Annotated in this window: 61 protein-coding genes, 1 tRNA gene and 1 pseudogene (1 of these 63 cut by a window edge); 30 read left to right on the forward strand and 33 right to left on the reverse strand. The window is 57.0% G+C overall.

All coding sequences use genetic code 11. The features are described 5' to 3' along the window. Nucleotides 1–119 (reverse strand): annotated as a pseudogene (locus tag FZX13_RS11965) (photosystem II D2 protein (photosystem q(a) protein)); the annotation flags it as partial. A gap of 164 nt (nt 120–283) precedes the next feature. On the opposite strand from FZX13_RS11965, the gene FZX13_RS11970 reads away from it, so the two are divergent. The 4 genes from FZX13_RS11970 to FZX13_RS11985 all read left to right on the forward strand — a co-directional run bounded on the left by FZX13_RS11970 (nt 284) and on the right by FZX13_RS11985 (nt 2,384). Beyond that, nucleotides 284–547 carry a hypothetical protein gene (locus FZX13_RS11970; RefSeq protein ID WP_115095001.1) on the forward strand — a complete coding sequence of 88 codons (264 nt, stop codon included), beginning with the start codon at nt 284–286 and terminating at the stop codon, nt 545–547. Next, entirely contained in the window at nt 537–1,226 is a 690-nt protein-coding gene (locus FZX13_RS11975) for an ABC transporter ATP-binding protein (RefSeq protein ID WP_370630822.1), read from the forward strand. Before FZX13_RS11970 ends, FZX13_RS11975 begins: the two co-directional genes overlap by 11 nt. Nucleotides 1,227–1,242: 16 nt before the next feature. Continuing rightward, nucleotides 1,243–1,314 (forward strand) — tRNA-Asn (locus FZX13_RS11980). 281 nt (nt 1,315–1,595) lie between these two features. Then, the gene (locus FZX13_RS11985; protein WP_115024390.1) at nt 1,596–2,384 is read left to right on the forward strand and encodes a response regulator transcription factor; all 789 of its coding nucleotides are present in this window, start codon (nt 1,596–1,598) and stop codon (nt 2,382–2,384) included. 17 nt (nt 2,385–2,401) lie between these two features. Here the strand turns inward: FZX13_RS11985 and FZX13_RS11990 are convergent, their stop codons facing one another. The 3 genes from FZX13_RS11990 to FZX13_RS12000 are packed head-to-tail and all read right to left on the reverse strand — an operon-like array spanning nt 2,402 to nt 6,275. After that, nucleotides 2,402–3,343 (reverse strand): DNA polymerase III subunit delta', encoded by a 942-nt coding sequence (locus FZX13_RS11990; protein WP_226409746.1) that lies wholly within the window; start codon nt 3,341–3,343, stop codon nt 2,402–2,404. Further along, entirely contained in the window at nt 3,340–3,969 is a 630-nt protein-coding gene (tmk, locus tag FZX13_RS11995) for a dTMP kinase (protein ID WP_226409747.1), read from the reverse strand. Before tmk ends, FZX13_RS11990 begins: the two co-directional genes overlap by 4 nt. Then, on the reverse strand, nt 3,966–6,275 hold the full coding sequence (locus FZX13_RS12000; protein ID WP_226409748.1) for a heavy metal translocating P-type ATPase: 2,310 nt from the start codon (nt 6,273–6,275) through the stop codon (nt 3,966–3,968). The genes tmk and FZX13_RS12000 overlap by 4 nt, the downstream gene beginning before the upstream one ends. A gap of 85 nt (nt 6,276–6,360) precedes the next feature. On the opposite strand from FZX13_RS12000, the gene FZX13_RS12005 reads away from it, so the two are divergent. After that, nucleotides 6,361–6,882 (forward strand): photosystem I assembly protein Ycf3, encoded by a 522-nt coding sequence (locus tag FZX13_RS12005; RefSeq protein WP_115024398.1) that lies wholly within the window; start codon nt 6,361–6,363, stop codon nt 6,880–6,882. A 1-nt stretch (nt 6,883) separates the two neighbouring features. Here the strand turns inward: FZX13_RS12005 and radA are convergent, their stop codons facing one another. After that, entirely contained in the window at nt 6,884–8,281 is a 1,398-nt protein-coding gene (radA, locus tag FZX13_RS12010; RefSeq protein ID WP_226409749.1) for a DNA repair protein RadA, read from the reverse strand. Between the two features lie 90 nt (nt 8,282–8,371). On the opposite strand from radA, the gene rpaB reads away from it, so the two are divergent. From rpaB to FZX13_RS12035, 5 genes are read left to right on the forward strand one after another with little or no spacing between them, the layout of a single operon-like run. Beyond that, nucleotides 8,372–9,118, forward strand: coding sequence for a response regulator transcription factor RpaB (gene rpaB / locus FZX13_RS12015; RefSeq protein ID WP_115094937.1), 747 nt, complete (start codon nt 8,372–8,374; stop codon nt 9,116–9,118). After that, nucleotides 9,099–10,418, forward strand: coding sequence for a phosphate acyltransferase PlsX (gene plsX / locus FZX13_RS12020; protein WP_226409750.1), 1,320 nt, complete (start codon nt 9,099–9,101; stop codon nt 10,416–10,418). Before rpaB ends, plsX begins: the two co-directional genes overlap by 20 nt. A 27-nt stretch (nt 10,419–10,445) precedes the next feature. Beyond that, the gene (locus FZX13_RS12025; RefSeq protein WP_226409751.1) at nt 10,446–11,465 is read left to right on the forward strand and encodes a beta-ketoacyl-ACP synthase III; all 1,020 of its coding nucleotides are present in this window, start codon (nt 10,446–10,448) and stop codon (nt 11,463–11,465) included. A 28-nt stretch (nt 11,466–11,493) separates the two neighbouring features. Continuing rightward, entirely contained in the window at nt 11,494–12,390 is an 897-nt protein-coding gene (gene fabD, locus FZX13_RS12030; RefSeq protein WP_226409752.1) for an ACP S-malonyltransferase, read from the forward strand. Further along, nucleotides 12,387–13,040, forward strand: a complete 654-nt coding sequence (locus tag FZX13_RS12035; protein WP_226409753.1) for a lysophospholipid acyltransferase family protein — start codon at nt 12,387–12,389, stop codon at nt 13,038–13,040. The genes fabD and FZX13_RS12035 overlap by 4 nt, the downstream gene beginning before the upstream one ends. Here FZX13_RS12035 and FZX13_RS12040 read toward each other — a convergent pair. Genes FZX13_RS12040 through FZX13_RS12050 form a run of 3 tightly spaced genes read right to left on the reverse strand, consistent with a single transcriptional unit; the run spans nt 13,003 to nt 14,449 of the window. Next, nucleotides 13,003–13,578, reverse strand: a complete 576-nt coding sequence (locus tag FZX13_RS12040; RefSeq protein ID WP_115094932.1) for a YdcF family protein — start codon at nt 13,576–13,578, stop codon at nt 13,003–13,005. The genes FZX13_RS12035 and FZX13_RS12040 overlap by 38 nt on opposite strands. Continuing rightward, entirely contained in the window at nt 13,578–14,201 is a 624-nt protein-coding gene (tsaB, locus tag FZX13_RS12045) for a tRNA (adenosine(37)-N6)-threonylcarbamoyltransferase complex dimerization subunit type 1 TsaB (RefSeq protein WP_226409754.1), read from the reverse strand. Before tsaB ends, FZX13_RS12040 begins: the two co-directional genes overlap by 1 nt. Further along, nucleotides 14,198–14,449, reverse strand: a complete 252-nt coding sequence (locus FZX13_RS12050) for a Ycf34 family protein (RefSeq protein WP_115024415.1) — start codon at nt 14,447–14,449, stop codon at nt 14,198–14,200. Before FZX13_RS12050 ends, tsaB begins: the two co-directional genes overlap by 4 nt. On the opposite strand from FZX13_RS12050, the gene FZX13_RS12055 reads away from it, so the two are divergent. Together FZX13_RS12055 and FZX13_RS12060 are read left to right on the forward strand one after the other, a co-directional pair. Further along, on the forward strand, nt 14,448–15,674 hold the full coding sequence (locus FZX13_RS12055) for a CCA tRNA nucleotidyltransferase (RefSeq protein ID WP_226409794.1): 1,227 nt from the start codon (nt 14,448–14,450) through the stop codon (nt 15,672–15,674). The genes FZX13_RS12050 and FZX13_RS12055 overlap by 2 nt on opposite strands. A gap of 61 nt (nt 15,675–15,735) precedes the next feature. Then, a complete protein-coding gene (locus tag FZX13_RS12060) occupies nt 15,736–16,167 on the forward strand; it encodes an RNA-binding protein (RefSeq protein WP_226409755.1) in 432 nt (143 codons plus the stop codon). Between the two features lie 84 nt (nt 16,168–16,251). Here FZX13_RS12060 and FZX13_RS12065 read toward each other — a convergent pair whose 3' ends face one another. From FZX13_RS12065 to FZX13_RS12075, 3 genes are all read right to left on the reverse strand, one after another. Further along, on the reverse strand, nt 16,252–17,169 hold the full coding sequence (locus FZX13_RS12065) for a phytoene synthase (protein ID WP_226409756.1): 918 nt from the start codon (nt 17,167–17,169) through the stop codon (nt 16,252–16,254). A gap of 67 nt (nt 17,170–17,236) precedes the next feature. Further along, a complete protein-coding gene (locus FZX13_RS12070; protein ID WP_226409757.1) occupies nt 17,237–17,455 on the reverse strand; it encodes a hypothetical protein in 219 nt (72 codons plus the stop codon). Continuing rightward, entirely contained in the window at nt 17,418–17,936 is a 519-nt protein-coding gene (locus tag FZX13_RS12075) for a cyclic nucleotide-binding domain-containing protein (RefSeq protein ID WP_226409758.1), read from the reverse strand. Before FZX13_RS12075 ends, FZX13_RS12070 begins: the two co-directional genes overlap by 38 nt. 82 nt (nt 17,937–18,018) lie before the next feature. Here FZX13_RS12075 and FZX13_RS12080 point away from each other — a divergent pair, with 82 nt between their 5' ends. The 5 genes from FZX13_RS12080 to FZX13_RS12100 are packed head-to-tail and all read left to right on the forward strand — an operon-like array spanning nt 18,019 to nt 22,899. Then, nucleotides 18,019–18,906: an HlyD family efflux transporter periplasmic adaptor subunit gene (locus FZX13_RS12080; RefSeq protein WP_226409759.1), complete on the forward strand. Its 888-nt coding sequence runs from the start codon at nt 18,019–18,021 to the stop codon at nt 18,904–18,906. Nucleotides 18,907–18,909: 3 nt separating this feature from the next. Beyond that, nucleotides 18,910–20,085 carry an ABC transporter permease DevC gene (gene devC, locus FZX13_RS12085; protein ID WP_226409760.1) on the forward strand — a complete coding sequence of 392 codons (1,176 nt, stop codon included), beginning with the start codon at nt 18,910–18,912 and terminating at the stop codon, nt 20,083–20,085. Between the two features lie 2 nt (nt 20,086–20,087). Then, nucleotides 20,088–20,780, forward strand: a complete 693-nt coding sequence (locus FZX13_RS12090) for an ABC transporter ATP-binding protein (RefSeq protein ID WP_226409761.1) — start codon at nt 20,088–20,090, stop codon at nt 20,778–20,780. A gap of 20 nt (nt 20,781–20,800) precedes the next feature. Further along, on the forward strand, nt 20,801–21,712 hold the full coding sequence (locus tag FZX13_RS12095; RefSeq protein ID WP_226409762.1) for an alpha/beta fold hydrolase: 912 nt from the start codon (nt 20,801–20,803) through the stop codon (nt 21,710–21,712). A gap of 5 nt (nt 21,713–21,717) precedes the next feature. After that, entirely contained in the window at nt 21,718–22,899 is a 1,182-nt protein-coding gene (locus FZX13_RS12100) for an MFS transporter (protein ID WP_226409763.1), read from the forward strand. Between the two features lie 51 nt (nt 22,900–22,950). Here the strand turns inward: FZX13_RS12100 and FZX13_RS12105 are convergent, their stop codons facing one another. The 9 genes from FZX13_RS12105 to pds all read right to left on the reverse strand — a co-directional run bounded on the left by FZX13_RS12105 (nt 22,951) and on the right by pds (nt 33,432). Then, nucleotides 22,951–24,009, reverse strand: coding sequence for a Rieske 2Fe-2S domain-containing protein (locus FZX13_RS12105; protein ID WP_226409764.1), 1,059 nt, complete (start codon nt 24,007–24,009; stop codon nt 22,951–22,953). After that, complete coding sequence (locus tag FZX13_RS12110) at nt 24,006–25,001, reverse strand: aromatic ring-hydroxylating dioxygenase subunit alpha (RefSeq protein ID WP_226409765.1); 996 nt, start codon at nt 24,999–25,001, stop codon at nt 24,006–24,008. Before FZX13_RS12110 ends, FZX13_RS12105 begins: the two co-directional genes overlap by 4 nt. 42 nt (nt 25,002–25,043) lie before the next feature. Beyond that, nucleotides 25,044–25,295 (reverse strand): hypothetical protein, encoded by a 252-nt coding sequence (locus FZX13_RS12115; protein WP_226409766.1) that lies wholly within the window; start codon nt 25,293–25,295, stop codon nt 25,044–25,046. Further along, nucleotides 25,285–26,061 (reverse strand): MinD/ParA family protein, encoded by a 777-nt coding sequence (locus FZX13_RS12120; protein ID WP_226409767.1) that lies wholly within the window; start codon nt 26,059–26,061, stop codon nt 25,285–25,287. The genes FZX13_RS12115 and FZX13_RS12120 overlap by 11 nt, the downstream gene beginning before the upstream one ends. Nucleotides 26,062–26,123: 62 nt before the next feature. Further along, nucleotides 26,124–27,755 (reverse strand): TolC family protein, encoded by a 1,632-nt coding sequence (locus FZX13_RS12125; RefSeq protein ID WP_226409768.1) that lies wholly within the window; start codon nt 27,753–27,755, stop codon nt 26,124–26,126. Nucleotides 27,756–27,981: 226 nt separating this feature from the next. Continuing rightward, nucleotides 27,982–29,067 carry a PleD family two-component system response regulator gene (locus FZX13_RS12130; RefSeq protein WP_226409769.1) on the reverse strand — a complete coding sequence of 362 codons (1,086 nt, stop codon included), beginning with the start codon at nt 29,065–29,067 and terminating at the stop codon, nt 27,982–27,984. Between the two features lie 8 nt (nt 29,068–29,075). Further along, entirely contained in the window at nt 29,076–29,438 is a 363-nt protein-coding gene (locus FZX13_RS12135; RefSeq protein ID WP_226409770.1) for a response regulator, read from the reverse strand. 5 nt (nt 29,439–29,443) lie between these two features. Then, entirely contained in the window at nt 29,444–32,065 is a 2,622-nt protein-coding gene (locus tag FZX13_RS12140) for a response regulator (RefSeq protein WP_226409771.1), read from the reverse strand. Next, nucleotides 32,062–33,432, reverse strand: coding sequence for a 15-cis-phytoene desaturase (gene pds, locus FZX13_RS12145; RefSeq protein ID WP_226409772.1), 1,371 nt, complete (start codon nt 33,430–33,432; stop codon nt 32,062–32,064). The genes FZX13_RS12140 and pds overlap by 4 nt, the downstream gene beginning before the upstream one ends. An 88-nt stretch (nt 33,433–33,520) precedes the next feature. On the opposite strand from pds, the gene FZX13_RS12150 reads away from it, so the two are divergent. Together FZX13_RS12150 and FZX13_RS12155 are read left to right on the forward strand one after the other, a co-directional pair. Further along, nucleotides 33,521–33,868 (forward strand): NAD(P)H-quinone oxidoreductase subunit M, encoded by a 348-nt coding sequence (locus FZX13_RS12150; RefSeq protein WP_226409773.1) that lies wholly within the window; start codon nt 33,521–33,523, stop codon nt 33,866–33,868. Next, nucleotides 33,865–34,497 (forward strand): DUF3172 domain-containing protein, encoded by a 633-nt coding sequence (locus FZX13_RS12155; protein WP_226409774.1) that lies wholly within the window; start codon nt 33,865–33,867, stop codon nt 34,495–34,497. Before FZX13_RS12150 ends, FZX13_RS12155 begins: the two co-directional genes overlap by 4 nt. Here the strand turns inward: FZX13_RS12155 and FZX13_RS12160 are convergent. Further along, a complete protein-coding gene (locus FZX13_RS12160) occupies nt 34,488–35,477 on the reverse strand; it encodes a LysR family transcriptional regulator (protein ID WP_115094925.1) in 990 nt (329 codons plus the stop codon). The two genes, FZX13_RS12155 and FZX13_RS12160, sit on opposite strands and share 10 nt — an antisense overlap. An 81-nt stretch (nt 35,478–35,558) precedes the next feature. Between FZX13_RS12160 and FZX13_RS12165 the strand changes: the two genes are divergently transcribed. The 6 genes from FZX13_RS12165 to FZX13_RS12190 all read left to right on the forward strand — a co-directional run bounded on the left by FZX13_RS12165 (nt 35,559) and on the right by FZX13_RS12190 (nt 42,731). Beyond that, a complete protein-coding gene (locus FZX13_RS12165) occupies nt 35,559–36,290 on the forward strand; it encodes an NnrU family protein (protein WP_226409775.1) in 732 nt (243 codons plus the stop codon). Between the two features lie 34 nt (nt 36,291–36,324). Continuing rightward, on the forward strand, nt 36,325–38,334 hold the full coding sequence (locus FZX13_RS12170) for an NAD(P)H-quinone oxidoreductase subunit 5 (RefSeq protein ID WP_226409776.1): 2,010 nt from the start codon (nt 36,325–36,327) through the stop codon (nt 38,332–38,334). 93 nt (nt 38,335–38,427) lie between these two features. Continuing rightward, a complete protein-coding gene (locus FZX13_RS12175) occupies nt 38,428–40,065 on the forward strand; it encodes an NAD(P)H-quinone oxidoreductase subunit 4 (RefSeq protein ID WP_226409777.1) in 1,638 nt (545 codons plus the stop codon). Between the two features lie 67 nt (nt 40,066–40,132). Continuing rightward, on the forward strand, nt 40,133–40,516 hold the full coding sequence (locus FZX13_RS12180) for a lipopolysaccharide assembly protein LapA domain-containing protein (RefSeq protein ID WP_226409778.1): 384 nt from the start codon (nt 40,133–40,135) through the stop codon (nt 40,514–40,516). A gap of 87 nt (nt 40,517–40,603) precedes the next feature. Next, nucleotides 40,604–41,506 carry a segregation/condensation protein A gene (locus FZX13_RS12185; RefSeq protein WP_166018453.1) on the forward strand — a complete coding sequence of 301 codons (903 nt, stop codon included), beginning with the start codon at nt 40,604–40,606 and terminating at the stop codon, nt 41,504–41,506. A 46-nt stretch (nt 41,507–41,552) separates the two neighbouring features. Next, nucleotides 41,553–42,731 (forward strand): NDP-sugar synthase, encoded by a 1,179-nt coding sequence (locus FZX13_RS12190; protein ID WP_115024437.1) that lies wholly within the window; start codon nt 41,553–41,555, stop codon nt 42,729–42,731. Here FZX13_RS12190 and FZX13_RS12195 read toward each other — a convergent pair. Further along, nucleotides 42,712–43,617, reverse strand: a complete 906-nt coding sequence (locus tag FZX13_RS12195; RefSeq protein WP_226409779.1) for a methylenetetrahydrofolate reductase — start codon at nt 43,615–43,617, stop codon at nt 42,712–42,714. The genes FZX13_RS12190 and FZX13_RS12195 overlap by 20 nt on opposite strands. A 67-nt stretch (nt 43,618–43,684) precedes the next feature. Between FZX13_RS12195 and FZX13_RS12200 the strand changes: the two genes are divergently transcribed. After that, nucleotides 43,685–43,963, forward strand: a complete 279-nt coding sequence (locus FZX13_RS12200) for a response regulator transcription factor (RefSeq protein WP_115024441.1) — start codon at nt 43,685–43,687, stop codon at nt 43,961–43,963. A gap of 208 nt (nt 43,964–44,171) precedes the next feature. Here the strand turns inward: FZX13_RS12200 and FZX13_RS12205 are convergent, their stop codons facing one another. From FZX13_RS12205 to FZX13_RS12245, 9 genes are read right to left on the reverse strand one after another with little or no spacing between them, the layout of a single operon-like run. Further along, complete coding sequence (locus FZX13_RS12205; RefSeq protein WP_226409780.1) at nt 44,172–44,678, reverse strand: CYTH domain-containing protein; 507 nt, start codon at nt 44,676–44,678, stop codon at nt 44,172–44,174. Nucleotides 44,679–44,681: 3 nt separating this feature from the next. Further along, on the reverse strand, nt 44,682–45,632 hold the full coding sequence (locus FZX13_RS12210; RefSeq protein WP_115024446.1) for an NAD(+) kinase: 951 nt from the start codon (nt 45,630–45,632) through the stop codon (nt 44,682–44,684). Nucleotides 45,633–45,650: 18 nt separating this feature from the next. Next, nucleotides 45,651–45,980, reverse strand: a complete 330-nt coding sequence (gene nuoK / locus FZX13_RS12215; RefSeq protein ID WP_115024448.1) for an NADH-quinone oxidoreductase subunit NuoK — start codon at nt 45,978–45,980, stop codon at nt 45,651–45,653. Next, entirely contained in the window at nt 45,980–46,579 is a 600-nt protein-coding gene (locus FZX13_RS12220; protein ID WP_115024450.1) for an NADH-quinone oxidoreductase subunit J, read from the reverse strand. Before FZX13_RS12220 ends, nuoK begins: the two co-directional genes overlap by 1 nt. After that, nucleotides 46,576–47,223, reverse strand: a complete 648-nt coding sequence (gene ndhI, locus FZX13_RS12225) for an NAD(P)H-quinone oxidoreductase subunit I (RefSeq protein ID WP_115024452.1) — start codon at nt 47,221–47,223, stop codon at nt 46,576–46,578. Before ndhI ends, FZX13_RS12220 begins: the two co-directional genes overlap by 4 nt. 59 nt (nt 47,224–47,282) lie before the next feature. Further along, complete coding sequence (gene nuoH, locus FZX13_RS12230; RefSeq protein WP_226409795.1) at nt 47,283–48,401, reverse strand: NADH-quinone oxidoreductase subunit NuoH; 1,119 nt, start codon at nt 48,399–48,401, stop codon at nt 47,283–47,285. A 27-nt stretch (nt 48,402–48,428) separates the two neighbouring features. Further along, complete coding sequence (locus FZX13_RS12235) at nt 48,429–49,619, reverse strand: citrate synthase (RefSeq protein ID WP_226409781.1); 1,191 nt, start codon at nt 49,617–49,619, stop codon at nt 48,429–48,431. 16 nt (nt 49,620–49,635) lie between these two features. Then, nucleotides 49,636–50,121: a histidine phosphatase family protein gene (locus FZX13_RS12240; protein ID WP_226409782.1), complete on the reverse strand. Its 486-nt coding sequence runs from the start codon at nt 50,119–50,121 to the stop codon at nt 49,636–49,638. Then, nucleotides 50,099–51,715 (reverse strand): DUF3352 domain-containing protein, encoded by a 1,617-nt coding sequence (locus FZX13_RS12245; RefSeq protein WP_226409783.1) that lies wholly within the window; start codon nt 51,713–51,715, stop codon nt 50,099–50,101. Before FZX13_RS12245 ends, FZX13_RS12240 begins: the two co-directional genes overlap by 23 nt. 17 nt (nt 51,716–51,732) lie before the next feature. On the opposite strand from FZX13_RS12245, the gene FZX13_RS12250 reads away from it, so the two are divergent. Both FZX13_RS12250 and FZX13_RS12255 read left to right on the forward strand, forming a co-directional pair. After that, nucleotides 51,733–52,086 (forward strand): rhodanese-like domain-containing protein, encoded by a 354-nt coding sequence (locus FZX13_RS12250; RefSeq protein WP_226409784.1) that lies wholly within the window; start codon nt 51,733–51,735, stop codon nt 52,084–52,086. Further along, complete coding sequence (locus tag FZX13_RS12255; RefSeq protein ID WP_166018431.1) at nt 52,086–53,063, forward strand: heat-inducible transcriptional repressor HrcA; 978 nt, start codon at nt 52,086–52,088, stop codon at nt 53,061–53,063. Before FZX13_RS12250 ends, FZX13_RS12255 begins: the two co-directional genes overlap by 1 nt. Before the next feature lie 10 nt (nt 53,064–53,073). Here the strand turns inward: FZX13_RS12255 and trpB are convergent, their stop codons facing one another. Both trpB and FZX13_RS12265 read right to left on the reverse strand, forming a co-directional pair. Continuing rightward, nucleotides 53,074–54,330 carry a tryptophan synthase subunit beta gene (trpB, locus tag FZX13_RS12260; protein ID WP_226397389.1) on the reverse strand — a complete coding sequence of 419 codons (1,257 nt, stop codon included), beginning with the start codon at nt 54,328–54,330 and terminating at the stop codon, nt 53,074–53,076. A gap of 22 nt (nt 54,331–54,352) precedes the next feature. After that, nucleotides 54,353–55,321: a class I SAM-dependent methyltransferase gene (locus tag FZX13_RS12265; RefSeq protein ID WP_226409785.1), complete on the reverse strand. Its 969-nt coding sequence runs from the start codon at nt 55,319–55,321 to the stop codon at nt 54,353–54,355. 29 nt (nt 55,322–55,350) lie between these two features. Between FZX13_RS12265 and FZX13_RS12270 the strand changes: the two genes are divergently transcribed. Further along, a complete protein-coding gene (locus tag FZX13_RS12270) occupies nt 55,351–55,677 on the forward strand; it encodes a translation initiation factor (protein ID WP_115024994.1) in 327 nt (108 codons plus the stop codon). Nucleotides 55,678–55,708: 31 nt separating this feature from the next. After that, nucleotides 55,709–56,281 carry the 5' portion of an adenylyl-sulfate kinase gene (gene cysC / locus FZX13_RS12275; protein WP_226409786.1) on the forward strand. 72 nt of this gene lie beyond the right edge of the window, so only the first 573 of its 645 coding nucleotides appear in the window; the start codon lies at nt 55,709–55,711; its stop codon lies off the right edge, out of view.

Genomic DNA, 56,281 nt, shown 5'->3' on the forward strand with positions numbered 1-56,281 from the left:
GCCGTTGGAAGAAGAAGGATGCCAGACCAGCCAATGAATACGAAGCGGTCGCGCTTGAGCCAGTCATCGAGGACGTCGAACCATCCCCGCTGTGGCGCGCGTCCTACAGCGATCGTCATGAGAGGTGCTTCATGAACCGTTACACGAGCGAGCCTAGGGGGGGATCGCCGAAATGGGGCGGCTCCCCGCACCCATTTGCAAGGGATGAGTAGAAATGCGCATTTCTGAACCGACGGGATGCCGCCCCCTCCGCGAAGATGACGCATCGATCTTTTCCAACGCTGTGTACGTCATCGAACTGGCCCTGCGCATGAGTCCTCTACCTGTGTCTGTCCAGCGGAAAGAACTGGCTGATGCCGATGCGCTGTATCAGCAGATCCGCCAAGCCATCGACCACAGCCAACCCCGTCTCCTGGAGCTCACCTGCGAGAAAGTGGAGGGGAAAAAAGTGACGCTGCTGGTTAGTGAGGTTCTCGCTGTTCAGCTTTATGAGAAGGCTTCGGCGACGGGTGGCAGCAAGCGACCCGGCTTTTCCTTTGATTCCTGAAACCGCCACCGCTGAACTAAGCGTTGAGGCCGTCAGCCATCGTTGGCCGAACGGCCATCAGGCCCTCGATCGCTGCAACCTCGTGATCCCAGGCCCTGGCCTTTGGATGCTGGTGGGAAGCAACGGAAGCGGCAAAAGCACCCTGTTCCGCCTGATTTCAAGACTTTTGGAACCGCAGAGCGGACAAATTCACTGCCGAACCAAAACTGCTCTGGTCTTTCAAAACCCCGACCATCAACTGTTGCTTCCCAGTTGCGGCAGTGACCTGATGCTCGGGATGGACTCCCAAGGGCTGGGGAGGCAACGCCAAAGCACAGTGCGTGACCTGCTGAAACAGTTCGGCCTCGCTGAGATGGAGAACCGACCCATTCACAGCCTCAGCGGCGGCCAGAAACAACGCCTGGCCATCGCTGGAGCCCTGGCGAGTGACGCCGGCCTGCTGCTGCTAGACGAGCCGACCGCCCTGCTGGACCCAGAGAGTCAGACCACGGTGCTGAATACCGTGCAACGCCTTTGCAGGGACGCTATCCAACCGATCACAGCCCTTTGGATCACCCACAGGCTGGGGGAGTTGAGCTTCGCTGACGGTGCAGCCCGCATGCGCGATGGTCGAATTGGCCCCTGGACGAGTGGAAGGGAACTGCAACGACGCTTGCAGGGCGGCGCATTCGAGAGGTAAGGTCTCCGGGAGCCATTCCTCGGTAGCTCAGCGGTAGAGCGGTCGACTGTTAATCGATTGGTCGCAGGTTCGAATCCCGCCCGGGGAGCTTTAAAGCCACAGCATCTGCTGTGGCTTTTTTATTGACAGAAAAAGGAATTTCGTGACGGGTGATTGCCCGAAGCGGAAGACTTCCTAAACAGCTGATCGAGAAACAAAACTAAAAAAGCCTTCACATCGCTGTCACTGCAGACGATCTCCTGCAAACAAGCCCATCACTGACTCGCCACCCAAAATCTGCAGACACTTGAAAAGCTTGAGAGAATCTGCTCAGCGTTAATCCCGACAGACAAGCGCTCCTTTTTCTCCAGCCGCATTGCCGCCGAACCAATGAAGCCTTGCATCCTGCTAATCGAAGATGACCAGGACATGCGCGACCTGGTGAGCGGTCATCTCGAGCACAGTGGCTTCGACGTGCAGCGCGCCGACGACGGCATCAAAGGTCAGGCCCTTGCTCTCCAATACACCCCCGATCTAATCCTGCTGGATCTGATGCTGCCGAAGGTGGACGGTCTCACCCTTTGTCAGCGTCTGCGGCGAGATGAGCGCACAGCGGGAATACCGATCCTGATGCTTACAGCTTTGGGTGGCACCAAGGACAAAGTCAGCGGTTTCAATTCAGGTGCCGATGACTACCTGACCAAACCCTTCGATCTGGAGGAGCTTCAGGTCAGGGTCAAGGCCTTGCTGCGTCGCAGTGATCGTGCACCCGTTGGATCGAGCAATCACAACGAAATCCTCAGCTACGGCCCCCTCACCCTGGTGCCCGAGCGCTTTGAAGCCATTTGGTTCGATCAACCCGTGCGGCTCACGCACCTGGAGTTCGAACTTCTCCACTGCTTGCTCCAGCGTCACGGACAGACCGTGGCTCCCTCGTTGATCCTCAAGGAAGTCTGGGGCTACGAGCCGGATGACGACATTGAGACCATCCGTGTGCATGTCAGGCACTTGCGGACCAAGTTGGAACCCGATCCGCGCAAGCCACGGTTCATCAAGACGGTGTATGGAGCGGGCTACTGCCTGGAACTCCCCACTAGCGCCCAGATGGATGGCCTTGAGGACGTCGTGGCGATGGCCCGCGAAGAACGCAAGCAGCAAGGGGATCGGGCCTCGGCCTGACCAGCTCAGACGGCCTGTTAAACGGATGGCGTGAGATCCAGAAGCGCCACCTCCCAGGCCAGACGAGGCTGTACGAAAGAGAGCAACTGACCGCGCAGCATGTCCAGTCGCTTGAGCATCGCAGCGGAGCTACCGCAGTGCCAAAGCCGATGTTGCCACCAGCCAATCAGCCACAGCTGCTGCTCGCCATCGAGGGCTTCGCACAGATCGCGCGCCAACGACAGCGCCTCCATCGGATTGGCAGGCAGCGCGTTGAAGCGCTGAACCAACTCCTCCGGGACACCCGCCAGGCTGCGGCGATGGTCGATCAAAGCGCCTGGAGAACCGGCAGCCAGCGCCAGCAGTTCTGGCGCGTCTTGAGCTATGGCACCGGTGCGTTCGAGTACTTGTGCCATGGCCTCGGGATTGAGCCTGAGAAAACGGATCAACTGACAACGGGAGCGAATGGTGCTGAGCAGCCGCTCAGGGGCTGATGTCAACAGGATCAGCACCCCATGGCCTGGTTCCTCCAACGTTTTCAGCAGGGCGTTTGCCGCTGCCTCCGCCATCGCTTCGGCGGCTTCAATTACAACCATGCCTCGCTGGGCCTCCACGGGCTGCCGTGCCAAACAGCGGCCAATGTCTCGAATCTGCTCCAACCGCAACTGTGGCGGGGTGCGGCGACTGAGTCCCGCCTCCTCGGCTTCCGCACGGGTGAGCAAACGCCCCTGATGCTGATACGTGGGCTCAACCCAAAGCAGGTCAGGGTGATTGCGCTCCAGCAAGCGTCGCCGCTCCCGGGCAGAGGGGTGACCATCAGCCAGCAGACCCTCCAGAAAACGAACTGCCGTCAGTTGACGCCCGACCCCCTCAGGGCCGGCGAAGAGGTAGGCCGGTGCCACGCGCCCCTGGGCGAGGGCTGCCGACAGCAGATCAACGGCGAGGGGCTGGCCGATCAGATCCTCAAACAGCGCGCTCAAGCCAAATGCTCCTGAAGCTGACGTTCCAGAGCAGCACTGACGGCACTCGCTGACTGCTCAGCAGCGATGGAGCACCAGGAGCGCTGCTGCGCCAACTGCGCAAAACCCTGCGAGACCCGTTCCAGGAATGCAGCTCCCTCCGCTTCGATGCGGTCTTGCTTGTCCCCAAGGCGCCGCTCAAGACTGGCTTGAACAGGAAGGCGCAGCCAGAGGGTGAGATCGGGCTGCAAGCCAGTGGTGGCGATCTGTTCAAGCCGTTGAATCAAGTCTCGATCCAAGCCACGGCCATAGCCCTGATACGCCTGGGTTGATCCCGCGAAGCGATCACTGAGAACCCAGTCGCCACGTTCCAGTGCCGGACGGATCAACGTTTCAACGTGCTGAGCCCGATCGGCGGCATACAAAAGCAACTCGGCGGTGGGGGCTGGTGCCTCCTGGTCGGCTGTATGCAGCAGGAGTTCACGAATCGAGCGCCCGAGGGGGGTCCCTCCGGGCTCACGGGTACAAACCAAAGAAGCACCTTTCGGCATCAGACCGCTTATGGGCAACCAATCGACCAGATGACGGATCTGCGTGGTCTTACCGCAGCCATCAATGCCCTCCAAAACAATGAGACGTCCAGTCATGGCAAGCGAAGAGCCAGGGCATTCATCACCACGGTGATGGAACTCAAGGCCATCAGCAGCGCTGCCAGCGGAGGCGACAGCAGTAACCCATGGCTGGGGAGCAGGGCACCCGCAGCAACAGGGAGAACGATGAGGTTGTAACCGAAGGCCCAGAACAAGTTCTGCCGCACCTTCACCAAAGTTCGGCGGGCCAGGCTGAGGGCTTCGGGAAGGTTGTCGAGACGATCGCCAAGCAGCACAAGACCAGCGGAGTCCTGCGCGATCTGCGTTCCAGTACCGATGGCGATCCCAAGATCAGCCGCGGCCAAAGCCGGCGCATCGTTGATGCCGTCGCCCACCATCGCCACCCGCTCGCCCTGACGCAGCTGCTCGAGGCGTTGCAGCTTCTGCTCCGGGAGCATCTGCCAGCCCAGATCATGAGCTGCAAAACCCAACTGCTGACCGAGGCGCTGGACAGCAGCCTCCCGGTCACCGCTGAAGACCGAAAGAGTCAATCCATGGGCCCGCAGGCGTTGCAACGCAGGAGCGACATCCGGACGGATCTGATCCTCGATCTGAATCAGTCCCAACAGGCGATCACCCACAGCAACCGCCACCACCGAGCCTTCAGCGACAGAGAGCCAACCCTGAGCTGCTGGGGAAATGCCCACACCCTGCGCCACCAACCAGTCGGGCTTTCCGACACGAACCCTGGCCGACGCACCATCCACCTGACCTTCCAGCCCCTGACCGGACACAGTGCGCACGTCATCGCACTCCAACAGTTGGAGCTCCCGGCCCTGGGCCTCCTGCAGCAGGGCATAGGCCAAAGGGTGACGGCTGGTTTGCTCCAGGCTGGCGGCAAGTTGCAATAAACGATCCGGGGCATCCCCGTGCACATCGGTCACCAGAGGGCGACCCAAGGTGAGGGTGCCGGTTTTGTCGAAGACCACATGATCCAGACCCGCGGCGGTTTCGATCACATCGCCACCGCGGAACAGCCAACCGCGCCGCGCTGCCAGGCCGGTAGCCACCGTAATCACGGTTGGAGTTGCCAGACCGAGGGCGCAGGGGCAGGCGACAACAAGCACAGCGATCGACAGTTGCAAGGCCAGACCAATCGGGGTAGTGGCTCCATGTCCCAACCCCCCGTGATGCATCTCATGGGGCATCGCATGGTCATGGGGCATCCCGGGCGCTGAAGCCTGCAGGACCTGGGGCCAATGCTCCGCACCGAACAACCACCAGAACAGAAACGTTGCGAGAGCCAGGCCAATGACGCCATAGCAAAAGCGGCCCGCCACACGATCGGCAAGGCCCTGGATGGGTGCCCGACGGGCCTGGGCCTGCTCCACCAAGCGAATGATTCGGGCAAGAGCGGTTTCGGCGCCAACTCGGGTGACCTTGAACACCAGGGTTGCCTCCAAATTGAGGCTGCCGGACGACAACTCGATGCCGGGCTCTGCCTGCAACGGCAAGGGCTCACCGGTAAGGCTCGACACATCAACGGCCGAAGCCCCCTCAAGCACCACTCCATCCACCGGCACGCGGTCACCCGCCAGCAATTGAACGGTTTCACCGGGTCGCAGAGCCCCGACGCGCACCTCACGAATCGCGCCGTCGGGCAACAACAGGCGAGCCGTGTCCGGCTGGAGCCGGGCCAGTTGCTGCAACGCCTGCCCGGTCCGAAAACGGGCCCGTTCCTCCAAGAAACGTCCAAGCAGGACGAAGCCCAGCAACATCACCGGTTCATTGAAGAAGCAGGGCCAACCCACCTGGGGCCAGACCAACGCCACCAGGCTCGCCACATAGGCACTGCTCACCCCCAGGCCCACGAGGGAGTCCATGCTGGGAGCCCCTGCACGGGCAGCGGCAACACCACCCACCAAGATCGGACGGCCTGGCCCGACCAGAGCCACCGTTGCAAGTGTGGCGTGGAAGGGAAGGGTGCCGATCAGAGGCAGCGACAGCTGCCCTGCCTCACTGAGATGCCCAAGCACAGACAGCAGCAGCAGCAGCAGAGCAACCATCAGCTGTCGCCATTGCTGCCACCAGCCCGGCAAAGCTTGGCCGGCAGCCGCCGCCCCGATGGGGTCGTCCAAAGCGCGCTCTTTGGCCGGGAAGCCCCTGTCAGCAAGGGCTTTCAATACACCAGCCACATCACCCTCACCCGCGGTGAGATCGAGCCAGGCCGAGCGGCTGACCAGATTCACATCGGCACGCTGGACACCAGGCTGGTCCAAGAGGGTGGTTTCAACAGCGCGAACGCAACCGCCGCATTTCATCCCTTCCACATCCAGGACGACGGTCTGAACCGCAGGGCTCACAGGTGTTTACGCAACAGGGATCATTACGAGCAGGCTAGGTCGGGCTCTGATCCCGTCAGGATGGGGGCCAGTCCGCCGGAGCGCCGTGCCCCGCAGCAACCGCAACGACAACTTCATTGACAAGAGCTTCACGGTGATGGCGGACCTGATCGTCAAGCTGTTGCCGATCAATGCCCGCTCGAAGGAGGCCTACGTCTATTACCGCGATGGCCTCTCCGCCCAGAACGATGGTGATTACGCCGAGGCGCTGGAGAACTATGAGGAGGCCCTGAAGCTTGAGGAGAACTCCACAGACCGGAGTGAAACCCTCAAGAACATGGCCATCATCTACATGTCCAACGGCGAGGAGGAGCGGGCCATCGAGACCTACCGCCAGGCTCTCGAAGAAAACCCAAAGCAACCCTCTTGCCTCAAGAACATGGGGCTGATCTACGAAAAACGGGGGCGAATCGCCGAGGAAGGCGGTCGGCAGGACGAAGCCGATCGCTGGTTTGACCAGGCGGCCGATGTCTGGACCCAGGCCGTGCGCCTCAACCCCGGCGGTTATCTCGATATCGAGAACTGGTTGAAGTCAACGGGCCGCAGCAACGTCGACGTCTACTTCTGAATTAGGTCGGATCGGGCTGCACAGCATCACCGAGCGCCAGCACCAAGGCCTCGGTGACGTTATCGGCCTCCAGAAGAGCTAGATCCAAACCTGAAGCCAGATCTCCGAGGCCGCTGCCCCGGGGCACGACAGCCCGCCGAAACCCCAGCCGTGCCGCTTCCTGGAGCCGCAACTCCAGCTGACCGACCGGGCGCAGCTGTCCCCCCAAGCCGAGCTCTCCGATCAACACCGTGCCCGCAGGAAGAGTGAGATCTCTGAAGCTGGCAACCACCGCAGCAGCAACCCCCAGATCCGCCGCTGGCTCCTCCACCTCCAGACCACCCGCAACGGCGAGGTAGCAATCGAAGCGCGAGAGCGGCAGTCCCATGTGCTTCTCGAGCACCGCAAGAATCTGGTGCAAACGATTCGTGCCGATCCCTGTGGCCGTGCGTCGCGGGCTGGCATAGCTGGTGACATTCACAAGAGCCTGCAGATCCACCACCAGCGAACGCGTGCCCTCACAGGCCACGATCGTCGCCACACCGGACGCACGGGCATCGCTGAGGAACAGCTCACTGGGGTTGCCCACCTCGGCTAAGCCACCGCTCTGCATCTCGAACAAACCCAACTCATGGGTGGCGCCAAAGCGGTTCTTGACGGCGCGCAGCAGGCGGTGACTGGCGAACCGGTCACCTTCGAAGGTGAGCACGGCATCCACAAGGTGTTCCAACACCTTCGGGCCGGCCAGCATGCCTTCCTTGGTGACATGGCCCACCAACAGCAGGGAAATGTTCTGGCGTTTGGCCAACCGTTGCAGGGCAGCCGCACATTCGCGCACCTGGCCAACCGACCCCGGAGCACTGGTGAGATTGGCGTCATGCAAAGCCTGAATGCTGTCGATGATCGCCACAGCGGGGCGAAGCGCTTCCAGCTCTTCCAACACCAGTTCCAGATCGGTTTCGGCCAGCAACTGCAGCTCCGATGCACCTCCAGCGAGCCGCTGCCAGCGCAGCTTCACCTGCTGCGCCGATTCCTCAGCACTCACGTACAGCACAGATGCACCGGCCGCCATCGCCGAGGCGCTCTGTAGCAGCAATGTGCTCTTGCCGATCCCCGGATCGCCTCCGACGAGCACCAGAGAACCGGGTACAAGGCCTCCACCCAAAACACGGTCAAATTCAGCTGAACCGGTCGCCAGGCGCTGCAGCGGTTGATCCTCCAGCGAGGCCATGGCGGTGGACCGTCGCGGCGCAGCGGCCACCTCTGGATCCGGGGCACTGCGGCGACGACGGCCATCGGCTGGAGGCTGAGATTGCTCCACCAAGGAATTCCAGCTGCCGCACTCGGGGCAACGGCCAAAAAACTGTCGGGCACGGGCTCCGCAGACCTGACAGATAAAAACAGCGGTGGACTTGGGCACTGCGAACTGTGAAGAAAGTTGCCGTTGAATGAACGAATCAGGGGGCTGCCCTTTTATTTGTGGCGAGAAGTGACTAACGCCTCGTTGCCCATGACGGCCACGGCTCCCACAAAGGAAACGATCCTCGTGGTCGACGACGAGGCATCGATCCGACGGATCCTGGAAACCCGGTTATCCATGATCGGGTACAACGTGGTGACCGCCTGCGACGGCACCGAAGCCCTGGAATTGTTCCCGACCTGCACTCCCGACCTCGTGGTGCTGGACGTGATGATGCCGAAGCTGGACGGCTACGGCGTCTGCCAAGAGCTTCGCAAGGAGTCGGACGTACCCATCGTGATGCTGACGGCCCTCGGCGACGTGGCCGACCGGATCACAGGGCTTGAGCTTGGGGCCGATGACTACGTGGTGAAGCCCTTCAGCCCCAAGGAGCTGGAAGCCCGGATCCGCTGCGTGCTGCGACGGGTTGAGAAGGAACAGGTGGCGGGCATCCCTAACTCCGGGGTCATTCAGGTGATCGACTTGCGAATCGACACCAACAAACGCCAGGTGTTCCGTGGCGACGAAAGGATCCGGCTGACAGGCATGGAATTCAGCCTGCTGGAACTGCTGGTGAGCCGTTCCGGTGAACCGTTCAACCGCGGCGAAATCCTCAAAGAGGTTTGGGGTTACACCCCGGAACGCCATGTGGACACCCGGGTGGTGGATGTTCATATCTCCCGCCTGCGATCCAAACTGGAGGATGATCCGGCCAATCCCGAGTTGATCCTCACAGCTCGGGGCACCGGCTACCTGTTCCAGCGCATCGTCGATTCCGTTGCCTCCGAAGGTCCCTGATCCCGCCCCGGCCCCTCAGCCGCGGAACAAGACCAACCGTCCTCGGGCGATCCGTCGCCTGGTGATCTGGTATCGGCGCAACGCCGCCGTCACAACCATCGTGGATGGTGCTGCCAACTCAGCAACGGCAGCGGGATCGATGGCGGGCAACGTGGCGGAAACCGTGGTCTCCGGAGCCGGCACGGTGGCCAGCAGCGTGCTCCAACCTCTGGTGTTCGACCCTCTCCGCTGGCTGCAGGGGGGCACCGACACCGACGACATTGACGATGCGGAGCGTCTCTGGATCGCCGTTGATGGCATGGGCGGTGACCATGCGCCGGGGCCGATTCTGGAGGGATGTCTGGACGCCATTGACCGGCTGCCTCTGAAGATCCGCTTCGTGGGGGAAATCGAGCGGGTCATGGCCGCCGCCAACAGCCTCGGCCTGCGCGAATCCCTAGAAAGTGCAAGGGCAGCAGGGCATCTGGATCTGGTGGCCAGTGGCCCCTCCATCGGCATGGATGACGAGGCCACGGCGGTGCGGCGCAAACGGGACGCCAGCATCAATGTGGCCATGAACCTCGTGAAGAAAGGGGAGGCTCTCGCGGTTTATTCAGCCGGGAATTCCGGCGCGGTGATGGCTTCGGCGATTTTCCGGCTGGGACGGCTGAAGGGCATCGACCGACCAGCCATCGGTGCACTGTTCCCAACCAAAGATCCCGGTCAGCCGGTGTTGGTGCTCGACGTAGGCGCCAACATGGACTGCAAACCCGCCTATTTGCACCAGTTCGCCCTGCTGGGGAACATCTACAGCCGTGATGTTCTCCAGGTGAGTCAACCGCGGATCGGCCTGCTGAACATCGGCGAAGAGGAATGCAAGGGGAACGATCTCTCCTTAAAAACCCATGAACTGCTGCGGGATGAATCCAGGCTGCATTTCGCCGGAAACTGCGAAGGCCGTGATGTGCTCTCGGGCGATTTCGACGTGGTGGTCTGTGATGGATTCACCGGCAATGTGTTGCTGAAGTTTTTGGAATCCGTCGGCAGTGTTCTGCTGGGGGTGCTGCGGGCGGAGTTGCCCCGGGGGCGGCGCGGCAAGGTGGGATCAGCGTTTCTGCGCAGCAACCTGAAACGCATTAAGAAGCGGTTGGACCATGCCGAGCACGGTGGGGCGCTGCTTCTGGGCGTCAACGGCATTTCCGTGATCGGCCATGGCAGCAGCCGGGCCCTCTCGGTGGTAAGTGCCCTGCGCATTGCCCACTCCGCTGCGAGCCATGGCGTGATGGAGGATCTCGCAACACTGCATCAGGGTTGTGATTGACTGACGCGACGTCCTTCAACCTCCGCTTTGGTCGAGCCGCTCAGCACAACCAGAGGGGTGTTGTTCCGAGGGTCTGGCAGCGCGACGCCCAGCCGCTCCATCAGCAACGAAGAGCTCGGCCAGCGGGTTGAAACCAGTGATTCCTGGATTCGGAGTCGTACCGGGATTGCCGCACGACGTGTGATCGATGCGGATGAATCCCTCACCGAACTGAGTGGATTAGCAGCGGAACGGGCTCTGGCCATGGCTGGTTGGTCTGCCGACAGCCTCGATCTGATTGTGTTGGCAACCTCTACCCCAGACGACCTGTTCGGCTCGGCGCCACGCCTGCAGGCTCGTCTCGGTGCCACCAATGCCGTGGCCTTTGATCTCACCGCCGCTTGCAGTGGCTTTCTTTTCGCCGTTGTCACCGCTGCCCAGTACCTGCGAAGTGGGGCGATGCGCCGCATCCTCGTGGTGGGAGCCGATCAACTGAGCCGCTGGGTGAACTGGGACGACCGACGCTCCTGTGTTCTGTTCGGTGATGCGGCAGGCGCCGTGGTGCTGGAGGCATCAGACAACGGCCAAGACAATCTGGAGGGATTCCTGCTGCGCTCTGATGGCAGCCGAGGCGAGGTGCTCCAGCTTCCCCAGGTCTGCGAGCGCAAGTCCCTTGTGGGGGACGCCAGCCATCAGTGCGGCGGCTTCGAACCCATTCAGATGAACGGGCAGGAGGTCTACAAATTCGCGGTGCGCGAAGTGCCAGCCATTCTCGAGCAACTTCTCGAACAGAAAAGCGTCGCCGCAGATGCCGTGGACTGGCTGCTACTGCATCAGGCCAACCAACGCATCCTTGATGCAGTGGCAGATCGCTTCTCTGTCCCATCCGAGAAAGTGCTCAGCAACCTGGCGCACTACGGCAACACATCGGCGGCCACCATTCCCTTGATGCTTGACGAAGCCGTGCGCGATGGACGCATCCAACCCGGGCACCGCATCGCCAGCAGTGGCTTCGGAGCGGGATTGAGCTGGGGTGCAGCACTCTTCCGCTGGAGCGGGCCCGCCTAATCTCTGGCACGGTCAACAGAACACAACAATGGCGATCGCCTGGGTCTTTCCCGGTCAAGGCTCTCAAAAGGTGGGCATGGCAGAAGCGCTGCTCAGCATCGATGGCAGCCGCGAACGTTTCGCCACAGCCTCCGAACTGCTGGGGCGCGACCTCTTGGCGATCTGCCAGGGCGAAAGCGGCGGCGGTGATGGACCGGATGATCTCAACGACACCCGCAACACCCAGCCCGCCCTGTTCGTGATCGAATCGCTGCTGGCCGACAACCTGCAGCAGCAGGGCCGCGAGCCTGCACTGGTAGCCGGCCACAGCCTGGGCGAGCTGGTCGCCCTCTACAGCGCTGGTGTGTTTGGGCTGGACACCGGCCTGCAGCTGATGAAAACCCGCTCAGAACTGATGGCGAGCGCTGGGGGAGGTGCCATGACGGCCGTGATCGGCTTCGATCGCGGTCAGCTGGACGACCTGGTGGCCGCCACGGAGGGCGTCAGCATCGCCAACGACAACAGCGATGCCCAAGTGGTGATCTCCGGCGCTCCAGAGGCCGTGCAGAGCGTGAGTGAAGCCCTGAAATGCAAGCGCGCGATCCCACTGGTCGTTTCCGGAGCTTTCCACTCTCCTTTCATGGCAGAGGCTGCTGAGCGCTTTGCCACTGCACTGGACCAGGTGCCATTCCAGGATGCTCGCGTTCCGGTGCTCAGCAACAGCGCTGCCAGCGCCAGCACCAGCGCGGACGAGCTCAAACAGCGCCTGAAGCAGCAGATGACAACAGGGGTGCGCTGGCGAGAAACCATGGCGGCCATGACCGACAGCGGCGTAGACACCCTGGTGGAAATCGGACCTGGGAACGTGCTCAGTGGCCTGGCGAAACGCAGCATGAGTGGCGTAACCACCGCCCAAATCGCCGGGGCGGGAGACCTCGGACAGTGAGTCAATCCAGCCTCGTCCCCACACCCAAGCCGAGCTTCACCTACAGGCTGGTCAGCAACCTTCTGGTCTTCCCTGTCTTTCGGTTGCTGTTCCGCGGCTCGACCGCAGGCAACAACCGAGTACCCATGCAAGGGCCTCTCGTGGTGGTGGCCAACCACGGCTCCCATCTGGACCCCCCCTTGCTGGGCCATGCCCTGGGGCGCCCCGTTGCTTTCATGGCGAAGGCGGAATTATTCAACATCCCGCTGCTGGGACGCGTGATCCGGGCCTGTGGTGCCTACCCCGTCCGGCGGGGGGCCAGCGATCGCGAAGCGATTCGAACCGCGACGGCACGGCTCGAGGAGGGCTGGGCCACCGGCGTTTTCCTGGACGGCACCCGACAAAGCGACGGCAGGATCAACAACCCACTCCCCGGAGCGGCCCTTCTGGCGGCGCGTACAGGCGCCCCACTGCTGCCGGTGGCTATCCATAACAGCCATCGCGCCTTGGGAACGGGTCGCAGCTGGCCGCGGCTGGTGCCCATCCAGCTGCGTATCGGTGACCCCATCCCGGCACCGGCCAGTCGCCGCAGGCCCGATCTGAATGCCACCACAGCCCTGCTGCAGGAACGCATCAATGCTCTGCTGGATCAGGGTCCGCAGCATCCCTGAGGTCTCGACCCGTCATCACCCAAGCCACAGCGCGCAGCCAGTCACTCCATTTCTTCAAGCGACCCTCCTGCATGCAATCCGTACGGCACGCCACGGGAACTCCGGTGAGCTGAATTCCACGGCTCCCCGCCACCACCTGGCCCACCGCCATCGAGCGAGGCAAGTGGTCTTCGCTGGTCACCAGCAAGACATGGCGAACGCCATCCGCCTGCAGCTCGTCCACGACAGAGGTGAAGTTGCTGAGGGTGTCACGGGCCCTGTAATCGAGGGTGACGCGGTCTGGATTGAAGCGCTCTTCACTGAGCATCCATTCGGCGTACTCAGGATTGCTGCCACCGCTCACCAGCAGCGGCAGATCAAGCTGACGCGCCAAGCGGGCACCCATGCGTTCCCGGTCCACATCACCTCCAAGCACAAGCACGAGTTGCGGTGGGCTGCGATCCAACAGAGCCTGGCGATAGGGAGAAAGCGGTCCGGGCCCCAGCAGCCAGGCCATGAGGCCGGCACCCAGCAGCAGCCCTGTACGCACTCCCGCCATCAGACCTGTCCAACAGGAGAGGTGGGATAGATCGGCAAGACCTTGGCCCAGGGCAGCGCAGCGCCAGCGGCATGGCTGCGTTTCAACAGCTGCAACAGGCGCGCCACATCCTCAGCCACATCGAGTTGAGCCCCAAGGGCTGGCTTGGGAGAGCAGCCCTCCGGCAACAACGTCGGCAGGCTGAGTTCGTGGACCTGCCCCGCGGTGACCTGGTACTGACCACCAACCACCCCCCTGCGGGACAACTCCTGAGTGATCCAGAACGGTTGCCCATGATTCGATCCCAGCAGTTGCGACTCCAGGCGTGGCGCCATCAAGGCGTAACTGCTTACTCCGAGCAGAGGGCAATCCAGCTGTTGCGCCAGGGTGCGCGCCATCACCACCGTCAGGCGGGTGCCGGTGAAGCCGCCGGGCCCCGTCGCCACGGCAAGGCCCTGCAATTGAGGCCAACGCTCAGGGGGGAGGAGCGCCTGAACGCGCGAAATCAAACTGTTAGACAGCCCCCGTCCGTCCGGATGAACCTGCACGAGCGGTCCTGCTCCAGGCTGCTCAGGATCCAGCAGCGCCATGCCAAATCGATCCGAACAGCTGTGCAAGGCGAGCAGCAGCGGCAAGGCCGTCATCGGGGCAACTCCTGTCCTGGACAGCAACGCCGCCATCGACCGGGATCTGCCTTAAAGCTTGAGCAGGACCGAACATCCCACTCAACCCCGGCCTGACCATTGGGGAGATCGATCACCGACACGTGAATTCTCGGCGCATCTGGCTCAAAATCCGGGGTCTCAGCAAGATGCGGAACGCCATGCTGACGCTCAACTGCGTGATAGGCCTGACAACGGTCGACCCAGCTGCAGTCCACGCAGATGCACATGCCTCCCAAGGCCGTTCACTCCCCCATTCTGATGGTCCAAGGCTCTGGCGACGCACTGCTTGAACAGTTGCGAGCGCGACTGGCTCCAGCGCAATGGCCGCTACCCCTGAAACGGCTCCCCAAAGGCACAGCGCTGGTGGGCGGGGCAGTTCGCGATGGATTGCTCGACCGTCTCCAGGATCAACCCGATCTAGACCTCGTGGTCCCGACCGACGCCATCGCTCTGACCCAGGCCCTAGCCCAGGAGCTCCATGGCACCTGTGTGGTGCTGGACACGGAACGGAGCATTGCTCGGCTGGTGCTCGGAGGCTGGACGGTGGACATCGCCCGACAGGACGGTGCCTGCATCGAAGACGATCTCTGGCGCCGCGACTACCGACTCAATGCCATCGCTGTTTCGCTCCAACCCTGGGGGCAGTTGTGGGACCCCACCGGTGGGCTGAACGATCTCCAACAGGGTTGCCTGACGGCTGTGTCGGAAACCAACCTCACCGACGATCCCTTGCGGCTGCTGCGGGGCTTGCGGCTAGCGGCTGAGATCCCGCTCACAATCTGCAGCCAAACCATGGGCTGGATTGAGCGTCATGCCTCACGGCTGCCGGAGGCGGCACCGGAGCGGATCCTCGCGGAACTGCAGCGCCTGGTGCGGGGCGAGCACGCCGATGGGGCGATCGCAACCTTGAAGAGCGTGCCGTTGCTGCGCCCCTGGGCCGCCGAGGGGCAACCTCCAGCGCCCGCTGACACGGAAGGGATGAGTAAGGAGGAAATAGCTGTCGCTCTGCCCTTGGCGCGGCTAACAGCCCTCATCAGTGATGACGGCATGATCCAACTCCGAGCTAGTCGGGCGCTACGCCAACGCTGCGAACGCCTGCGGTTCTGGCAGCAGCGCATCGGCCTGGCACCGGAGTGTCTGCTGGAAACCGATCGACTGAGATTGCATGACGAGCTTGAACTGGATCTTCCCGCCCTCGCCCTGCAACTGCCAATCCCCGAGACAGAGATCTGGCTGCGGCGATGGCGGGACGCTGACGACCCCCTGTTCCACCCCAGAGCACCGATCGACGGCAACAGCCTGGTCAAGGCTCTGGAAATCCAACCCGGCCCCCTTCTCGGACGTCTGCTGCATCATCTGAAGCTTGAACGCGCCTTCAAGAGGATCCAGACCACGACTGAGGCCATTGAGGAAGCCAAACATTTCTTGACCCGTGAAAGCGAGGCTCTGTGATTAACTTTGCAGGTGTCAATGATGACGGTCAGACACCGACAGATCGCATTTTCTTTCCTTCATGAGCATCCGCCTGTACATCGGCAACCTGCCGCAGACCTTTGAAGAACAGGAGCAGGTGGCTCTGCTCAAGTCAGTGGGAGAGGGAATTCGGTTCAAATCGGTTCTCGACCGCGAAACCGGCAGCTGCCGTGGATTCGGCTTTGCCAATGTCGACGACACCAAGGTCGCCGATGCAGTGATCGAACAGCTGAACGGCAAAGAGTTCGGTGGCAGCTCCCTGCGGATCGAGCGTTCCGAACGACGGGACAACAACGCCGGTGGTAACCGTCGTGGAGCCCCCAATGCTGCAGGCCAGCCTCAAGTGGCCCGCAAAGCGGTGAACAAGGTGGTTCACAGTGACGAGAAGAGCGAAGGCGCTCCCGACCCCCGCTGGGCCGGTGAGCTGTCCAAGCTCAAGGACCTGCTGGCCGACCAGAAGACGGCAGTCTGAATCCGTCACCGATCTGGTTGAGCACAACGCTATTCATCAGCCCCTGCCGATAAAACCGGCAGGGGGTTTTTGCTGACTCGAACCTCAGCGTGCCTGGGCCAGGAGGAACGAACGCGGCAGATCGAGCAGCTTGTTGACCTTGGCCACGTAGGCACGGTGATTGAACACGTCGTAATCGACCCGTTCAATCTCATCCAAGATTCCCCGATAGAGCCGTAACGACGTCCACACCGGCCAGCGCGCATCGGCGGAGAGCCAGCGCACCCCGGCTTCAGAACGCGCAAACCAGTCGCGGGCCCGCTCCAACTGGAATCGCATCAAGGCACGCCAGGAATTGTTGAGTGTTCCTGCCATCAACTCATCTTCTGAATATCCGAAGCGCTCGAGATCTTCTTGCGGCAGATAGATACGACCGCGGCCCCGATCTTCACCCACATCCCGAAGGATGTTGGTGAGCTGGTTGGCGATCCCCAAGGCGACGGCAGCATCAGATGTGTCTGGGCAGTCACTCCAGGGAGCTGAGGTGTAGGCCTGATCGACACCCATCACTCCCTGGGTCATCAGGCCAACGGTGCCAGCAACGCGGTAGCAGTAGAGCTTGAGGTCCTCGAAGCGGGGATAGCGGGTCCAGGTAAGGTCCATCCGCTGCCCCTCAATCATGTCGAGATAGGGCTGAATAGACTGCGGAAAGCGTTGCAGCGTGTCAGCCATTACGGCATCGAGATCATCCTCAACGTGGCCGTTGAAGACAGCACGAGTTTTTTCTTCCCAACGGTCAAGACGATCAGCCAACTCAGACACTGAGCGAGTCTGAGCCTCAGGGCTGTCCATGAGTTCGTCAGTACGACGACACCAGACGTAAATCGCCCAAATGGCACGCCTTTTCTCCAGGGGCAACAACAATGTGCCGAGATAGAAGGTTTTTGCCCATTCCGCAGTCTCGAGGCGACAGGCTTCGTAGGCCAAATCCAGCGTGCCAGTGGGATTCGCCAAATCAGACATCGGTTATTACCGCGCCCCAAGGGACAACAAGCAAGCAGGTTACGACAGAGCGGGGCAGAAAATTGAGCTACGGAAGCAATGCAGCAATGGCTATTACACCCACAAAAATGCCTAAGAACATAAAGCCCATTTTGGTCATTTTTGATTCGTGATCGTCAATGCCTTTCTCTACAGAAACTTGGAGGTCACCCCTGAACGAATCAAAGGCTTCTTGTTTTTCGGAATCAGTAGGATGCTTTTTCATGAGGTCAAGCGCGGTGGAAGAACCAATAAGAACCAACAGCAAGAACAACCATCAAAATGATAGGAACAGCGATAGCTGCCATACCATTGTGGCTGGTAACAACCCTAGATTCATGAGCGACAACTGCATCACGGATACTCAACTGCATTTCTTCTCGCAAGCGAGCCATATCTGAATCCAACGATTCGTCGCTATAAAGCTCTTTGAGACGCTCGTAGGAGCTCTTGCTAAGGACAAGACTGTCTTCTGGCTTTTTAAAAAGGATATCCATCAGCTCCTCTCGATCGATCTCGAGAAGTATGGAACGACTCTCCGCCTTGGCTGTAGCCGTACGAGTACGACCATCAACAATTTCCACCTCACCAAATACCTTTCCTGGACCAAAAGAACTATCGATACCTTCACCCGTTTCCGGATAGGTGGTAATAAGATTCACCTTTCCAGCTCTTACAAGAAAAATGGAATGAGAAGGATCTTCTAATTCGTATACATGATCACCCTTTTCAAAGGTCAGTCGCCGCACTGTCCGAAAAAACAACTGCGCCCATTATAGGGCATTTTCAGGTTTTCTTAAGGTATAGTCGCGACATTCAAGTCCATGCAGCGTGAAGCGACTCCAAATCATCGGCGTGATAGGGCTGATTGCTGCAACCGCCTTCGGGGCAACGCAATGCGCCCAAAGAAAAGATAAAACCGAGGAAGTCGCTCCGCTCACAAGAAGCATCACAGCACTCGGTCGTCTCACACCCAGAGGCGGAAATGTTCAGCTGGCCGTGCCGGCCGGCGTGAGCGGAGGAAATCAGATTGTCACGCGGTGGATGGTTGATGAAGGCGACGAAATCTCTGAAGGTCAAACCCTGGCTTATCTAAGTAGCTATCAGGAATTAAGCACAGCAGTTGAATCAGCAGAAGAAAATCTACGGCTGACCCAATCTCTATTGCCATACTTAGAAATAAGTAGAAGAAAAGCAGAAGAACTGCTAAATCGAGGCTCTTTGTCAAAAGAGGAGTACACACGAACGATCACGACATTAAAAACAAAGAAATCAGAAATACTTACCAATAAGGCTGAACTGCAAAGAGCCAAGAAAAATTTAGAATCATCGATCGTTAGCTCACCATTGGACGGGCAGCTGATCAAAATCTACAGTTGGCCTGGAATGAAACCCACCGACGACGGTCTTGCACTCGCAGCTCGAACATCCGATATGCAAGTCTGGGCTCAAGTCTTCCAGACAGACATCAAAGACATCAGCCAGGGCCAACGCGCAACGGTTAAGGCTGAAAGTGGTGGCTTCAAGGGAATATTAAATGCGGAAGTGCGATCAATCATTGGAGAAGTTTCCGAAAGAGATTTGTTCGCAATTAATGGCAGCAACGACATCAATGCAAGAGTCATTCTCGTCAAGCTTGATTTAGATCCGGACGATCGGCCAAAAGTTCAACAATTAAGTGGGCTCAATGTGACGGTGACATTTGAAGAGAGCAATTGAATCATGAGCCGATCAAATATTTTGAACGACCTGCCCTTGGCATGGTTACAACTCAAACGACAACCAGTCAAATATCTCGTCGCCATTGCGGGAATTGGCTTTGCTGCATTGTTGATGTATATGCAAATCGGATTCCAATCCGGCTTGCTAACGAGTTCAACAACTTTTTATGCTGCTCTGGATGCAGATCTTGTTCTGATCAGTCCTAAAACGGTGAGCAGCGGCAGCTTCAGTCAGTTCCCTCAGTCTCAGCTTTTTCGAGCCAACGGCTACGAGGACGTGGACACGGTCGTTCCAATGTATGTAACGAATATCGTGGCACAAAAATTAGGCGGTCAAAAGCCAACATCCTTAAGAGTTATTGGCTATGACCCTGATGTAACGGCCTTGACTGTTGAAGCGATTAACGAACAATCCACAAATTTAAAAACTGCTGGATACGCCTTGTTTGACACGGAGGGAAATAGCCGTACAGGGCCAGTCTCACAAGCAATCCAGGAAAATGGCTATCAGTTCCTGACTCTATATAACCTGTCCCAAACATTCAGAACGGTTGGACTTTTTGGCCTTGGGTCAACTTTTGCCGCAGACAGCAATATTGTGACTAGCGCTGGAACTGCGATTCAACTGGCGGATCAGCTTAATTTTGGTGAAATTTCACTTGGTCTGATAAAAGTGAAAAACAAAAAATCAATTCCGCAGCTTCAAAGGAATTTGAGGGAGCTATACGGTGGAGAAATCCAGGTTCTAACAAAGGACGAGTTGATCGCACAAGAACAGAACTACTGGAACACATCGTCCTCATTTGGAGTCGTGTTTGGTTTCGGCACCTTTATGGGCGTCATTGTCGGTGGGGTTATGGTTTATCAAGTGCTCTACACAGATGTTACGGATCACCTTAAAGAGTATGCGACTTTGAAAGCAATGGGATTTTCAAATCAATTTATCCTTGGCATCGTCATCCAAGAAGCCATTTTGCTAGGCGTTTCGTCATTCATACCATCAACATTAGTCAGTGCGGGGATGTATGCCTTTCTCACAAGTGCCTCGGGCATCAGCATTCAAATGACGCACCAGAAAATAGGACTTGTGGGAGCCCTGACAGTCGGAATTTGTGCTGCCTCAGCAGCAATAGCTGTAAATAAATTGAGGGATGCAGATCCCGCCAGCGTGTTTTGATCATGAAAGCGACTATTTCTGCACAGGATCTCCGACACAGCTACGGGGAAGGGGCATTAAAAACAGAAATCTTGCATGGACTTGACTTCCAGATCAATGCAGGAGAGGTGACCTTGCTGGTGGGTCCATCAGGTAGTGGGAAAAGTACACTTCTGACCCTTGTGGGTGCGCTGCGATCTGTACAAACAGGATCCCTCAAAGTTTTAGGAACTGAACTCAACGGCACATCGGAACAAGTACGAACAGAGTTACGCAGAAGGATTGGCTTTATTTTTCAAAGTCATAACCTTGTCCCCTCTCTCACTGTTCTGCAAAACGTCACACTTCTATTACAACTTAAAGATCATACTCCTGAAGAACGAGAGGACAAAGCCAAGGAGCTTTTGGAAGCAGTTGGCCTAAGTCACCGTCTTCAAAATTATCCCGAGGAATTATCTGGAGGACAACGCCAGCGCGTAGCAATTGCAAGGGCACTTGCACCAGAGCCCGAATTAATCCTTGCAGACGAACCAACAGCTTCATTGGATAGTAAGTCAGGCCAAGATGTCGTCGAAATCCTTGGACGCCTCAGTCGGGAAAAAGGCAGTTCAGTCCTACTGGTGACCCACGACCTGAGACTGCTAAAAGATGCAGACACGATCTGGGAGATCGATGACGGAAAAGTTCGACTCAATAATGAGTACACGGCCCATTAATTCATCACTCTCATCTGACAATGACTTACCAACCTCAAACCTGGACCTGGAATCAATTCAACACATCGTTTATTCACTGTCCCTCAGTAGATAACCGGAGTCGAGCAATCATCCTCATTCATGGATTTGGGGCATGTAAGGAGCATTGGCGAGGAAATATTGAGATACTGAGTCAACATGGAGATGTTTATGCCATGGATTTGGTGGGTTTCGGGGAAAGTGCTAAACCGACATCACACCTCAAAGATGAAGCACCAAGCAACGGCAGCTTTTGCTATGGAATTGAGGCCTGGGCCCAACAAGTTACTGACTTCATCAATCAAAAAATAAATGCGGAGAAGATCATTCTGGCTGGTAACTCCATTGGAGGTGTGGTGGCATGCCAGACTGCCAAAAACCTGGAGGACCAAGGAAGGCAGGTTGAAAGGCTTATCTTGATTGACTGTGCACAGCGCGAGATTGACGATAAACGGCTGTCTGAACAACCTCCCTTCAGGCGCTTGTCCAAACCACTTCTGAAGAAGCTGGTGCGCCAGCGGTGGTTAACGAAAGGGCTATACACGACACTGGCCAAAAAAGGAATTATCAAAAAAGTTTTGGAGCTTGCATATCCAACAAAACAAAATGTCGACGATGAATTAATCAATGTTCTATATAGAGCAACACAGGACAAAAATGCAGATGAGGCATTCCGAGGCTTTATCAATCTCTTCGATGATTTGCTCGCCCCTGACATTATGAAAGAATTATCAACCCCAGTTCATTTAATCTGGGGAGAAAAAGATCCATGGGAACCTCTCGCTATTGCCAAAACATGGACTTCGATTGATTGCGTCAAAAGCATCAAGGTACTGCCAGATCTTGGACATTGTCCACACGATGAATCTCCTCAGATGGTGAACTCAGAAATCGCAACCCTCCTACAGGCCTGAAAACAATGCTCAAGAAAATTACACATCCTCTTGCCATTATTTTTGTCACACTTTTGCTAGACAAACTCGGCGAGAATATTATTTTCCCACTTTTACCGTATATCTTAAGTGCTTACAACCCAGACGGAATGACTCTGGGTTTATTGGCTTCAACAAGCCAAGGCGTTGCCGTTCTCAGTGGACCTCTTGTCGGCTCTTTAAGCGACTCCATTGGGCGACGCCCAGTGATCGTCAGCTGTATTGCACTTAACTTTATTTCTCTCTTAATTTTCGGTTGGGCCGGCTCACTCAGCATTATTTTCACATCACGTGCATTGGGAGGATTAGGAAGTTCAACCATTGGTACGCTGCAGGCCTACATCACTGATATTTCAAGCCCTGAAACGAGATCCCGCAATCTGGGCATTAGTGGTGCGGCCTTTGGCTTGGGAGCAATTGCTGGGCCGGCCCTCGGAGGAGGACTGGTTGGCTTTGGAGCATCAGTGCCGGTATTTGCCGCAGCATTTTTAACCGGAATCAACCTGTTGATTGGATTTATTTTTCTACGCGAGACAGTTTCGGAAGAGAACAAAAAAGCATTTGATATCAGCTCAATCAACATTTTTAGATCCATTTCACGTATTCTTTCGCGTCCAGATTTGCGAGCAGTATCCATCTCATTTGCTTTATTTAATTTTTCATTTACTGCTTTTACCAGTTTGCTGGTACTAGCACTTAAGGATTTATATGGTTGGTCCGCAGGTCAGACCAGTGGCATTTTCATTGTGGTTGGTGTTGTTGTTACGTATACGCAGGTTGCTGTCGTCGGTAAGTTAGTCAATCGATGGAGTGAAGAGCTTGTCAATAAATCCGGGTATCTGTTCGTGAGTGGAGGAATCTTGCTTCTTCCTCTTGCCGGCATTTCAAATCTTCTAACAGCCACACTTGTCGTTGGATCTTCAATTGCATTAGCCATTGGAGCTTCATTGGTCCTGCCAACAGCAAGAAGTTTGGTCTCAGGCCTGGTTTCGAGCAACGAACAAGGAGTGCAATTGGCAAGTCTTGCATCACTATCAGGCATCGCGAGTTGCCTTGGTCCAATCGTCGCTGGATGGTTGTACGACATTCAACCCATCGCATCCTTTGGCGTTGAAGCATTGGCATGTCTGGCAGGTTGGTTTCTGTTGCACCAACAGCAAAAGCAATAAAAAGCGCTCCCTTGACGCAGCAAGAGAGCAGATAATTATATTTTAGATCGACTAATGTAGATGGGATTTCATCATTTTTCTAAATTCAATAAGGATGCGATCAGACTCTACAAGTATTTCATTTGAGCCTTTGTATTTAACTTGCTCAGGGGTTTGACTGACAACAATATTATCATCTTCAAAGGCAATTTTGGTGCCTGTTTTGATCGTATAGTCATCAAACCACTTACCAACTCCGGGCATATTGGAGAGAAAATTCCGATAATTTGCATTCAGCATTGTCGTCGTATTTTCGCCTGTAGGCACCAAAACCTGGACGGAAACAATCGCAAAACGCCCAAAATTAACCAAAGACAATAAAAGATTTGGATAGACAAAACGATATCCTTTATAGATATCTTCGCTATCTCCCTTTAGGAACCAACGAGCCAAGCCATTTACTTTTTTAACTTTTACCGGCATTTGCGCAAATATAGTGCGTGAGGTCACGTCTATATCGTAACGCGGATAGCTCAAGTCAGCTTTTGAGTCGACCTTGCCCATACTTCCACCATGGGTGAAAGGAGCATGGGTGGGGTCAATACCATTTTCAATACAACGGCTGAAGTGCGCTTCAAATTCATAGGTGTTGTCAGCGCTAGGATGATGTTTCATCCGATCAAATTCACATTCAGGTATATCATCGATTTCGTAATTTGGCTCATTGATCTCGCCCGGGATCCAAACCCACAAATATCCATAACGTTCTTCACAGTGGTATGACTTAACTCGCGCACGCGTTGGAATGGACTCGTCCTCACGCAATGCAGGAATATGCGTGCAAACACCGTCGGAATCATATTGCCAGCCGTGGTATGGACAAACTAGATGATTATTTTGAGTCCACCCACCACTCAAAGAGCAGCCACGATGGGCACATTTTGCATTGTAAACATTCACTGAACCGTCGGGATGACGCACAGCGACAAGTTCACCCAGAACAAAAGGAATCGAAAGGGGTTTTGTGGATAGTTGGCTTATAAGAGCCAATGCATACCAACAGTCCAATGGGACCGATGGAGCTTGAGTCGAAACGAGTGATTTCTTAGTTTTCATGGTGGAAGAATTCATGATTTAACAGCCTCGCTCATTGTGGCTTTCGCCAAGGCTTTGCGGTACGCAAGAATCAACTGATCTGAAGCCAGCAGAAGATCTTCACCTTGAGTCACCCAAGACGGTGTTGAAGGTTGCGATTCGACAACAGCTTTATCTTCTTGATACGTTTCAATGGTATTTTTCATCGAATTGTTATCGCCCCAGGCTTGGGTGAGGAAATTACGAACACCGATCCACTTGGTCAAGGTTAGGTTATCTGAGACAGGAATATTGCTTGCAAAATAGATGTATTGATAGCCTCTCCAGTTGAAATCAATAGCAATACGATTGATGCAAGGCAAATAACCTGTCAAAACAGAACTGGAATAGTCTCTATCTTTTTTGATAATGTATTTTAAAAGACCAAGACGCTTGGGTGGCTTTAACTGAACGTAAGTACTCACATGGTGGTCGGTGACGTTGACATCCAAGGGATGGACGACTGCATCATCTCGGTTCGGGAAGAAAGGTTTATGAACAAATGGGGCATGAGACGTATCCAAACCAGATTCAACAACACGGCTGAAATTGGCATTCCAGATGTACTCTCCATGCACTGGACGCCAACCGTTCTGACCGAACTCAGGGAACGGTGGAATTAAAGCTGGATCAGCAAGGTCAGGCTGGCCAGGGAAGATCCAGATGAACCCGTTGGTCTCTTGGATCGGCAGGGAATTCATCCTGGCTCGATTCGGGATGGGTGTACCTTCACGGTCAGCTGGGATGCGAACACAGCTGCCAGAACTGTCGTAACTCCAACCGTGATAAGGGCAACGAATGCAATCCCCTTCAACCCATCCCTCTCCAAGGCTTGCTCCGCGATGGGCACAGCGATCGACAAGAGCATGGGCCTTACGCTGGCTATCGCGATAAATCACGTACCTCTGGTCGAGCAGAGTTAACGATATGGGCTTCTCTTGCAGAGTGACACTATGCTCAACGGCGTACCAAAAATTCGAAAGAGACACAAGTTGGCCGATGCTATTAACCTTTATACCATCTTAAGGGTTTTAAAACTGTGTCTTCCAGCGCTTCTCGACAAGAACGAGCCAACCAATCTGTTGGAGATGAGCAAGCAATCGTTTGCTCTCTTCAGATTCCGGCGTCCAGTGAAAATGCAATGCAATCAGGTCGTTCAATTCTTTGGTCGAAGACCCGCGTCTGAGCCCAGCTTTCAGAAGCTTGCGAAGTCCTGCAGGCTCGATGGCAAGCAGCTTCGACATCGAAAGCTTGCCCGAAAGATTGCCATAGTCAAGATTCATCAGCATTCAAGGTTGTTTCCAACACCGAGGCCAACTCCTTAACTTGCAGACTCCATTGATGATCTGGAAACTCCAGAACAGCAACGCCGCTACTGGCCAAATTCAAAAGATCCGAGCTAAGAGGAAGAATTGCCGAAGGAACATAATCAAATGAAGACTTAACTCTTTCCTTAACAGAACCAGGCTCAAAACAATCTGGAAGCTTATTCACAACCAGGTTAATTTGAGGAACGTCCAGTCGCTCAGCAACTTCTATTGCAACAGCAGTTCCCAGATAATCCTGAGAGTCAGGCCGCATAACCATGACCAAGGCGTCTGATATCGCGGAGGAAAGGAGTGTTTCCTCGTTAATTCCTGGATGAGTATCAACAACAATATAATCCAATTTCAATTCATCAATAACGGAGAACATAGCATCATTGAGTTTTTCAACTTGATATCCTTCACGTAAAATTTTCGCAATTTTATCACTCTCCATTGAGGCAGGAGCCAACCAGATTCTGCCCTTGGCAGAACGTACTTGCTTGGGGGTAACTTCATGCATGCACCTTTTAATGGGGGCATCCGCTTGCAAAAAGTCATTAATCAACAAGTCCTTTTCGGATGCTTGAAAACCAAAGAGGACATGAACACCAGGTGATGCTAAATCTGTATCAAAAATAGCGACCCGTTTCCCAGACATCGCCAAGGAAACGGAAAGATTGGCTGACAAGTTTGACTTACCAGTTCCACCACGGAACGAGTGAACAGAAATAATTTTAACCATTTGATTGACCTGTTTTGGGTAAGTTTACTACAGGAAAGCGAAACACAGCCCTGCCATGCTAATCAAAGATTGGCGGAGAAGGAGAGATCATTCAAAGAAGCCAATGGATCACCAATGCGATCAATTAGTTCAGGGTCCTGATTGATGGAGAGACCTGTGTTACGAGCCAACTCAAGCAGTGACTTATTGTAATCCTGAAGTTGATTGATATAAGAAAGGACTGCCTGGGCCAAGGTCGTCTGCGCTTGCACGAGATCCGTCACTGTTCCATAGCCAATCTGATAACGATCTGATTGGAGACGAAGACTGATCGATGCCTGCTTGACCTGATCCGATGAGGCCAAAAGTATATTGCGCCCAACATTTACTTGTGAATATCCAGACTCAGCAGTTTCTTTAACTTGATTAATTGTATCCAAATAAGTCTGATAAGCAGATTTAGACAATTTACGATACGACTCAGCACGCATTCGTGCTTGACCTCCATCAAAAAACTTCCAAGAGAATGTGAGTACAGCAGAAGGATTCTGAATGAATTCGGCGTAGGACTCAGTCCAATAACCGGTTTGAGTACCGTAGAGCTGGGAGACTAACTGCAACGTCGGCAAATAACTGGCCATTTCAAGATCTGCATCGACGTCTTGAAGGTAGACATCGAGCAACATCTCTTGAACAACCTTACGGTGGGATTCACTAGCCTTAATCGTGTCTTCAAGGGAATGCGACCACCCCCCTAAAGCAACCAACGATTCGGATAATGTGATGTCATCGAAGGCTTCAACACTCATCAACCGAGCCAACTTGGCTTGATTCGTTTTGATGTCTCGCTTCGACTGTTCAAGCAGGCTCACGTCTGAGAAGTAGTTGGCTTTTTGCTTGGCCACATCCAAACCAGATGCAACACCAAACTGACGTTTGTCATCTGTAACCTCAACGAGCCGCTGAGAATTGGCAACGATATAGTCGTAGGCATCCTTTTTGGCAGAAGAAGCCAACAGGTCGACGTAAGAATTCTGGACATTTAAAATATTGTCGCGATATGCAATGGCATAACGATCAGCCCCTTGCAATGCTTGGTGCTTAGATTTCCATATATTTAATGACCTTGTTGCATTTAACACGTCCCAAGTCAAAGAGAGATTAAATGTTGAATAGAAATAATTACCGTTTGGTTGTCCGGAGATTGATTCAAATGCACTGGAAATTGACGATGCATCAAAAGATGATTGACTTCCAGAACTCGCCGAAGTCGAATCTGTTTTTGCAGAATTGGATGCTGAGGTTGACTTACTAGACGTTGAGTCAGTTGAATTGGATGATCCGACACTTGAGGTCGTCGGTGTTCCAGCTGATCCCGTTGAAGTAGATGATGGAGAGGAAAGACCAGAAAAAAGACTTGTCAGCTCTGAGTAATTGGTTGAGGCTCCACTTGTTGTGGAGTCATACCAGTAGAGACCTGAACCCACTGTGAAGGAAAGCTGGGGCCACCAAGCGGCATAAGCCGCACCCAACAGATCCTGGTTTGAGCGAAATGTCCAATAGGACGACCTGAGTTTCGGGTTGCGCTCCATGGATAAGCGGACCGCTTCCTCCATCGACAGATCATTCAGCACCTCGGGGGCAAGAGGCATCTCAGTGACAGCTTCTACCGTCGGTTCTTCCACCTGAAGAGATCTGAGCACATCTTCCGGCACAGGCAGCGGGACCGGAAGCTGGAGATCCTCTGATGCGTGAGCACTAAGGGGCATCGACACCGGGAGTGCACACACTGCCGCTACTGCCGCCGCCCCTTTCGCTAAAACGGAGAGGGTTGTCGGATAATGTCGAACCAATGAGAGGCCCCTTAAAAACAGGATATTAAAACACTATTAAGCGGATCCGGTCTGTATCGGTTCCATCAACAGTTCCAAATCAAGTAATTCATCGCCGCTGCCTTTGGGCACGCATCGCTTTCGCCCTGTCTGCAAGGCTTACAAAAGTTGGATCTGCTGTAATCGACTTCACCTGTGAAGTCACAGCCTTTCGATTAATACGGATTTCAATTTGCTGAATTCTCTGACTAATCTGATCACTTTGATCTTCCAGATCACCAATCACCGCTTCCAGTGAGCGCAAAAGAGGAGAAATCTCCTTGGTTTTGGCACTGTCCTCAGAGAATTTACGTACTTTCGCACGAACCTGGGTTAAATTAGATTGAAGTGAATCCTTAGAGGACTGAAGCTTTTTGTATAAAGCCAACTCTTCATCATGCCGTTGCTTTTTCTCTAAAGACGATGAAATTCTTGCACCAAGCAAAACACGATTAAACGGTTTGGACAAATAATCTTCAGCCCCAGCCTCAATACAAGGCACCACCATCGAGAGATCGTCGAGGGCGCTAATCATAATGACGGGGATATGAGAGGTTTTTTCATTGGATTTAATCTTCAAGAGTGTCTGAAAACCATCCATCTTTGGCATCAAAATATCGAGTAACACAAGATCAAAGGATTCAAAGCCAATCTTTGCCAAAGCGTCTTCACCATCAACTGCCATACGGGTCTCAAAGCCTTCTCGCTGAAGACGAGAGGCAAGTAATGCTCGATTTTCTTCTTCATCGTCAACCAACAAAATTTTACTTTTACCCTTCAACGAAGAAGCATATTCACGACGGATAATATGTTTTGATTCCTGAATGATTTTCAGGCTCTCATCGCAAAGACTAGAAATATTTTGCTTGGATTCATCTTGGCTGTCGATCTCACGGCCTAAAGTAATTGAAAGACCTTCAAGTGTGAGTTTTTCCCGAACTAAACTTTGAATCGACTGGGCTGCACCATGAACCTTATCAAGTGATTCAACCAAATCAGAATCTACCGGATCAGCGTCTGCCAGTTCCTCCGAAACTAACTCACTGAAACCAATAATTTGATTAACGTGATTGGAAAGGTCGTGACGTAAGCGCCTTAAGAGATCATCAGAACGACTGAGCTGGCTCCCTTCTGAATCAGATACTGGTGCAACCATGTTCGACTTTATGGAAGAAGAGCATTCATTTTTTCAAGCAATCTCGACAACTCAATCGGCTTGGTGTCGTAATCGTTGCAGCCCGCAGCCAGACAACGTTCTCGATCCCCGTCCATGGCATGTGCCGTTAAAGCAATAATAGGAATATGTTCTGTTGTAGGATCACGTTTAATCAGCTTTGTTGCTTCCAAGCCATCCATCTCCGGCAAACTCACATCCATCAAGATTAAGGCGGGCAAATGTTGCTTTGCGTTTGCGACAGCAGCAACACCGTCTTCTGCGTAAACCAGCTCAAAACCTTTCCGCTTCAAGCGTCTCGATAACATATCTCGATTCATCTCATTATCTTCAACCAAGAGGATTAAACTCATTTACACTAAGCCTCCTTCGGCGGCAAAAAAGAAGCGATCCGTTCGGATAGCTCGCTCATGTTGAGCATATCAGAGGAAATTACCCCGGTAAAGCGACTCTGTAAACGGCGCTGGTCAGAATCCGGTAAATCCTGAGTATTCATCATGACAACAGGAAGATGGACAGCTGAGGGATTACGGTGCAAGGATTCAATAAAAGCAACACCATTGAAATCTTTAGTACTCATATCAACGATTATCAAGGCAGGCCTTACTTTTGCAATTAGTGACAATGCCGCCAACTCATCAGAAACAATTTCCACTCGATACGCATAATTATCGAAAACATTGTTTAACTTATCGAGCAATTCAACTTGATCAGCAATCAAGAGAAAATAGGGCTGATCGTGACAAGACTTGTTGCCAAATTGAGAAAGAATTCCATCGAGCAAAACCCAATCAATTGGCTTGGCCAGGCAATATGCTTTCTCATAGACAGATTTAAGATTTACGCCTTCAACATCCTTGGAAATCAATACAACTGGTATTGAAGTTAGCTCCTTATCTTTTTTGATTTCATCTAATACTTGCCAGCCATTTTTACCTGGCATATTGATGTCTAAAGCGATTAAGTCGGGCTTCCAGGTTCGAGCACTCTGCAATCCTTCAGATCCATTGCGAGCTGTCATCACTGCATATCCATCACTTCGGAGATGACGCTCAATAACATCCCGGGTAGGTGCATCATCATCAACAATCAAAACTTTTCCGAGGGATGCAACCGTGGGGTAATCTTGATTTGACTGATCTTCAGTCGCGACTGTAGGAATTTCAGACGGCAACCTGGAGGAAACTTCTGAAGATCTAGATTTTTGATCCGAATAATAGCGGGGCAAGTCAATCACAAATTGACTGCCAACATTCACTTCACTAGTAACAATAATATCTCCAAGCATCATTTGGCTGAAGCGTTTGCTTAAAGCCAAACCAAGACCAGTTCCTCCATATTTACGAGTTGTACTTTCGTCAGCTTGAGAAAAGTCTTGAAACAAACGCCCCAATTGCTCATCAGTCATTCCGATACCAGAATCAGACACTGATATTTGAAGACGTTCACCAGATTCATCCTGCAACAAACTAGATGCGATCTTGACAATCCCAAACTCCGTAAACTTGCAAGCATTACTGGTTAAATTAAGAATAATTTGCTTAAGCTTAGTCACATCTACGTTGACCAGATCTTCTTCAGAGTGATTCAGCTCTAAGGAAAGTTCATTATTATTTTTGGAGATCAGCGGCTTGACTGATGCCAAGACCTCATTAATAAGATCCGAAAGGCTGATATCTTCGGCATAGACAGTCATCTTGCCGGCTTCAACTTTAGAAAGATCTAGAACGCTATTGATTAGCCCCAATAGATGCTTTGCAGAAGATAGAATTTTATTTAAATCATCACGAATCTCGTCAGGCTCCATATCTTCACAATCTTCAGTCAATATTTCACTATACCCAATAATTGCATTCATTGGTGTCCGCAACTCATGAGACATGTTTGCAAGAAAGGAACTCTTTGCGTGATTTGCTTCTTCAGCTTGTAATCGAGCTTCTTCGCCCTGTTCAAGAGATTTCGACAATCTACGGTTATAGAACCAAGTCAAGAAAACAACTGAAGTTGCAGCGCAAAGCTGCAACGCAATCGTGCCGAAAGATAGCTGCAGCGCTAATTGATTCACTGATGAAAGTGATCGCGCTGAAACAACCTGCATACCCCAGGGTTGAAATGGGATAAACTGATATCGGTAATCTTCAAAAACGTAAGATTGAACCACGGATGGTTGATCCATGGGTAAATCACTAGCGAGAGAACTAGCCTCGATCAAAAGAGGTTTTGGCGAATCTTCCGAGGAATAAAGAATCCGATCGTCATCATCTATAACAATCAAATGGGTTTTCTCTGATATTTCGGCATTGAGAACTGATTTACGAATCGAATCTCCAATCGCTGCAAGTTGATAACCAGCATACCAGGCCCCAATAACTTCATTTGACTGATCAAATATCGGAATATATTTTGTGTAATAAAGTTCACCCAAAATTCTTGCAAGCCCCTTGTAAACTTTGCCATCTAATAATTTTGGCAGCACCGGACCTTCTGGATCGAGAAGCGTTGCAACAGCAGAAGCACCTTCTTTTGTTTCAATACTTGTGATCAGCCTAACCATCTGATTACCGTCACGAACAAAAACTGTTAATGACGTATTTGAGCCTTTGGGCAGGTTAATCAATGTCTTAGCATGGGACGATACCTTAAAGTCGCCAAAACGAAGGACAGGCACTAAACGATCACCCATGACTCCACTAATCAATTCACGCTGATCAACATCCAAAGATGGTTGACCATGTGACATTGATTGGACCTTTAAGCGATCTAAGGCCCTTAATAACCATTTGGATAATAGTGAATCGATAATTGAAAACTTTTCAACAACCTGCTCAACTTCACCATTAATTCTAGATTCCGCAAAGTCTTCGATGACACTACGGACCCTCAACAGAGTGAAGGCACTTGCACCAAGAAGAAGGGACGCAATAATCGATAACCATAGGGCTCCTGATTTTGCGCTCACCCCTCTAATGGGCTGATTCATGACTTAGAAACAGCTTCAGCACAAAGTTTTCCACTCAGCACGGCGCCTTCCATCGATGCGAGATAGCGCTGCATCGTGTAATCCCCGGCCAGGAAGAAGTTCTTGATTGGGGTGGTCTGATCAGGGCGCAACTGCTGACAACCAGGGGTCGTTTTGTAGACGGACAAAGGGGTCTTCACGACTTTGTATTTGCGCAGTGTGGCGGAATTTTCACCACCAAAATGCATCGGGAACAGCTTTGTGAGCTCGCCCATGGTGGCCTCGATGATCTCTTCATCAGGACGACCGATCCAGTCTTTGGCTGGCGCGAACACCAGCTCGAGCATTGACTTGTCGGGGTCTTCATACTCCCTGCAAGTGATGCTCATGTCGGCGTAGACGCTGAGCAGGGGCGACCGGCTGAACAACAGATGGTCGATATCGGTGAGCTTGCGATCGAACCAGAGGTGCAGGTTGATCACGGGCACACCACGCAGACCATCGAGCTTGCTGAAGACCTCCATCTGCTTCCAGGGCTCGGGCAAGAGCAGCTTGAAGGGATCAACAGGCAATGCACTGACATAGGCATCAGCGGTGAGATCGAAGCTCTCCTTGCCCTTCAAGCCGCCGATATGGAAGGCCGCTACAGAACCATCCTCATTGAGCTTGATCTCCCGCAAGGGACTATCGAGATGCACTTCCCCTCCGAGTGATTCGATGTGCTCGACCACCGGCTGGCAAAGCCGCTCCGGGGGCGCGCCATCGAGGAAAGCCATCTTGGAGCCGTTCTTCTCCTGCAGGAAACGATTGAGCGCCGTGAGCACAACCGTGGCAGAGATTTCATCGGGATCGATGAAATTCAGCGCCTTGCTCATCGCTAAGAACACTTCATCGTTCACCCGTTCGGGAATGTTGTGGACCCGCAGCCACTCGGTCCAGGAATACTTGTCGCACTCTTCGACATACCCCTGACCCCGGAGCATCGCAGGCACAAGGCCCAGGCCGAAACTGATTTTCTCAGGCCAGCTCAACATGTCGTTGTTTCCCAGGATCGCGGCCACACCATTCACAGGGGCTGGCAGATCAGGAAAATCAAAGCGGCTGTAGGTGCCTGGTTCGTCCTGCTGATTGAAAATCATCGAGTGGCTCTTCCACTGCAGCCGGTCTTCGATGTTCAGCTCTTTAAAGAGCTGCAGCATGTTCGGGTAAGCGCCGAAAAAGATGTGCAGGCCGGTCTCGTACCAGTCGCCGTCTTCGTCTTTCCAGGCTGCGACCTTGCCGCCGAGAACATCCCTGGCTTCGACAACGATCGGAGTGTGGCCGGCATCCGCCAGATATTTGGCACAGGAGAGTCCTGCAAGACCAGCTCCGGCAATAGCGACGCGCATGCGGCCGTCTCAAAAGTGAAACCAACCTTAAAAGGGCTTGCCCCCCGTTCGCTTCTTAAAGTCGTGACAGCTTTCCCGTGGGCGCGTCTTGGCTGACACCCTTCTCAAGTGCACCACCCGCCACGTGCGCCTGTTCACAGCGGCCCTCCAGGATGAAGATCTCGTCCCTTCGGACGACCAACTCACCTTGGATCTGGATCCCGACAATGAATTCCTGTGGGACGACGCCAGCCTCACCAAGGTGCAAGGACGCTTCAAGGAACTGGTGAATGCCGCGGCCGGCGGCGAACTGAGTGACTACACCCTGCGCCGCATCGGCACCGACCTGGAGGGATTCATCCGGCAGCTGCTGCAGGCAGGAGAACTGAGCTACAACACCGATGGCCGTGTGCAGAACTTCTCCATGGGCCTGCCCCGCACCCCTGAACTGTTGTGACCCGCTCGCGGTACGACCGAAGTAGTCGCGGGCCACGGGACAGCCGATACGACCGGTCTGAGCGGGATCGTTACGACCCCCCGCAGCGTGGTGGATACGGGCGACCACCAGGTCCCCCACCGGGAGGTGGATCTCAGGGCCCCTTCCAATTCAGCACCCTCACCGTGGCCGTTTTGGCAGGTGTTCTTGTGGTGGGGATCGGCATCGGCAGTGCTGTCACCAGCACGACTCAAGGTGACCAGGGCAACATCGCCAGTTCCCAGCAACTGGATATGGCTGTGCCAGACCCGGAATTCTGCCGGCAGTGGGGGGCGAGCGCCTTCGTCATGGACATCGAGATGTACACAACGCTCAACCCTTCCAGCAGCTTCGTGACCCAGCCAACGCTGCAACCGGGCTGCGTCATCCGCCGGGAAAACTGGTCGGTGCTGCGCAAGGAGGGGGCCATCAGCTCCGAGCAGGAGCGTGAATGCAAACAACGGATGAACACCTTTGCCTACATCGGCTCTGTGCGGGACAAACCCGTGGTGCGCTGCGTTTACCAAACCGACATCACTCAGAACAAATTCCTGACCCGGGGCGTGGCTGACGACTCGGTCGGTTTGACCCCAGAAGCAGATCAGTTCTGAATCAGCGGCTCCCCCATCACCTCAGGCACAGCTTTTGGTGCCTGGCGTATGGGGCTGTCGGCACTGGCAAAGACAGGTAAGACGTCATTGCGAAAGGCCACCGAGGCCCGTGAGCAATAGCGAGCGGGATGGGTGATCAGCTTGAGCTGGCGCCGCACCTGCAGATCGGCCACTTGCGGGCGGTGAATCGTTCCCGCCGATAACTCCCGCTCAATCGACACCACGGGAACAAAGGCGGCACCAAGGCCCGCCTGAACTGCATTCTTGATCGCTTCCAGTGAATTCAGTTCCATGTCGATGCGCAGGCGCTGCACATCCAGGCCGGAGCGGGCCAGGAGCTGATCGACCATCTTTCGGGTGGTCGATTGCGCATCAAGGCAGACGAAGCCCAGGCGATAGAGGTCTTCCTTGGTGAGTTCAGCCAGTCGGGCCAACGGGTGCTTCACCGGCAGCACAAGCGCGAGCTCGTCGCTGGCGTAGGGAACCACCTGCAGCAGTTCATTGAGTTCCGCCGGCAATTCACCGCCAATGATGGCCAGATCGATCTGGCCATTGGCCACACTCCAACCGGTTCTCCGGGTGCTGTGGACCTGAAGCTGCACCGACACCTCCGGGTATTTCTGGCGGAACAAGCCGATCATCCGAGGCATCAAGTAAGTGCCGGTGGTCTGACTCGCACCGACAATCAGGGACCCACCTTTGAGGTTGTGGAGATCATCCAAAGCCCGACAGGCTTCATGGCACTGGCTGAGGATGCGGTCGCAGTAACTCAGCAGTAAATGGCCGGCTTCCGTTAGCTGTGCCTTGCGCCCACCGCGATCGAACAGCGACACCTCCAGTTGCTTCTCCAGGTTCTGGATCTGAAGGCTGACGGCGGGCTGGGTGACGTAAAGACTGTCGGCGGCTTTCTTGAAGCTGCCCTCGCTAACAATCGCGCGAAGGATCCGCAGTTGGTCGAGGGTGAACGGCAGATCGGCCACCGCGGAACACCCGGAGGAACGTTTGAAATTTAGGACTGCCGAGGCCGCCAGCCAGAATTACGCCCTTCCCAGGCAGCCCCTATGGCCTCCACCCACCACAGCAGCATCGTGATGTTGGTGCTGCTGATCCTGTTTGCGGTGATTCACAGCGGTGGGGCAGCACTGCGCACCCGAGCTGAGGCCGTGATCGGAGCACGGGCCTGGAGACTGATGTTCGCCGCGGCAAGCATTCCCTCGGCCGTGGTGGTGATCGGATGGTTCCTGGCCCATCGCTACGACGGGGTGCGGCTGTGGAATCTTCAAGGCGTCCCCGGGATGGTGCCTGTGGTGTGGGTCGGAACAGCCGTCAGCTTTTTCTTTCTCTACCCAGCCACCTACAACCTGCTGGAGATCCCGGCGGTGCTGAAACCGCAGGTGCGTCTTTACGCCACAGGAATCATCCGCATCAGCAGGCATCCGCAGGCCATCGGTCAAATTCTCTGGTGCCTCACCCACGGCCTCTGGATCGGCAGCAGCTTCATGCTGGTGACCTGCGTGGGCTTAATCGGTCATCACATCTTCGCCGTCTGGCATGGCGACCGGCGTTCGAAAGCTCGCTTCGGTGAAGCCTTTGATGAACTCAAGGCCAACACCTCCATCGTGCCCTTCGCCGCGGTTCTGGATGGACGCCAGCAGCTCCAGTGGCAGGAATTCGTCCGACCCGCGCAACTCGGCATCGCCATCGCCGTCGGCATCTTTTGGTGGGCCCATCGCTTCATTCCGACCGCTGCAGGGTTGATGCGCAATTCAGCACTCCAGAACCTCCTGGGCTGAGCTGCCTACACTCGCTTCAACCTGCTGCTTGCGGATGCCCTCGGCCGAGGAACTCGCCTGGCTCATTCCCGTTTTACCCCTGTTCGGCGCCGTGCTGACCGGGTTGGGATTGATCAGCTTCAACCGCACGATCAACCGATTGCGCAAACCCGTTGCGCTGCTGTTGATTTCCTGTGTCGGTGCAGCTGCGGTGCTGAGCTACAGCATCCTGTTCAACCAGCTCAATGGGGCCCCACCGGTCGAGCATCTATTCGTCTGGGCCAGTGCGGGCAGCTTCGTTTTGCCGATGGGCTACGTAGTTGATCCGCTTGGGGCCGTGATGCTCGCGCTGGTCACCACCATCGCCCTGCTGGTGCTGGTGTATTCCCATGGCTACATGGCTCACGACAAGGGCTATGTGCGCTTCTTCACCTACCTGGCTCTGTTCAGCAGTTCCATGCTGGGGCTGATCATCAGTCCCAATCTCCTGGAGATTTACGTCTTCTGGGAGCTGGTGGGCATGTGCTCTTACTTGCTAGTGGGCTTCTGGTACGACCGCGATGGTGCCGCCCATGCAGCCCAGAAAGCCTTTGTGGTGAACCGAGTCGGTGACTTCGGCCTGCTACTGGGAATTCTTGGCCTGTTCTGGGCCACCGGCAGTTTTGATTTCCAGGGCATCGCCGATGGTCTGCAGAACGGCCTGGCCAATGGAACGGTGGCCCCATGGGCAGCACTGCTGCTCTGCTTGCTGGTGTTCATGGGTCCGATGGCCAAGTCGGCTCAGTTCCCCCTCCATGTCTGGCTGCCCGATGCCATGGAGGGTCCGACACCCATTTCAGCCCTGATTCACGCCGCCACGATGGTGGCTGCAGGGGTGTTCCTGGTGGCCCGCCTCGATCCGCTGTACGCCCAATTCCCCGTCATTCAAACGGTGATTGCCGTCGTCGGCACGATCACCTGCTTCCTGGGGGCCTCCATCGCCCTCACCCAGATGGACCTCAAGAAGGGGCTGGCTTACAGCACCGTCTCCCAGCTCGGCTACATGATGCTGGCCATGGGTTGTGGAGCCCCGGTTGCTGGCATCTTTCACCTGGTGACTCATGCCTTCTTCAAGGCCATGCTGTTCCTGGGTTCTGGCTCCGTGATCCACGCCATGGAAGAGGTGGTGGGTCACGAGCCCGTTCTCGCCCAAGACATGCGGCTGATGGGTGGCTTACGCAAAAAGATGCCAGTCACCTCGATCACCTTCTTCATCGGTTGCATTGCCATCAGCGGCATTCCTCCCTTGGCTGGCTTCTGGAGCAAAGACGAAATCCTTGGTCAAGCCTTCAACAGTTACCCCCTGCTGTGGGTGGTGGGCTTCATGACTGCAGGAATGACGGCCTTTTACATGTTCCGCCTGTACTTTCTCACCTTTGAAGGGGAGTTCCGCGGCAACGACACCGCCATGCAGACCCAACTGCTCACGGCAGCTGGCAAGGATCCTGCGGAACACCATCCCCATGGGGGCAGCGTGCACGAGTCCGCCTGGCCCATGGCCGCACCCTTGGCGGTGTTGGCGGTGCCTTCGGTGCTCATTGGTCTTCTCGGAACACCCTGGAACAGCCGCTTTGCAGGGCTGCTGAATCCTGAGGAAGCTCTCGAGATGGCAGAACAGTTCAGCTGGGGAGAATTCCTGCCACTGGCGGGGGCTTCAGTGGCTATCTCCGTCGCGGGCATCACCCTGGCTGTTCTGGCCTATGGCCTGCATCGGATCGATCTGGGTGAGATGGTGGCCGGCCGCTTCCCCACGGTGAATGCCTTCTTCGCCAATAAGTGGTATCTCGATGTGGTCAACGAGAAGTTGTTTGTGCGAGGCAGCCGCAAACTGGCCCGGGAGGTTCTCGAAGTGGACGCGAAGGTGGTTGATGGTGTTGTCAACCTCACCGGACTTCTCACCCTCGGAAGCGGCGAGGGTCTGAAGTATCTCGAGACCGGACGCGCTCAGTTCTATGCCCTGATCGTGTTCGCTGGCGTGATTGCTCTGGTGGTGCTGTTCGGCGTCATCGGCGGACCGATCTCTTAAGTCTCAATTGCACATGTGTGTCATCGCCTATCGAGGTGATGACACAGCGCCCATGATTTCTACGATCCAAGCAGTAAGGGTCGGATTCAGAGCGTGTTCGAATTCGCAGTCGCCGGACTTGGCGACCCGGTGCAGGCCACAGTGCCATGGCTGAGCCTATCGATCCTGGTTCCGATCGTGGGTGCACTGCTGGTTCCTCTCGTTCCCGATGAAGGGGACGGCAAAAAGGTGCGGTGGTATGCCCTGATTGTGACGCTGATCACCTTTCTGATCACCGTTGCGGCGTACCTGACCGGCTATGACCCCAGCCTGAGTGGCCTGCAGCTGTCCGAACGGGTGAGCTGGCTGCCCGATCTGGGGCTCACTTGGGCGGTTGGAGCGGATGGGCTCTCGATGCCGCTGATTCTGCTCACCAGCTTCATCACAACCCTGGCTTGCCTAGCTGCTTGGCCGGTGAGTTTCAAACCGCGCTTGTTTTATTTCCTGCTGCTGGCCATGGACGGCGGCCAGATCGCCGTCTTCGCGGTGCAAGACATGCTGCTGTTCTTCCTGGCCTGGGAGCTGGAGCTGATCCCGGTGTATCTACTTCTGGCCATCTGGGGCGGCAAGAAACGCCAGTACGCAGCCACAAAATTCATTCTCTACACCGCTGGCAGCTCCCTGTTCATTCTTTTGGCCGCCTTGGCCATGGGATTCTTCGGCGGTGGCACCCCCAGCTTTGAGTACACCGCTCTTGCCGCCAAGGACTTCGGCACGGGCTTTCAACTGCTCTGCTACGCCGGGCTGCTGATCGCCTTCGGCGTGAAACTGCCGATCGTGCCGCTGCACACCTGGCTCCCGGATGCCCATGGCGAAGCCACCGCACCGGTGCACATGCTTCTGGCCGGCATCCTGCTGAAGATGGGGGGCTATGCCCTGCTGCGGTTCAACTGCGAACTGCTGCCAGCGGCCCACGCTCAGTTCGCACCGCTGCTGATTGTGCTGGGGGTGGTCAACATTATTTACGCCGCCCTCACCTCTTTCGCCCAGCGCAACCTGAAGCGAAAGATCGCCTACAGCTCGATCAGCCACATGGGTTTCGTGCTGATCGGCGTGGGCAGCTTCAGTGCCCTCGGCACCAGTGGCGCCATGCTCCAGATGATCAGCCACGGGTTGATCGGGGCCAGCCTTTTCTTCCTCGTGGGTGCCACCTACGACCGCACCCACACCCTTCAGCTGGATGAGATGGGGGGCATTGGCCAGAAGATGCGGATCATGTTCGCGCTGTGGACCGTTTGTGCCCTTGCATCCCTGGCTCTGCCAGGCATGAGTGGATTCGTCAGTGAATTGATGGTGTTCGCCGGTTTCGCAACCGATGAGGCCTACACCCTGCCCTTCCGCGTGGTGATCTGCGCACTGGCCGCTGTTGGCGTGATTCTCACGCCGATCTATCTGCTCTCGATGCTGCGGGAGATCTTCTTCGGCAAAGAGAAGGAGGAGCTGGTGTCCCACACCAACCTGGTGGATGCGGAGCCGCGTGAGGTGTACATCATCGGTTGCCTGCTGGTGCCGATCATCGGAATTGGGCTCTATCCCAAGCTGATGACCGACAGCTATCGGAGCTCAATTGAAGCCCTGGTGAATCGAAACCTGGGCGCCATGGAGCAGGTGATGTCACCAACGGCCCCCTTGATTCGAGGCCAAGCAACGGTTCCGGCAGTGATCCAAGCCCCCAAGGTGGGCACTTCATAAAACACGTATCGATTCTTGTTCGGGAGCTGCCAACTGTCCGTAAGTTGAATTATCGCTCCTCCAGAACATGCGCCAGATCAACTTCGGCCTGATCTTCTCCTTTGGATTGATCACCGTGTTTTTCACGCTGGCGAACACCAACGCAACCACCGTGCATGTGTTGCCAGGCATGGAATACACCCTGCCTCTAGCCGGGTTGTTGCTTCTGGTGGCTGGATTCGGTGCAGTAGCGGCTTGGTTTTTTGCCGCCTGGACGGGAATGCTCAACAACGTGGATCAATTCACCAAAGCCAACGAATTTGAAGCGCAGCAGGTGCGCATCCAAGAGCTGGAAACCGACCTCAACCGCTATCGCTCCACCGTTGAAACCCAGTTGGGTCTCCTCCCCGCCGCCACCGTGACCGCCAGCGCTGCCGAAGGTGATGAATCCGGCGACAACTCGGCCGACTGAGGCCTGATCGCGCTGATGAATCGCTGAAACAGCCCCCTGGCAGCAACCGTTTGCGCCCGATACCTTGCAGGAAGAGGGTGAATTGACTTGCTCCAGGTGGCTCCCAACGACGGCGCTGATGCTGGAGCACGCCTCGCGATCCGGCTGTTGCAGGACGCAGCGGAGAGTGGAGATCTCGATCCGTGGGATGTCGATGTGATCGCTGTCATCGACGGCTTTCTGGATCAACTCAGACAACGCATTGAGGTTCCCGGTCAGGTAGCTGCCGTCTTGGCCGGACGGGGCGGCAGTTATGAACGGGACCTAGCCGAAAGCAGCGAAGCCTTCCTGGCCGCCTCTGTACTGGTGGGGCTCAAAGCAGAAATGCTCGAGGCCAGCATGCTGCCTCCCGCCCCGGAGGTCGAAGACCACTTCGACGCAGACTTTGATGAGCAGGGCTGGCTTGATCCCGCCTTCGATCTGCCCCGACGGCCGGAGAAGCACCTTCTGCGGCGGCCCGTAGCTCCACCGCCATTAAGACGCCCCGTCACCCTTGGGGAGCTGATCGAGCAACTGGAATCGATCGCAGAGCAACTGGAGTCGGACGAACTAGAGGCGCGACGGCGGAAACGGCAGAAGCGCTACAGCAATCGTGAAGCCATCGCCCAGGTCGCGGGACTGGCCCACCGCGAAAAACTCCCGGAAACCACCGCAGCGCTGGGGGTGTTTCTCAACGGTTGGGAGACTGCCCTGGACTGGGTGGGCTTCGATCAGCTCGTGGAGCGTTGGGAGGTGGCCGCAGCCGCTGACCTTGACCGTGACCGAGTCGGGGTGTTCTGGGCTCTGCTGTTTCTCTCCTCCCAAGGCCGGGTTGAACTGGAGCAGGAAGGCTGGCTTCACGGCCCCTTGCGACTGAAATTCATCCCTGCCAGTGGCACCGCGACACAACTACCGATCCGCAGCCTTCAGGTGCCAGATCCGTCGCCGACCCGGACAGTCGTGGCGGCTTAAGACCGGGTCTATGGTCACTACCTTGTAATGACCCCGTGAAACGCCAATGAAGGCGATGATTCTGGCGGCTGGCAAGGGGACGCGGGTTCAACCGATCACGCATGTGATCCCCAAGCCGATGATTCCAATCCTGCAGAAGCCGGTGATGGAATTCTTGCTGGAACTGCTCAAGGAGCACGGTTTCACCGAAGTGATGGTGAACGTCTCCCACCTCGCCGAAGAGATTGAAAATTACTTCCGGGATGGCCAACGTTTTGGCGTTGAAATTGCGTACAGCTTCGAAGGACGGATTGAAGACGGAGAACTGATCGGCAACGCGCTGGGATCCGCCGGCGGACTCAAAAAAATCCAGGACTTCCAGCACTTCTTCGACGACACCTTCGTGGTGCTCTGCGGTGATGCACTGATCGATCTTGACCTCAGCGAAGCGTTGCGTCTGCACCGTGAGAAGGGTGCCATCGCCAGCCTTGTCACCAAGCGGGTCCCCAAGGATCAGGTGAGCAGCTACGGCGTTGTGGTCACGGATGACCAGAACAGAATTTCAAGCTTTCAGGAAAAGCCCAGCGTTGAGGAAGCCCTCAGCGACACCATCAACACCGGCATCTACATTTTCGAGCCGGAAATCTTCGAGCACATCCCCTCGGGCCAGCCCTTCGACATCGGCTCTGATCTGTTCCCGAAACTGGCCGAACTCGGGGCACCCTTCTATGCCATTCCGATGGATTTCGAATGGGTGGATATCGGCAAGGTTCCCGACTACTGGCAAGCCATCCGCAGTGTGTTGATGGGCGATGTGCGTCAGGTCGGAATCCCCGGCAAGGAGGTGCGCCCCGGGGTTTACACCGGCCTGAATGTGGCCGCCAACTGGGACAAAATCAACGTCTCCGGACCCGTTTACGTGGGCGGAATGACCAAAATCGAAGACGGTGCAACGATCATCGGACCCACCATGATCGGCCCGAGCTGCCACATCTGTGAGGGTGCCACGGTGGACAATTCGATCATCTTTGACTATTCACGCATCGGCGCCGGCGTCCAGCTTCTGGAGAAGCTGGTGTTCGGTCGCTACTGCGTGGGCAAGGACGGCGATCACTTCGACCTGCAGGAAGCATCCCTCGACTGGTTAATCACCGACGCCCGGCGTCAGGACCTCGTGGAACCCTCCCCCCAGCAGAAAGCCATGGCGGAGCTGCTGGGTACGGATCTCACCCAGGCAGCGAGCTGAGTCCGGCTCGATCCAGGATCATCGGGATACGCTGCTCCGCCTTGATCGCCATCAAGTGCACACCACTGACGATGCCGAGGTAACGCTTCACCTGCTCAGCGGCGATGGCCACCCCCTCCATTGCGGGATGCTCCGAACACTCAAGCCGATGGATCAATTCATCGGGGATGCATGCCCCGGGCACAACACGGTTAATGAACCGGGCATTCTTGGCTGACTTCAGCAGAAACACACCGGCCAGCACCGGCAGACCCAGGGGACCAGCCAGTTCATGCTGAAAGCGCTCAAGAGCTGAAGGATCCATCACCATCTGGGTTTGAACGAAGCGGGCTCCCGCGGCCTGCTTGCGATGCAACCGGCGCTGTAAACCGCTCCAGCTCCTGGATTGCGGATCGGCGGCACACCCGGCGAACAGCGTGGTCTCCCCGTCCGGCAGGGTGCCCTGAACGGGATCGACACCGCTGTTGAGAGCCTGCACCTGCTGCAACAGCTTCACAGACTCGAATTCATTGACCGGACGCGCATCCGCCTGGTCTCCCGCGCGCACCGGATCTCCGGTGAGACACAACAGATTGTGGATCCCAAGCGCGTGGGCCCCAAGGAGATCAGCCTGCAGGGCGATGCGGTTGCGATCCCGACAGGCCATCTGCAAGACGGGCTCAAGACCGGCCTCAAGCAGCAACTTGCAGGACGCCAGGCTGCTCATGCGCATCACGGCCCGGCTGCCATCTGTCACGTTCAGCGCATGAACGCGGCCCCGCAGCGATTCAGCCATGGACAACATATGCGTCGGATCTGCACCACGAGGCGGCATCACCTCGGCCGTGAGGACCTGATTGCCGGCCTCAATCGCGCGCTGAAGCGCCGTCCTCAAATCCCGTTCCATTTCACCGGCCCACTATGCAGGATCGGAGCAACGGTCCGGACTAGCATGACGCCATCGGTGGTCGCTCATGTCCTCCCTCGACGGAATTGATCCCCTTGGGATCTCCCTCTCAGCCAGGGAGGTCGAGATCATTGAACTCGTGGCAGAAGGACTGACCAATCAAGAAATCGCCGACCGTCTCACCATCAGCAAACGAACGGTCGACAACCACGTGAGCAACGTGTTCACCAAAACCGGTTCCAAGAACAGGGTTGCTCTACTCAACTGGGCGATGGACAACGGCAAGATCTGCCGGGACGGCTTCAATTGTTGCGTCCTTCCAGAAAACGATCCCCCCTCACCCTGATGGTGGAGATGACAGGCTCCGGAAGGCTTTGCAAGGAGCTGGGACCGACAGGGATCCGAAACAAGGTGGCGTATTCGAGGCAAGCCTCAACACTTGATCCTGCAAAACGGAGCATTCCAGTTGTGTCGTAAAGACCCACCACTGGAAACAAACACCGATCAGAACTCCTCAAAGCTAAAGGAAATCTGAAGATAAATCCAGTCCGGTCTTAAATCCAGCCAAAACGGCATCGCTCCTGCAGCGGCCAAGCCTGAATCGGGTGCTGCGAGAGCACCGCATTGCTCCAACGGGACTCCCCTGTGATCTCCTGACCGCACCAGGGCGGAATCACCAGGTCAACCTGAGCCGATGCAAGCTCCACCTCCGCCAGCACCAGGGGCGCATTCTCCCCCTGAAAACAATCCACAACCCAGTCTCCACCAGGGCAATCCAGCTGATGACGAACTTTTTCCAGACGGTGCGGAGCCAGATTCCAGAGGGCCTCGGCATCCGCCACCGGAATTGGATATTCGAACTCGTGGCGTACCAGACCAACGGCATCAGCAGCAGCTTTAAGGGTGAGCCAGGCCTCATCCATCCCGCGCAGTCGCATCCGGACCGTCACACCCTCAGCACTGGCGGCCAGGTACCCCTGTCGTAGGGCCTGTCCGGGGCCGGCACTGCTGCGCCAGGCGTCAGAACGCACCAGAAAACGTCGTTCGATCTCCAGAGCCATGGATCAATTCTGGGACGGCTGCGCCGCCTGCAGGCTTCCCGCCCAGTGAAGCTTGTGCGACAGCGTTCTGTAATAGGAGGGACTTTGATTCAGCAGCACCATCAGGGCATGGTGACGCGCCTGCTGAACGACACAGCACTCGCCTGGTTCCAGAACTGTGCAGCCCACACCGTCCTTCCAGAGCTTGATGCGGTGATCGCCGGCACCCAAGGGCCAGATCGCCAACCTTGCCCGGGGTGGCACCACCAGCGTTCGGCTGGAAAGACTCATCGGGCAGATCGGGGCGACGATGATGGCATCAATGCCGGGATGCAGGATCGGCCCCCCCGCCGCCAGGGCGTAACCGGTGGATCCGGTCGGCGTGGACAGGATCAGGCCATCTCCACGCACCTGGTCGACCACTTCTCCATCGATCTCCAACTCCAGGGTGCAGGTGGGTGAAATCTCATCGCGATAGGCCCTCAGATAGAAGTCGTTGAAGGCCCAGTGGTGCTCTTCGTCATCTTCCAGATCCGGCTGTTGCAACAGGCCAGGGGACGCCGTTCGTTCTTCAGCGGAGCGACGATCGACCATGGCCTGAAGCATCATGCGCCGTTCGATCGCGAACTGATCGTCCTGAAGTCGCTGCCAGATCTGATCGCCACGCAACACCCGGCGATCGTGGGTGAGAAAGCCCAGATGGCCCCCCACATTGATGCTCAGGATCGGGATGTCATGCACCGCAAGATGACGGGCAGCCCCAAGAACCGTGCCATCCCCCCCCAGCACCAGAGCAAGGTCGGGCAAAGCGTCTTCAACAGCCAGCAAGCCAGGGAAAGGGTTCACCCTCGGCCCTGACATCGCAGTCACAACATGCGTTCCAAGGGCTTTGAGCTCCTTGGCGCATTGGCGAGCTTCCCTCTGAGCAGGCTGACTATCGGCCCGATAGATCACCCAGACCCGATCGAGACGCATGATCCAGGTGTGCGGGAATTACCAGCGCAGCAGGTTGAACTGCTCCATGTCGACGGTAACGCGATTGCGATAAAGCGACAGCAGGATCGCAAGACCGACCGCAGCTTCAGCAGCAGCCACCGTGATCACAAACACAGCGAACACCTGACCTCGGATCAGATCGCCATCCACAAAAGATGAGAAGGCCATCAGATTGATGTTCACGCCGTTAAGCATCAGCTCGATGCTCATCAACACCCGAACGGCGTTGCGGCTGTTGATCAGTCCCCAGACACCGATGCAGAACAACATTGCGGCCACCAGGAGGTAAGCCTGCAGGGAAGGAAGCGTTGAAAGAAAATCACTCATCAGTCCGCTCGGTTCATCAGCAAGGGAGTACGAGCCTTCTCGATCAGGCCCTGGTCAGCCACTTCACCGGTGACCACATCGGTGGCCAACACATCGCGGCGGGCCAAAACGATCGCTCCGATCATGGCCATTAGCAGCAGCACTGAAGCCACCTCAAACGGCAAGAGGTAATCAGTGAACAGGTGTTCACCGATGCGCGCTGTGGCCTCCTCACCCACGGCGGCGGGGCCTGGAAGCGACCAAGGCGTGGTTACCACAACGCGAACCAGCAGAGCCAGCAGACCGGCGCAGACGCCAGCTGACACCACCCGTCGGGTGGTGAGGTTGGCGATGGCCTTCAAATCCTCCCGTTTGTTCACGAGCATGATCGCGAACAGGATGAGCACATTGATTGCCCCGACATAAACCAGAATCTGGGCAGCGGCCACGAAGCTCGCATTGAGCAGCAGATAGAGCCCTGCAACAGCTGTGAACACACCGCCAAGCAGAAAGGCGGAATAGACGATGTTGCTGAGCAGCACCACACCCAGGGCACCAACCACCACAACGGCAGACAGCACCAGGAAACAGATCAGCTCGGTGGTGGTCGCGATGGTCATGCGTCGCCCTCCTTGTCCTCACTGGAGGATTGTCCCTCATCCTTGGCGGCTGGCTTCTGCGGCGGCGTGAGGGTCTCCAGAACCTGGGAGGGAAGCTGGCCGGCCCGCGGGCGATCTGCAGGCACGGTGTGTGGATCCAACTCTCCTGCGGGGAGATACGCCAGCTCGCGCAATGGAATCACCGAAGGATCCGTGGTGACGCTGGTGGGGAGCCGCCCCAAAGCAACGTTGTCGTAATTGAGGCTGTGGCGATCAAACGCAGCCAGCTCATACTCCTCAGTCATCGAGAGGCAATTGGTGGGGCAGTACTCCACGCAATTACCGCAGAAAATACAAACGCCGAAGTCAATGGAGTAATTCCGAAGCTCCTTTTTCTTCGTCGCCTTGTTCATCACCCAATCCACCACCGGCAGGTTGATCGGGCAGACCCTGACGCAAACCTCGCAAGCGATGCACTTGTCGAATTCATAGTGAATCCGGCCCCGATAACGCTCGGAGGGAATGAGCTTCTCGTAGGGGTACTGCACCGTGACCGGACGGCGCTGCATGTGGTCAAACGTGACCGAAAATCCTTGGGCCAGATTCCGGGCTGCATCTACCGCATCCCGGGTGTAATCACCGACCTGTTTGAGGAAGCCGAACATGGTCTGAAGGGGAGAGAACGAAGCGGAGCCGGAGTGCAATGAATGCTAGGTAGTAAAACCTAGCCACCGAACGCAACAGGGAAGGCGAGCTTGAGGGCTGCTGTCACCAGAAGGTTCACCAGGGAAAGGGGCAGCAGGAACTTCCAGCCCAGGTCGAGCAGCTGGTCAATGCGCACGCGGGGGGTGGTCCAGCGCAGCAGGATCGCCACGAACACCAGCAGATAAGCCTTGAGCACCGTCATGACGATGCCAACGGTGCCCGTGATCACCTGCACCACGGGGGCATCAATGGGCTGATTCAACCAGCCGGCCAGCCACTCCACAGGGATCGGAAAGCCCCAGCCACCGAGATACAAAACGCTGACCAGGACGGCCGAGAGCACCAGGTTGATGTAACCCGCCAGGTAGAAGAGGGCGAACTTCATGCCCGCGTACTCGGTCTGATAGCCGGCGACCAGCTCTTCCTCAGCTTCAGGAAGGTCAAAGGGCAGCCGCTCACACTCGGCCAGGGCACAGATCCAGAAAATCAGGAAGCCCACCGGCTGACGCCAGATGTTCCAGCTCAAGATGCCGGCACCGGTCTGCTGACCCACGATGTCGACCGTGCTCAGCGAGTTGGTCATCATCACGATGGCCAGCACCGCAAGAGCCAGGGGAATCTCGTAGCTGATCGATTGAGCCGCGGCCCGCAGCCCACCGAGCAGCGAGTACTTGTTATTAGAGGCATAGCCGCTCATCAACAAGCCGATCGGCTGGATGCTGCTGAAGGCGATCCATAGGAAGATCCCCACGCCCACATTGCTGATCAGCAGGTTCTGGCCGAAAGGAATGATCAGCCAGGAGATGATCACTGGCACCACCACCAGCACCGGGCCGAGGGTGAACAGCAGGCTGTCGGCCCGCGCCGGAATGATGTCTTCCTTGACCAGAAGCTTAAGGCCGTCGGCTAGGGGCTGAAGCACGCCCAGGGCACCGGCATACTCCGGACCGATCCGCTGCTGAACGGCGGCGGAAATCTTGCGTTCCAGCCACACCGAAACCAGTACACCCACCACTGCAGCCACCAGGACCAGCAGCATGGGCAGCGGCAGCCAGAGCAGTCTCGCCACTTCTGGAGAGAGGCCTAAGCCTTGCAGCGCCTGGCTAAAGCTCAATTCCAGGTCAAGTCCCGGACTCACCATGGTGTCGACGGAAGTGGGTGCAACTTAGGCGGCCGGAGCCGAAACTCGCTCCTCGATGGGCATCCAGGAGCGTGGCTGGGATCCGGAATAGATCTGCGAGGGCCGAAAAATCCGGTTCGCCCCCAGCTGCTCACGCCAATGGGCCAGCCATCCGGCGACCCTGGCGATCGCGAAGACAGGCGTGAACAGATCCCTGGGAATCCCGAGCTTGCGGTAAACGAGCCCGGAATAGAAATCCACGTTGGGATAGATGCCTTTCGGGCCGAGCCGAGACTCCGCTTCCTGCTCAATCGCCCGGGCCACGTCGTACAGGTCGTCATGGCCAAAGCTGTCAAACATCTCCTCAACCAACGACTGAAGGATCACAGCGCGGGGATCTTTGACCTTGTACTCGCGGTGGCCGAAGCCCATCACCTTCCGCTTGGACGCGACGGCATCGTCGAGGAAGGCACCGGCGTTCTCGGGGCTTCCCACTTGCTCCAGCATGGCGAGAACATCTTCATTGGCTCCGCCGTGGAGAGGCCCCGCCAGGGTGCCGACTGCAGAGGCCACCACGGCATAGGGGTCCGTCAGGGTGCTGGCGGTAACACGGGCACTGAAGGTGCTCGCATTGAGGCTGTGCTCGGCATGAAGCATCAAACAGCGATCAAAAATGCGCGCCGCCAGGGGATCAGGCTCCCGCTCCGTGAGCATGTACAGGAAATTGGCGGAGTAGGCCAGATCATCCCGAGGCTGAATCGGATCCTGGCCTTTGCGAATCAGCTGAAACGCCGCCACCATCGTCGGGATCTTGGCAATCAGCCGAACTACCGCGTCATAGATGTATTGCGGGTCGTCAATGGCCCGACGGGAATAGAACAGGCCGAGGGATGCTGCACTCGATTGCAGGGCATCCATCGGATGGCCGCTGGCCGGGAAGCACTTCATCATGTCCCGCACCCGGAAGCTGACACGCCGGTGCATCTGCACCGCGTGCTCAAACTGCGCCAACTGATCGCGGCTCGGCAGCTCTCCCCAGATCAGCAGGTAGGCCGTCTCCAGAAAGCTGCTGTTGGCTGCCAGATCCTGCATCGGGTAGCCGCGATAGGTGAGCAGCCCCTGGTCTCCATCGATATCGCAGATGGCCGACTGGGTCGCCGGAACACCGTCGAGGCCTGGCCGCAGTTCGATCCCGGTCCGCGCATGGCGCAGGTCTCCTGTCTGCTGCTGGGCCACCACCTGATTGCCTCTATCAGCAACCTAAATCGTCAATCAACAGTGCCGGGCGAAGCAAGGTCTGCAACTGCCACTGGCCCGCCGAACAATGCAGCTGAATCACGCCGGCTTTCTTCAACAGCAGGCCACCAGGGGGACACCCCAGAACCATGCAGGCCAGATCCCCAAGATCCGGCTCATGGCCCACCAGGCCGAGCCGTCCATCGACCGAGCTCAGCAGCGTTTCAAGGGCCCCTCCTGGTTTGAGGCGTTCGTCCACCGCAAGGCCTGATGCGAGCCCCGCCTCTAGGGCCAGTTCCGCCGTTTGCAGTGCCCTGCGGTAGGGACTGGACAACAGACGATCCAGCCTCAGCCCCCGTCGCACCAAGGCGGCCATCACCAGTTGCGTGCGCTGACGCCCGGCGGCGGTGAGGGGGCGATCCGGATGATCCCTCCCCGCCTGGCGGGGTTCTGCGATGCCATGCCGCAGCAGAACCAGTTCAGCCGAGTTCGAGGCGGGCATGCAGAGGAATTTCGGTGCCGGCCTGCTCCAGACGATCAGCGTCAACGGCGAACGCCAGACCCCGGACCTGGTCCTGCAAGGGCCGCCCTGCCATCACCTGCAGCAGCTTCCATGGCCGCCATTGACCCAACAGTGATCGAGCCGGGGCATCCGCCAACAGAAGAGCCTGCACGGGTTGGGAGGCCGATGCGAGCTCCTGCCACTGGTTCAGGCGAGGCTGAAGGGCACGTCCGTTCTGGCGCTGCGCCAGAGCCATCAACGACTCACCCCACCAGTTCAGAGAGGACGAGCTGACCTGAGCCACGGCCAGCTGGGCATCCACTCCAGGCTGGCGTCCCCGCTGGCGAACAAGACGCGTCCACACACTCAAGACCTCACCATCTCCGTCCAGCTCAGAGCGGGTCAGGCCTTGCTCCTGCAAACGTGCATCCACCGCATCCCTGGCGGGGCTTTGCGGGCGGGTGGCCAAGAGCCAGCCCTCGGACTGGTCTTGCCAGAGGAGAGGGCCGTCATCCGACTGAACAACAGCATCTGCAGCAGGCTGGTCCCGCAACTGCTGCGCGAGAACCGGGCCGAACCACTGGGCCAGCGGATGGCTTTCGCCCGGATCCAACAGACGTGCTGGACTTTGCAGCTGCGCCAGCCAACGGCCATGTCCACCAGCCGAGGCGGTCAGATCCGTCAGGTCAGGCCATGGGGCGGAAGCAATCGCTTGCTGGAACCCGAGTCGCCCATCCACCGCCAGGGTCGAGCCCTCCGGCCGAAGCGAAGCCACAAGTCCGTTCAGATCCTCGCGTTGGGCCACCACCTCAGGAAACTGCAACCAATGCTGAAGGGCGTGTGGCGATGCCGTCAGCAGCGCCACACCCTCACCGAGATCAGCGACCTGACGCTGCAGACGTTCATCCCCCAGCTGATGCTGATCCGGAAGCTGGGAGACATCGAGGGCCTGCTCCAGCACGCCCCGGCCTGATGCCACCAAGAGCAGATCGTCATCGATCAAGGCGGTGGCCAGGGGTTGGGGGTCACGCCCCACCAACGCTCCCTGGCCGCTAATCACACCGATGCCGCGGTAACTGCTGATCTGCAGATCGGTGCCCGCCAGGCTGCGGGTCTGCCAGAACCGTTGCAAGAAGCGCCTGGCGCCATCGTCATCCCGACTGGTCAAAGCCAGAACCCAGCCGGCATTGGAGGCCCCATCGGTGAGGGTGAGGCTGACCTCCTCACCAAGCCAGGGCTCCAGCTCAAGGCCAAACTGGAGGCCCGCCAAGGCGAAGACCCCCTCACGCCACTGCCGTGCACCATTACGGGCATCGCGGCGTTCCGATGCAGGGGCGACGGCCTGGGCATAGGCGGGCAGACGCCTGGGATCGGCCAGCCAGTGCAGGGATAAATCGGCATCCCTCGGCACAAAGCGAGCCGCCCGGGGCAGACGCAAAGGCTGCTCAGCCAGGTGAAGGGGGCTCTGGCGATCCATGGTCCAAAGCAGACCAGCAGCCAGAAGAAGCAGCGACAGCAGCACAGCGCCGGCAGCGCTGAGGAAGGGGCGGGCCTTCATGGGCCGGCGTTCTCGGATCCCTTCATCTTTGTCCATCAACGCAGAATGGCGCCATGGGCCAATCCCAACCACAACCAATCCAAGCCTCCGAATTGCAGCAGTGGCTGCAAAGTGAGCAGCCTTCACCCCAGCTGGTGGATGTGCGTGAGGCGGCTGAGCTCGCGATCGCGCCTTTCCCCGGCGCAGTTCTGCACCGACCCCTAAGCCAATCCAATGAATGGCTCACAACGCTGCAAGCTGACCTCAAACCCGATCAAGCGGTGGTGGTGGTTTGCCATGCAGGCATTCGCAGCTACCACTTCGGCCTGTGGCTGCTGGACCAGCCCTGGGGCCTCGAGGTGTGGAACCTTGAGGGAGGAATTGATGCCTGGAGCCTGCAGGTGGATCCCAGCGTTCCCCGCTACTGATGAGCAAGCCCCTGTCCCTTCGGCAAGAACAGGTGCTTCAGGCGACGGTGCACCACTACGTCGACACCATGGAGCCGGTGGGAAGCCGCACCCTGGTGCAACGCTTCGGCATCCCAGCCAGCTCAGCCACCGTTCGCTCCGCCATGGGGGCTCTCGAACGTCGTGGTCTGCTGCATCAACCGCACACATCGGCCGGACGCATTCCCAGTCCGATGGGATACCGGCACTACGTGAATGCGCTGCTGCCTGAACCAGGCGTTGCCGTTCAGCACCTGGAACGGGAGCTGACGGGCCTAAGCCTGCGCTGGGCGGGTCTCGATGACCTGCTGATGCATCTGGCGCGGCGACTCACGGATTTCACCGGCCTGATGAGCCTGATCACCCAACCGCAGCAGGAGAACCGCCAACTGGAAACGATCCGTCTGGTGCCGAGTGGTGATCGACTGCTGGTGATGCTGGTGGAAGCCAATGGCAGTGCCAGCCATCTCAACCTGCGCCTGCCGCACGGCGCCGAAGCCGAACTCACCGCAATGGAACGCTGGGCGTCGGCGCAGCTCGAAGAGGGCGAGCTGAACTGGGAGGCACTGCCCAGGCAGTTGCAACGCAGCGGCGCTGTGCTGCGCAGCGCCCTCGACCAGCCCACTCCCACCAACAACCCCACGTCTGTCGTGGTGCATGGCCTCTCAAGGCTGGTGAGCGAACCGGAATTTGAAAGCACGGCAAGCCTTCGACCGCTGCTGGAACTGATCGACGAAGAACCCTGCACCTTGATCAGTCGCGGTGCATCCGCACGGGTGTGGATCGGCGACGAGCATCCGCAGCCTGCGTTGGAAGCGTGTGCGGTGGTTCAAGCCCCCTATCGCTGCAACGAGGGGCTCGGACACGTGGCCCTCGTAGGTCCCATGCGCATGGCCTACGCCACGGCACGCGCTGCGGTGCAGCGCGTAGCCCGACATCTTGAGTTGCTGCTGGCTTGATACCTGCGCTTTAAAGCTGATCCCCCAGCTTCTCGGCCACGGTGTTGACATCCTTGTCGCCTCGGCCGGAGCAGTTGATCACCACTTCGGTGCCCTCGGCCAGGGTTGGGCAGAGCTGCTCCAGCCAAGCGAAGGCATGAGCGGTTTCCAGGGCCGGAATGATCCCCTCCAGCTCACTCACCAACCGCAGGGCATCCAGGGCCTGCTGATCGGTGACGGCCGCATATTCCGCCCGGCCGATTTCACGCAGGTAGCTGTGCTCAGGGCCAACACCGGGATAGTCGAGACCAGCGGAGATGGAGTGAGCCTCCATCACCTGGCCGTCGCCGTCCTGCAACAACAGGCTCATGGCGCCATGGAGGACGCCGGCACGGCCTTCGGTGATTGTTGCGGCGTGGCGGCCTGTCGCCACGCCATCGCCGGCGGCCTCAACGCCGATCAGACGAACAGAGGTGTCCTGAACGAAGGGATGGAACAAGCCCATGGCATTGGAGCCACCACCCACACAGGCCATCAACACATCCGGCAGCCGTCCGAAGGCCTCCTGACACTGCTGCTTGGACTCTTCACCAATCACCGCGTGGAAATCCCGCACCAACATTGGATAGGGATGCGGGCCAGCGACGGAGCCAAGGATGTAGTGGGTGGACTCGACGTTGGTCACCCAGTCGCGGATGGCTTCACTAGTGGCGTCCTTAAGGGTGGCGGTGCCCGCCGTCACCGGTTGCACCGTGGCGCCCAGCAAGCGCATGCGAAACACGTTGAGGGCCTGGCGGCGCATGTCTTCGGCGCCCATGTAGATCACGCACTCGAGACCGAAGCGAGCGCAGACCGTGGCCGTAGCGACGCCGTGCTGGCCCGCACCAGTCTCAGCAATGATTCGCTTCTTGCCCATGCGCAGTGCCAGCAGGGCCTGCCCCAGAGCGTTGTTGATCTTGTGCGCCCCGGTGTGGTTGAGATCTTCTCGCTTGAGCCAGATGCGGGGACCACCGTCGGAGCGGCGGTAATGGGCCGTAAGACGCTCAGCTTCATAGAGCGGTGTCGCCCGACCGACGTAGTTCTTAAGCAGGCGGTTGAGCTCAGCAGTGAAGGCCGGATCATTCCAGGCCTGGGCTGCCGCTTGCTCCAGTTCTGCCAATGCCGGCATCAGGGTTTCAGGCACGTACTGCCCACCGAATCGGCCAAAGCGCCCATGGGCGCCGGGACGAACCGCCGGCTGCAAGCTGGAGGGATCCGGAGTGCTGGCGTTGGGCAAAGTGCTGGTCACGGATCGACGTTGGAGCGTCGGCTCAGCGTAAGCAGGCGATCACACGGTGCCGTGGGTCGCAGGCACGGATGCTGGGATTCCGGAACCCGGCCTCCTGCAACGCTGCGGGCAGATCCAGGGCGAAGTACTGCTCAATGAAAGGCTCTGTGCTCTTGAGCAGCGTGGCCACCGGCGCCGGCAAGCGCTGCAGCACCGAGGAGCCGGGGTCCTGGTCCACCATCAGCAGAACACCACCGGGCCGCAGCAGCCGGGCCGCTTCGGCCAAGACAGCACGGGTCGCTCCCTGGGGGAGCTCATGACAGACGAACTGCAGGCTGACCAAATCCACCGAACCCGAGGCCAGCCCAGTGGCTTCGGCGGCGGCATGGCGCCAGTCGTGCACAAGGCCTTGGGGGTCACGCACGCGGGCCACCGACAGCATCTCTGGCGACAAATCCAGGCCGATCAGCGTCGGAGGGTGCGCAGAGCTGGCTGCGGCACGGGCGTTCAGCCAGCGGGCCAGGGCCTGGGTGCTCACCCCGACGGAACAGCCCAGATCCACGACACGGTCGATCGATGCGGGGAGCAACGGTTCCGCCACAGCATGAATGGCATCGCGGAGCCGTGCCTGAGCCTCGGCAGGCATCAGCTGCTCCTCCGGCCACACCCGCAGAGCCATGGCATCGGTGGCCTGCTCGGCTTCAGCGGCAGCCTGCCAGCAGAGGTTGCCCTGCTCATAGGCATGGAATCGAGACAGGTAATAGGCCGGCGGGGTGAGACCTGCAGTAGTGCTGGCAGCCAGCAACGGTTCTGCCGCCTGCTGCAGCTCCTTGCGTCGGGCCCGCCAAGGAATGCCGTTACTCTCAGCCGTACGAATAATCAGCTGCCGCGCCTGGAAGAACAGGGGACGACGCAGCAGGCCGATACCGATCAAAGCCTCGATCAGACGGCCGAGACCGCGGCTGGAATCGGCCCAGCGAGGTGTTGTTGTGGGCGCAGCATGGGTTGTCATCGACAATGCATCTCGATTGCGACGGGTGGATGCCGAAGGGCGGCTGGCAGGAATTCAGCAGCGCGGACAGTCTGCAGCGACCGAGCGGGGCGACGACGGAGCCCACAGCAAAGTCTCAGCAAATGGTGCGGGTGCAGCCCACACGCGGCGGCAAAGGCGGCAAAACCGTAACGGTGATCCGTGGCTTGGAGCTTGATGCTGCGGGCTTCAAGGCTCTGCTGAAGAAGCTCAAAACACGCATCGGCAGTGGCGGCACCGCCAAGGACGGGGTGATCGAACTTCAAGGGGATCAGGTGGACCTGACTCTCGAGCTGCTCAGCAAAGAGGGATACCGGCCGAAACGAGCTGGTGGATAAGTGAGAATGACCGCCACTTCATGCCGTGGCCATGACTGCCAGCCCCACCTACGGAGAACTCACCAACAAGGGTGCGTCCACCAACATCGCCTGGCATGAAGCCTCCGTTGGCCGAGACGAGCGTTCGAAGCAGCGCGGCCACCGCAGCGCCATTCTTTGGTTCACCGGACTCTCCGGCTCCGGCAAGAGCACCCTGGCCAATGCCGTCAACGCAGCCCTGTTTGAGCGGGGACTCGCCACCTATGTGCTGGATGGCGACAACATCCGCCACGGCCTCTGCAAAGACCTGGGCTTTTCCGATGCCGACCGTGAGGAGAACATCCGCCGCATTGGTGAAGTGGCCAAATTGTTCCTGGATGCGGGAGTGATCGTGCTGACCGCCTTTGTCTCCCCCTTCCGTGCTGACCGGGACAAGGCTCGGGAGCTCGTGGAAGACGGTGACTTCCTCGAGGTGTTCTGCGCCGCTGATCTCGAGGTCTGCGAATCCCGCGATCCCAAGGGCCTTTACGCCAAAGCGCGGGCCGGACAGATCAAAGAATTTACCGGCATCTCCAGCCCCTACGAAGCCCCGGAGACGCCCGAGCTGAAGATCGAAACCGGCAAG

Source organism: Synechococcus sp. MU1625 (assembly GCF_020514205.1).
GTDB lineage: Bacteria > Cyanobacteriota > Cyanobacteriia > PCC-6307 > Cyanobiaceae > Parasynechococcus.

Coding starts and splice junctions, on each gene's coding strand:
- rpaB (WP_115094937.1), top strand. CDS start 8,372: ATGACGGCCACGGCTCCCACAAAGGAAACGATCCTCGTGGTCGACGAC.
- FZX13_RS12170 (WP_226409776.1), top strand. CDS start 36,325: ATGCCCTCGGCCGAGGAACTCGCCTGGCTCATTCCCGTTTTACCCCTG.
- FZX13_RS12040 (WP_115094932.1), bottom strand. CDS start 13,578: ATGGCGGGAGTGCGTACAGGGCTGCTGCTGGGTGCCGGCCTCATGGCC.
- FZX13_RS12055 (WP_226409794.1), top strand. CDS start 14,448: ATGCCTCCCAAGGCCGTTCACTCCCCCATTCTGATGGTCCAAGGCTCT.
- devC (WP_226409760.1), top strand. CDS start 18,910: ATGAGCCGATCAAATATTTTGAACGACCTGCCCTTGGCATGGTTACAA.
- FZX13_RS12100 (WP_226409763.1), top strand. CDS start 21,718: ATGCTCAAGAAAATTACACATCCTCTTGCCATTATTTTTGTCACACTT.
- FZX13_RS12220 (WP_115024450.1), bottom strand. CDS start 46,579: ATGACCATCGCGACCACCACCGAGCTGATCTGTTTCCTGGTGCTGTCT.
- FZX13_RS12255 (WP_166018431.1), top strand. CDS start 52,086: ATGAGCAAGCCCCTGTCCCTTCGGCAAGAACAGGTGCTTCAGGCGACG.
- tmk (WP_226409747.1), bottom strand. CDS start 3,969: ATGACTGGACGTCTCATTGTTTTGGAGGGCATTGATGGCTGCGGTAAG.
- FZX13_RS12265 (WP_226409785.1), bottom strand. CDS start 55,321: ATGACAACCCATGCTGCGCCCACAACAACACCTCGCTGGGCCGATTCC.
- FZX13_RS12050 (WP_115024415.1), bottom strand. CDS start 14,449: ATGTGCATCTGCGTGGACTGCAGCTGGGTCGACCGTTGTCAGGCCTAT.
- FZX13_RS11985 (WP_115024390.1), top strand. CDS start 1,596: ATGAAGCCTTGCATCCTGCTAATCGAAGATGACCAGGACATGCGCGAC.
- nuoK (WP_115024448.1), bottom strand. CDS start 45,980: ATGAGTGATTTTCTTTCAACGCTTCCTTCCCTGCAGGCTTACCTCCTG.
- fabD (WP_226409752.1), top strand. CDS start 11,494: ATGGCGATCGCCTGGGTCTTTCCCGGTCAAGGCTCTCAAAAGGTGGGC.
- FZX13_RS12165 (WP_226409775.1), top strand. CDS start 35,559: ATGGCCTCCACCCACCACAGCAGCATCGTGATGTTGGTGCTGCTGATC.
- FZX13_RS12060 (WP_226409755.1), top strand. CDS start 15,736: ATGAGCATCCGCCTGTACATCGGCAACCTGCCGCAGACCTTTGAAGAA.
- FZX13_RS12095 (WP_226409762.1), top strand. CDS start 20,801: ATGACTTACCAACCTCAAACCTGGACCTGGAATCAATTCAACACATCG.
- FZX13_RS12200 (WP_115024441.1), top strand. CDS start 43,685: ATGTCCTCCCTCGACGGAATTGATCCCCTTGGGATCTCCCTCTCAGCC.
- FZX13_RS12245 (WP_226409783.1), bottom strand. CDS start 51,715: ATGGACAAAGATGAAGGGATCCGAGAACGCCGGCCCATGAAGGCCCGC.
- FZX13_RS12210 (WP_115024446.1), bottom strand. CDS start 45,632: ATGCGTCTCGATCGGGTCTGGGTGATCTATCGGGCCGATAGTCAGCCT.
- FZX13_RS12195 (WP_226409779.1), bottom strand. CDS start 43,617: ATGGAACGGGATTTGAGGACGGCGCTTCAGCGCGCGATTGAGGCCGGC.
- FZX13_RS12270 (WP_115024994.1), top strand. CDS start 55,351: ATGCCGAAGGGCGGCTGGCAGGAATTCAGCAGCGCGGACAGTCTGCAG.
- FZX13_RS12180 (WP_226409778.1), top strand. CDS start 40,133: ATGCGCCAGATCAACTTCGGCCTGATCTTCTCCTTTGGATTGATCACC.
- FZX13_RS12140 (WP_226409771.1), bottom strand. CDS start 32,065: ATGAATCAGCCCATTAGAGGGGTGAGCGCAAAATCAGGAGCCCTATGG.
- FZX13_RS12065 (WP_226409756.1), bottom strand. CDS start 17,169: ATGTCTGATTTGGCGAATCCCACTGGCACGCTGGATTTGGCCTACGAA.
- FZX13_RS12115 (WP_226409766.1), bottom strand. CDS start 25,295: ATGAATCTTGACTATGGCAATCTTTCGGGCAAGCTTTCGATGTCGAAG.
- FZX13_RS12120 (WP_226409767.1), bottom strand. CDS start 26,061: ATGGTTAAAATTATTTCTGTTCACTCGTTCCGTGGTGGAACTGGTAAG.
- FZX13_RS12135 (WP_226409770.1), bottom strand. CDS start 29,438: ATGAGTTTAATCCTCTTGGTTGAAGATAATGAGATGAATCGAGATATG.
- FZX13_RS12190 (WP_115024437.1), top strand. CDS start 41,553: ATGAAGGCGATGATTCTGGCGGCTGGCAAGGGGACGCGGGTTCAACCG.
- FZX13_RS12105 (WP_226409764.1), bottom strand. CDS start 24,009: ATGAATTCTTCCACCATGAAAACTAAGAAATCACTCGTTTCGACTCAA.
- pds (WP_226409772.1), bottom strand. CDS start 33,432: ATGCGCGTCGCTATTGCCGGAGCTGGTCTTGCAGGACTCTCCTGTGCC.
- FZX13_RS12130 (WP_226409769.1), bottom strand. CDS start 29,067: ATGGTTGCACCAGTATCTGATTCAGAAGGGAGCCAGCTCAGTCGTTCT.
- tsaB (WP_226409754.1), bottom strand. CDS start 14,201: ATGACGGCCTTGCCGCTGCTGCTCGCCTTGCACAGCTGTTCGGATCGA.
- FZX13_RS12250 (WP_226409784.1), top strand. CDS start 51,733: ATGGGCCAATCCCAACCACAACCAATCCAAGCCTCCGAATTGCAGCAG.
- FZX13_RS12205 (WP_226409780.1), bottom strand. CDS start 44,678: ATGGCTCTGGAGATCGAACGACGTTTTCTGGTGCGTTCTGACGCCTGG.
- FZX13_RS12090 (WP_226409761.1), top strand. CDS start 20,088: ATGAAAGCGACTATTTCTGCACAGGATCTCCGACACAGCTACGGGGAA.
- FZX13_RS12240 (WP_226409782.1), bottom strand. CDS start 50,121: ATGCCCGCCTCGAACTCGGCTGAACTGGTTCTGCTGCGGCATGGCATC.
- ndhI (WP_115024452.1), bottom strand. CDS start 47,223: ATGTTCGGCTTCCTCAAACAGGTCGGTGATTACACCCGGGATGCGGTA.